General features: G+C 35.5%; 44 protein-coding genes, 2 tRNA genes and 1 pseudogene (1 of these 47 only partly in view). 43 read left to right on the top strand and 4 right to left on the bottom strand.

Going from position 1 to position 57,671, the window contains the following annotated elements:
* The first annotated feature begins 56 nt into the window (after window positions 1–56).
* The 23 genes from ASG31_RS12445 to ASG31_RS12335 all read left to right on the top strand — a co-directional run bounded on the left by ASG31_RS12445 (window position 57) and on the right by ASG31_RS12335 (window position 26,531).
* Entirely contained in the window at window positions 57–2,543 is a 2,487-nt protein-coding gene (locus tag ASG31_RS12445; protein WP_056032975.1) for a beta-mannosidase, read from the top strand.
* Between the two features lie 336 nt (window positions 2,544–2,879).
* Window positions 2,880–5,327 carry a primosomal protein N' gene (gene priA / locus ASG31_RS12440; RefSeq protein ID WP_056032972.1) on the top strand — a complete coding sequence of 816 codons (2,448 nt, stop codon included), beginning with the start codon at window positions 2,880–2,882 and terminating at the stop codon, window positions 5,325–5,327.
* A gap of 162 nt (window positions 5,328–5,489) precedes the next feature.
* Complete coding sequence (dacB, locus tag ASG31_RS12435; protein ID WP_056032968.1) at window positions 5,490–6,956, top strand: D-alanyl-D-alanine carboxypeptidase/D-alanyl-D-alanine-endopeptidase; 1,467 nt, start codon at window positions 5,490–5,492, stop codon at window positions 6,954–6,956.
* 86 nt (window positions 6,957–7,042) lie between these two features.
* The gene (locus ASG31_RS12430; RefSeq protein ID WP_056032965.1) at window positions 7,043–8,965 is read left to right on the top strand and encodes a M1 family metallopeptidase; all 1,923 of its coding nucleotides are present in this window, start codon (window positions 7,043–7,045) and stop codon (window positions 8,963–8,965) included.
* Window positions 8,966–9,178: 213 nt separating this feature from the next.
* Window positions 9,179–10,015 carry a hypothetical protein gene (locus ASG31_RS12425; protein ID WP_056032962.1) on the top strand — a complete coding sequence of 279 codons (837 nt, stop codon included), beginning with the start codon at window positions 9,179–9,181 and terminating at the stop codon, window positions 10,013–10,015.
* Window positions 10,016–10,178: 163 nt separating this feature from the next.
* The gene (locus tag ASG31_RS12420) at window positions 10,179–10,952 is read left to right on the top strand and encodes a ParA family protein (RefSeq protein WP_056032960.1); all 774 of its coding nucleotides are present in this window, start codon (window positions 10,179–10,181) and stop codon (window positions 10,950–10,952) included.
* Between the two features lie 57 nt (window positions 10,953–11,009).
* The gene (locus ASG31_RS12415; protein WP_056032956.1) at window positions 11,010–11,900 is read left to right on the top strand and encodes a ParB/RepB/Spo0J family partition protein; all 891 of its coding nucleotides are present in this window, start codon (window positions 11,010–11,012) and stop codon (window positions 11,898–11,900) included.
* The gene (locus tag ASG31_RS12410; RefSeq protein ID WP_056032953.1) at window positions 11,901–12,545 is read left to right on the top strand and encodes a DUF5683 domain-containing protein; all 645 of its coding nucleotides are present in this window, start codon (window positions 11,901–11,903) and stop codon (window positions 12,543–12,545) included. It begins immediately after the preceding gene.
* A 61-nt stretch (window positions 12,546–12,606) separates the two neighbouring features.
* Window positions 12,607–13,308 (top strand): 4-hydroxy-tetrahydrodipicolinate reductase, encoded by a 702-nt coding sequence (dapB, locus tag ASG31_RS12405; RefSeq protein ID WP_056032950.1) that lies wholly within the window; start codon window positions 12,607–12,609, stop codon window positions 13,306–13,308.
* A 161-nt stretch (window positions 13,309–13,469) separates the two neighbouring features.
* A complete protein-coding gene (gene lepB, locus ASG31_RS12400) occupies window positions 13,470–15,113 on the top strand; it encodes a signal peptidase I (protein ID WP_056032946.1) in 1,644 nt (547 codons plus the stop codon).
* A 65-nt stretch (window positions 15,114–15,178) separates the two neighbouring features.
* Window positions 15,179–15,790 carry a WbqC family protein gene (locus ASG31_RS12395; RefSeq protein WP_056032943.1) on the top strand — a complete coding sequence of 204 codons (612 nt, stop codon included), beginning with the start codon at window positions 15,179–15,181 and terminating at the stop codon, window positions 15,788–15,790.
* Between the two features lie 90 nt (window positions 15,791–15,880).
* Window positions 15,881–17,560 carry a S8 family serine peptidase gene (locus ASG31_RS12390; RefSeq protein WP_056032940.1) on the top strand — a complete coding sequence of 560 codons (1,680 nt, stop codon included), beginning with the start codon at window positions 15,881–15,883 and terminating at the stop codon, window positions 17,558–17,560.
* Window positions 17,561–17,677: 117 nt separating this feature from the next.
* A complete protein-coding gene (locus ASG31_RS12385) occupies window positions 17,678–18,172 on the top strand; it encodes a hypothetical protein (RefSeq protein WP_056032938.1) in 495 nt (164 codons plus the stop codon).
* 23 nt (window positions 18,173–18,195) lie between these two features.
* On the top strand, window positions 18,196–18,885 hold the full coding sequence (locus ASG31_RS12380; protein ID WP_056032935.1) for an OmpA family protein: 690 nt from the start codon (window positions 18,196–18,198) through the stop codon (window positions 18,883–18,885).
* A gap of 88 nt (window positions 18,886–18,973) precedes the next feature.
* The gene (locus ASG31_RS12375) at window positions 18,974–19,861 is read left to right on the top strand and encodes a decaprenyl-phosphate phosphoribosyltransferase (protein ID WP_056032931.1); all 888 of its coding nucleotides are present in this window, start codon (window positions 18,974–18,976) and stop codon (window positions 19,859–19,861) included.
* A complete protein-coding gene (locus ASG31_RS12370; RefSeq protein ID WP_056032928.1) occupies window positions 19,858–21,180 on the top strand; it encodes an FAD-binding oxidoreductase in 1,323 nt (440 codons plus the stop codon). Before ASG31_RS12375 ends, ASG31_RS12370 begins: the two co-directional genes overlap by 4 nt.
* A complete protein-coding gene (locus ASG31_RS12365) occupies window positions 21,177–21,902 on the top strand; it encodes an SDR family NAD(P)-dependent oxidoreductase (RefSeq protein ID WP_056032923.1) in 726 nt (241 codons plus the stop codon). Before ASG31_RS12370 ends, ASG31_RS12365 begins: the two co-directional genes overlap by 4 nt.
* A gap of 123 nt (window positions 21,903–22,025) precedes the next feature.
* Window positions 22,026–22,613, top strand: a complete 588-nt coding sequence (locus tag ASG31_RS12360; protein WP_056032919.1) for an HAD-IB family hydrolase — start codon at window positions 22,026–22,028, stop codon at window positions 22,611–22,613.
* A 24-nt stretch (window positions 22,614–22,637) separates the two neighbouring features.
* Window positions 22,638–23,093 (top strand): hypothetical protein, encoded by a 456-nt coding sequence (locus ASG31_RS12355; RefSeq protein ID WP_056032916.1) that lies wholly within the window; start codon window positions 22,638–22,640, stop codon window positions 23,091–23,093.
* Complete coding sequence (locus ASG31_RS12350; protein WP_056032913.1) at window positions 23,093–24,271, top strand: cysteine desulfurase family protein; 1,179 nt, start codon at window positions 23,093–23,095, stop codon at window positions 24,269–24,271. The genes ASG31_RS12355 and ASG31_RS12350 overlap by 1 nt, the downstream gene beginning before the upstream one ends.
* Before the next feature lie 71 nt (window positions 24,272–24,342).
* Entirely contained in the window at window positions 24,343–24,660 is a 318-nt protein-coding gene (trxA, locus tag ASG31_RS12345; RefSeq protein ID WP_056032910.1) for a thioredoxin, read from the top strand.
* Window positions 24,661–24,863: 203 nt separating this feature from the next.
* Window positions 24,864–24,937 (top strand) — tRNA-Asp (locus ASG31_RS12340).
* 796 nt (window positions 24,938–25,733) lie between these two features.
* Window positions 25,734–26,531: a hypothetical protein gene (locus ASG31_RS12335; RefSeq protein WP_131725551.1), complete on the top strand. Its 798-nt coding sequence runs from the start codon at window positions 25,734–25,736 to the stop codon at window positions 26,529–26,531.
* 53 nt (window positions 26,532–26,584) lie between these two features.
* Here the strand turns inward: ASG31_RS12335 and ASG31_RS12330 are convergent.
* From ASG31_RS12330 to ASG31_RS12325, 3 genes and pseudogenes are all read right to left on the bottom strand, one after another.
* Window positions 26,585–27,010 (bottom strand): annotated as a pseudogene (locus ASG31_RS12330) (Crp/Fnr family transcriptional regulator); the annotation flags it as partial.
* 15 nt (window positions 27,011–27,025) lie between these two features.
* The gene (locus ASG31_RS19090; RefSeq protein WP_262483849.1) at window positions 27,026–27,160 is read right to left on the bottom strand and encodes a hypothetical protein; all 135 of its coding nucleotides are present in this window, start codon (window positions 27,158–27,160) and stop codon (window positions 27,026–27,028) included.
* A 139-nt stretch (window positions 27,161–27,299) separates the two neighbouring features.
* A complete protein-coding gene (locus tag ASG31_RS12325; protein WP_056032899.1) occupies window positions 27,300–27,872 on the bottom strand; it encodes a Crp/Fnr family transcriptional regulator in 573 nt (190 codons plus the stop codon).
* A gap of 277 nt (window positions 27,873–28,149) precedes the next feature.
* Between ASG31_RS12325 and ASG31_RS12320 the strand changes: the two genes are divergently transcribed.
* The 19 genes from ASG31_RS12320 (at window position 28,150) to ASG31_RS12225 (ending at window position 53,918) form a co-directional block, all read left to right on the top strand.
* Entirely contained in the window at window positions 28,150–29,109 is a 960-nt protein-coding gene (locus tag ASG31_RS12320; protein ID WP_056032898.1) for a T9SS-dependent choice-of-anchor J family protein, read from the top strand.
* 56 nt (window positions 29,110–29,165) lie between these two features.
* Window positions 29,166–31,784 carry a hypothetical protein gene (locus ASG31_RS12315; RefSeq protein WP_056032893.1) on the top strand — a complete coding sequence of 873 codons (2,619 nt, stop codon included), beginning with the start codon at window positions 29,166–29,168 and terminating at the stop codon, window positions 31,782–31,784.
* Between the two features lie 127 nt (window positions 31,785–31,911).
* A complete protein-coding gene (locus ASG31_RS12310; protein WP_056032890.1) occupies window positions 31,912–32,529 on the top strand; it encodes a hypothetical protein in 618 nt (205 codons plus the stop codon).
* A 552-nt stretch (window positions 32,530–33,081) separates the two neighbouring features.
* A complete protein-coding gene (locus ASG31_RS12300; RefSeq protein ID WP_056032885.1) occupies window positions 33,082–33,426 on the top strand; it encodes a hypothetical protein in 345 nt (114 codons plus the stop codon).
* Window positions 33,413–33,793: a hypothetical protein gene (locus tag ASG31_RS12295; protein WP_056032883.1), complete on the top strand. Its 381-nt coding sequence runs from the start codon at window positions 33,413–33,415 to the stop codon at window positions 33,791–33,793. Before ASG31_RS12300 ends, ASG31_RS12295 begins: the two co-directional genes overlap by 14 nt.
* A gap of 111 nt (window positions 33,794–33,904) precedes the next feature.
* The gene (locus tag ASG31_RS12290) at window positions 33,905–34,483 is read left to right on the top strand and encodes a helix-turn-helix transcriptional regulator (protein WP_131725550.1); all 579 of its coding nucleotides are present in this window, start codon (window positions 33,905–33,907) and stop codon (window positions 34,481–34,483) included.
* Window positions 34,484–35,125: 642 nt separating this feature from the next.
* On the top strand, window positions 35,126–36,508 hold the full coding sequence (locus tag ASG31_RS12285) for a helix-turn-helix transcriptional regulator (RefSeq protein WP_131725549.1): 1,383 nt from the start codon (window positions 35,126–35,128) through the stop codon (window positions 36,506–36,508).
* 11 nt (window positions 36,509–36,519) lie between these two features.
* Window positions 36,520–37,926 carry a helix-turn-helix transcriptional regulator gene (locus ASG31_RS12280; protein WP_056032873.1) on the top strand — a complete coding sequence of 469 codons (1,407 nt, stop codon included), beginning with the start codon at window positions 36,520–36,522 and terminating at the stop codon, window positions 37,924–37,926.
* Window positions 37,927–38,071: 145 nt separating this feature from the next.
* Entirely contained in the window at window positions 38,072–38,659 is a 588-nt protein-coding gene (locus tag ASG31_RS12275) for a hypothetical protein (protein ID WP_131725548.1), read from the top strand.
* Window positions 38,660–38,891: 232 nt separating this feature from the next.
* Window positions 38,892–39,851, top strand: coding sequence for a T9SS-dependent choice-of-anchor J family protein (locus tag ASG31_RS12270; RefSeq protein ID WP_056032868.1), 960 nt, complete (start codon window positions 38,892–38,894; stop codon window positions 39,849–39,851).
* A gap of 27 nt (window positions 39,852–39,878) precedes the next feature.
* Window positions 39,879–43,313 (top strand): thrombospondin type 3 repeat-containing protein, encoded by a 3,435-nt coding sequence (locus ASG31_RS12265; RefSeq protein ID WP_131725547.1) that lies wholly within the window; start codon window positions 39,879–39,881, stop codon window positions 43,311–43,313.
* 118 nt (window positions 43,314–43,431) lie between these two features.
* Complete coding sequence (locus tag ASG31_RS12260; RefSeq protein WP_056032861.1) at window positions 43,432–43,995, top strand: hypothetical protein; 564 nt, start codon at window positions 43,432–43,434, stop codon at window positions 43,993–43,995.
* 108 nt (window positions 43,996–44,103) lie between these two features.
* Window positions 44,104–47,028, top strand: a complete 2,925-nt coding sequence (locus ASG31_RS12255) for a hypothetical protein (protein ID WP_056032858.1) — start codon at window positions 44,104–44,106, stop codon at window positions 47,026–47,028.
* Between the two features lie 512 nt (window positions 47,029–47,540).
* A complete protein-coding gene (locus ASG31_RS12250; RefSeq protein ID WP_056032855.1) occupies window positions 47,541–48,128 on the top strand; it encodes a hypothetical protein in 588 nt (195 codons plus the stop codon).
* A gap of 169 nt (window positions 48,129–48,297) precedes the next feature.
* Window positions 48,298–48,843, top strand: coding sequence for a hypothetical protein (locus tag ASG31_RS12245; RefSeq protein WP_056033991.1), 546 nt, complete (start codon window positions 48,298–48,300; stop codon window positions 48,841–48,843).
* Window positions 48,844–48,902: 59 nt separating this feature from the next.
* Window positions 48,903–51,959 (top strand): DUF6923 family protein, encoded by a 3,057-nt coding sequence (locus ASG31_RS12240; protein ID WP_056032852.1) that lies wholly within the window; start codon window positions 48,903–48,905, stop codon window positions 51,957–51,959.
* 382 nt (window positions 51,960–52,341) lie between these two features.
* The gene (locus ASG31_RS12235) at window positions 52,342–52,845 is read left to right on the top strand and encodes a hypothetical protein (protein ID WP_056032848.1); all 504 of its coding nucleotides are present in this window, start codon (window positions 52,342–52,344) and stop codon (window positions 52,843–52,845) included.
* 3 nt (window positions 52,846–52,848) lie between these two features.
* The gene (locus ASG31_RS12230) at window positions 52,849–53,367 is read left to right on the top strand and encodes a toll/interleukin-1 receptor domain-containing protein (protein ID WP_082504549.1); all 519 of its coding nucleotides are present in this window, start codon (window positions 52,849–52,851) and stop codon (window positions 53,365–53,367) included.
* 477 nt (window positions 53,368–53,844) lie between these two features.
* A tRNA-Asp gene (locus tag ASG31_RS12225) sits at window positions 53,845–53,918 on the top strand.
* A 1,364-nt stretch (window positions 53,919–55,282) separates the two neighbouring features.
* Here the strand turns inward: ASG31_RS12225 and ASG31_RS18765 are convergent.
* Window positions 55,283–55,465, bottom strand: coding sequence for a hypothetical protein (locus tag ASG31_RS18765; RefSeq protein WP_131725546.1), 183 nt, complete (start codon window positions 55,463–55,465; stop codon window positions 55,283–55,285).
* 840 nt (window positions 55,466–56,305) lie between these two features.
* Between ASG31_RS18765 and ASG31_RS12220 the strand changes: the two genes are divergently transcribed.
* Window positions 56,306–57,671: the start of a DUF11 domain-containing protein gene (locus ASG31_RS12220; RefSeq protein ID WP_206549399.1), read on the top strand. It continues 1,505 nt past the right edge of the window; only the first 1,366 of its 2,871 coding nucleotides appear in the window; the start codon lies at window positions 56,306–56,308; its stop codon lies beyond the right edge, outside the window.

The following is a 57,671-nucleotide window of genomic DNA, read 5'->3' as shown; positions in this document are numbered from 1 at the left end:
AAGTTTTTTCAATACTTTGTGGATTGAGATACTTCCAACCCTATCATAAACTATAAATGAACAAAGCCATACTCTTTGCCTTATTTTTCATTCAAATATTCATCAGCGCCCAATTTTTCGAGCGAAATTTATCGTCAGAAAAATGGTATTTCAAAAATACAAAGGAACAAAAATGGCTATCGGCCGCGGTCCCGGGAACCGTTCATTTAGATTTGATGGATCATAAAATTATTCCCGATCCATACAAAGATGAGAATGAGAAAAAAGTACAGTGGGTAGAAAATGAAGACTGGGATTATCAGACGGTTTTTAAAATTTCAGCTAAAGAATTACAAAATCAAAATGCTGAACTGGTTTTTTATGGATTGGATACCTATTCTGAAATTTATTTAAACGGAAAACTGCTGAAGAAAACAGACAACATGTTCAGAACATGGAAAATTCCGGTAAAAAGTGATTTGAATGTCGGTGATAATATTTTAGAGATAAAATTCAAATCATCTGTCAATGTCGGGAAAGATTTAGCCAAAAAAGTTCCTTTTACAATGCCGGAATCTCCAAGAAGTTTTGTCAGAAAAGCACAGTATCAATTCGGTTGGGATTGGGGACCAAGATTGGTTACTGCAGGAATCTGGAAAGATGTAAAATTGAATTTATCGAATTATGCAAAGCTCGATAACGTAAAAATAGAACAGAAAAGTTTAACAAAACAAAAAGCTGAACTCATTATTCATGCTGAAATTTTTGCTGAACAAACTGGGAAATACAGTTTTTTAATCAATAAAAAAACGCATACGGTAAATTTAAAATCAGGTTTAAATAAATTTTCAATTGCGTATCAGATTACAAATCCAAAACTTTGGCAGCCAAACGGTTGGGGCGAACCGAATTTATATGATCTGAAAATTTCTCTAAAAAAAGATTCAAAATTTATTGATGAGAAAAATGAAAAAATTGGTCTCAGAACCATTGAATTAATTCAGGATAAAGACGTAAAAGGAAAATCTTTCTATTTTAAAGTCAACGGAAATCCGATGTATGCGAAAGGAACCAATTGGATTCCATCCGACAGTTTTACGCCAAGAATTACCAAAGAAAAATATCACAAACTCATCAAAGATTGCAAAGATGCTAATATGAACATGATCCGTGTCTGGGGTGGCGGAATTTACGAAGATGACGAATTCTACAAGGCCTGCGACGAAAACGGAATTCTCGTGTGGCAGGATTTTATGTTTGCCGGAAGTTTTTATCCGTCAGACAAAGAGTTTTTAAACAATGTAAAAGAGGAAGTCAAAGATCAGGTCAATAGGCTACAAAATCATCCGTCAATCGCTTTGTGGTGCGGAAATAATGAAATTGATGAAGCCATCGTCAACTGGGGTTACCAGAAGCAGTTTAAATATTCAAAAGAAGATTCTCTACAGGTCTGGAAAGATTACAAAAAGCTTTTCCATGAAGTTATTCCGAATGCATTGAAAGAAAATTTAACTTCAGAAAAAAACATTTACTGGCCAACGTCACCGTCGATTGGGTGGGGACACAAAGAAAGCTTAACCGAAGGCGATTCTCATTACTGGGGCGTTTGGTGGGGCGAATTTCCGTTTGAAATATACAATGGAAAAGTTCCCAGATTTGCTTCTGAATACGGTTTTCAGGGAATGCCAAGTCAGGAAGCTGTAAAATCAATGTTTTCTGGAAATCCTGATTTAAGTTTAGAAAATCCAACCATCAAAGCTCATGAAAAAAATGCCCGTGGTTTTCATATCATCAACGAATATATGAAGCGGGATTATGTGGTTCCGAAAGATTTCGTAAAATACAATTACGTTTCCCAGCTGCTTCAGGCTCGCGGAATGCAGATTGCAATTGAAGCCCACCACCGCGCAAAACCTTACAATATGGGAACTTTGTATTGGCAGCTCAACGATTGCTGGCCGGTGATTTCATGGTCATCGATTGATTATCTGGGAAACTGGAAAGCGCTGCATTATCAGGTAAAAAGAAGCTTTGAAAATCAGGTGATTTTAACAGAAGAAAAGGATGGAGTTTTAAATTTTTATGGAGTTAATGATGGTTTGAAAAAATTTGAAGATGTTACAATAGAATTTGATATTTCTAAGTTTGACGGAGAAAGTGTAGCCGCTGCAGTGAGCTCTCCGGACGGTAAGGTTTTAGATAATAATGTTTTGAAATTTGATGCTTTAGGTATTGATGACTTAATTGGAGATGTTAGCAAAAATGAAATTTTTATAAATGTAATCATTAGAGATAAATATGACAAAATCATTGCCGAGAACACACATTTCTTCGCAAAGCCAAAAGATTTGAAACTTACAAAACCTAACATTAAAATCAGGAAAATTTCTCCAACAGAAATCGAAATTTCCACCGATGTTCTGGCGAAAGATGTCTATTTAATAGGCGATACGCATTTTTCTGACAACTTTTTTGATTTGCTCCCCAAAACTTTAAAAAGAATCAAGCTTTCGAAACCTTTGGAAAAAGTTGAGGTAATGACTTTGTGGGATACGATGCATTAATCTTAAACCATTATTTTCAAGGGTCTTGTGATACAGATTATTTAATTTGTTTATTGTTGGTTTTTTTTATTTGGGCAGCTTTATCCGCCCTCCGTTCCCGCTGTCATTGCGAGGAACGAAGCAATCCTCAAGTTGAACTTTTTTGCTCCTCGCAATGACGAGCTCCACTCAGGTCGGGCTGCGAGCGATTCGACCTTTTTACCACAGTACATTTTAACCATGACGCATCCTACTACTAAATCTCATCCTCATCCTTAGCCTCAACCTAATCCTCAACCTAAAAAAAATTGCACTTCTCTTCAGAAACAATTAATTTTACACTTTTAAATTTTTCTCTTGTATTACGCCCAGATAATTTTACCGCTCAGTCTCAAAGGATCTTTTACGTATAAAATTCCTGAGGAACTTGTAGAACAGATTCAGTGTGGAATGCGTGTACTCGTACCTTTTGGCGGAAAAAAAATCTATACAGGAATCGTTTTTGAACTTCATGATGTTGCTCCGGAAAATTTTGTCGCTAAGGAAGTCATCAGTATTTTAGACAGTAAACCAATCGTTCCCGAAGAGCAGATTAAGTTTTGGAACTGGCTTTCAGACTATTATTTATGCAGTCTGGGCGAGATTTACCGTTTTGCTTTTCCGTCTTCTTTGAAACTGGAAAGTGAAACTTATTTAAAATTAAAGCCCAACGCCGTCGTCAATTTTGAGATTCTGGATGTCAACGAAATGTATCTTATTCAGGCTCTGGAAGTTCGACAGTTAATTAATCTAACTGATATTGAAGCTTTTATTCCAAAGAAAGATATCATCAAAACCATCAATTCATTGATTGATCTTCAATATATCGAAATTGATGAAAAGGTTGCTGAAAAATATAAAGCCAAAGAAGTGGCTTACGTAAAAATCAACGATGAGGTTTTAAAAAATGAAAGTCTTACCGGGATTCTTTTAGGCCTGACAAAAGCAAGAAAACAGAAAGAATTATTTCTTCACATCCTCGAAAAACAGACTGAAAATCCAAATCAGCCTTTAAAAAAATCAGAGCTTTTTGAAGATGGCTATTTTTCATCTTCTCATTTTAAAGCTTTGGCAGATAAAGGTTTTATCGAAGAATATTTTAGGCAGAAAGACAGGATTGAAAGCTATGACGGCGAAATCGAAGAGCTTGAAGAACTTTCGGATATTCAAAAGGTTGCAAAAGAAGAAATCGACGCTGCTTTTGAAGAAGGCAAAAACGTTTTGCTTCACGGAGTAACTTCTTCAGGGAAAACGCACATTTATTTAGAGAAAATTGAAGAATGTATTGCAGAGGGCAAAAATGTACTTTTTTTATTGCCGGAAATTTCTTTAACCAAACAGATTACGCAGCGTTTAGAAAAAAAATACGGCAGCCAGATCGGATTTTACCATCAAAAATTAACCGATTTTGAAAGGGTGGAAGTCTGGAAAAGAATCAGCCGGAATGATATTAAAATTCTGATTGGAACAAGAAATGCGTTATTTCTTCCCTACGAAAATTTAGGTCTGATCATCGTCGACGAAGAGCACGATTCTGCTTACAGACAAAAAGAAGTTTCACCTTATTTTAATGCGAGAGATGTTTCTTTGGTTTTGGGAAATTTCTATGATGCTGATGTGATTTTAGGATCGGCAACTCCTTCGGTTGAGAGTTTTTATCTGGCGCAGAAAGACCGTTTGAGATATGTTTTTTTAGACAGAAGATTCGGTGATGTTGAACTTCCGGTTTTTGAACTCATTAATTTCAAAGAAGCACAGGATTCTAAGCATGTGAACGGAAATTTTTCTTTCAGAATGCTTGAAGAACTTAAAAAAACTGTGGATGAAGATAAACAGAGCATTATCCTTCACAACCGCCGTGGTTACGCCAGTGTGATTGAATGTGAATCTTGTGGCTATGTCAATTACTGTTCAAATTGTGATGTGGTGATGACGTATCACAAATCTGCCAATGAGATGAAATGCCATTACTGCGGTCAGCGGGCTTCAAAACCAAAAGTCTGCCCGAAATGTTTTTCTGAAAATCTGAACGAAAGAGGCATTGGTGTAGAGCAGATCCATGAGGAAGTTTCAAAATTATTTCCTGATCATGAAGTTGACAGGATGGATGTAGACTCAATGCGGAAAAAATTTGCCTACGAGAAACTCTATGAAAAGATCGAAGAAGGAGAAACCGATATTGTAGTCGGAACGCAGATGATTTCCAAAGGTTTGGACTTTGATCACATCGAGTTGGTAGCGATTCCAAAAGCAGATTCTATGTTGTATGTGCAGGATTTCAGAGCTGAAGAACGTGCCTATCAGTTGATTACACAGGTTTCGGGGCGCGCGGGAAGAGTTTCAGGAAACGGTAAAGTTTTAATCCAGACCTATAATCCGGATCATCCTGTATTTCAGTTGATTAAAATGAATGATGCGGCAAAAACTTATGATTATTTTTTAAAAGAAAGAAAAAAGTTTCATTATCCGCCTTACACCAAGATGATTATGTTGCAGTTAAGTCATCGTAAAGAAGATAAAATTACCCGGGCGTCGCAGTTTATGGGTTCTGTTTTAAGGAAATATTTACCTGAAGAATGTGTTTTAGGTCCTGAAAAATCTCCGGTTTTTAAGATCAATAATATGTTTCAGTTTCAGATAATAATTAAACTTCCGAGAGGAAATAAATATACACCGTTTAAAAAATTAGTTTTAAAAAGCCTTGATGAGTTCGATGAGATTACACCTTACCAAAGCATCAAAAAACACTTATTAATAGACTTTTAACAAACTTTAACAAACTTTAATTGCTTTTATTAGTGGTTAATGTATTGATTTCTAACAATAATATCTACTTTTGATCGTTGGTTATATGTTTGACCCTGTTTTTATGATTTAACAAATCAGGAACGATTCAATCAAAAAAGCAGACAAAAAAAGAAAAATTAGATGGTAAATTTCAGGAAATATATTTCAGGTATTACGGTTTTGGCTTCTGGTTTATTCCTTGCTCAAACTACCGTATCTACAGTTCTCTATAATCCGAATTCAGAAACCCAGAAATCTTTTAATCTTCCTTCGCCAGTCGCGATGATTGAGAAAACGGTTCTATCTCCCAAAGAGCTTGTAGACATCAACGTCAATACTTTAATGACGGATCCGGTGCTAAAAAATGCAACGTGGGGTTTTGTAGTGTACGATCCTAAAACCAAAAAGGTGATTTCATCTTATAATGAAAATACAGCTTTGGTTCCTGCATCTACTACTAAACTGCTCACCACAGAAACGGCACTGAGTCTTTTGGGTGAAAACTACCGTTGGATGACGCAGTTGGAATATTCAGGAACAGTGGATGAAAACGGAGTTCTGAACGGAAATCTGTATATTGTAGGAAGTGGCGACCCGTCTCTGGGAACAAACAAAGCGGGTGCCTGGTCATACAAAGAGATTATTGCAGATTTCACAGAAGGTCTTTCAAGAGAAGGTATTAAAAAGATAAATGGTGATATTGTCATTCAGACAGCGCTTTTCAAAGGTAACATTACGAGACTTCCGGAAAATGTTGTGTGGTTGGAAAACAATAATTACTACTTACCGGCAGGTACCACTCAGGAAATCAATCCGGCTAATGAAAAACTGATTGTAAAGAAGAATACGGCATTCAGCAGTGATAAAAAATATTTCTATGTTTCGCCATACACCAGTCAGATGGTTTATGCCGAAAAATACGATGGAGCGGGTGTTTTAACTACCAAGATGCCAGATGCACCAGCATTTTTGGCCAATTCATTCAGGGCGGGATTAGTGAAAAGCGGTGTAGCAGTAACCGGAAAAGTTCAGACAAAGATTTCAGATCCTCAGCCGGAAATGAGAAAAACGGTAAGCGTCTATAAATCTCCCACCTTGGCAGATATAATTTATTACACCAATCAGAGAAGTGATAATTCTTTAGCAGAAGCTCTGCTTAAAACGGTAGGATATTTTAAGAAAGGAAATCAGACTCCCGAAGCAGGAAGAGAAGTAGTGACAGAGCATTTGAAAGAGGTAGCTTTTGATCTGGAAGGTCTTAATTATATGGATGGCAGCGGTCTTTCAAGAAGTAACAAAGTAACGCCAATTTCTCAGGTGAAATATCTTACTTCATTAATGGGAACCAAATACTATCAGACTTACTTTAATTCTCTCCCGATTGGCGGACAATCCGGAACGCTGAAAAAAATGTTTCTGGAAACAGGAAACGGACAGGTTTTTGCAAAGACAGGTACATTAAACAAAGTAAAAGCTTTGGCAGGTTACATTAGAACAAATTCAGGCAAGACACTTGTGTTTTCAGTTTTGGTTAATAACTACGCAGGTTCTGTAGATATGGTTAAAAAAAGAATGGAAAAGTTAATAGAACCCACTTTAGATTTGTAAAAATTTATTTTTAATAATGTTTAAAACCTTTTAATTTTTGATTAGAAGGTTTTTTTTATCTTTGATGTGATTTTAATAAAGATTTAATGAAAAAAATATATATTCTTTTTCTGATTGGTTTCGGCTTTCAGATCATTTCAGCTCAGGATCAAAACATAGATATGAAAGGTCTGAGAAATAAAGAAATGAAATCTTTTGCGGCCAAAATGAATGCCGGAAATATCAATCCCAATACTCTGAACTACGATCTGCAATATCAGAGAATGGATTTGTCTCTAAATCCTGCAGTCTACAACGTTGCCGGTTCTGTAACTTCTCATTTCAAACCCAATCAGGCGATGAGCAGTATTTATTTTGATCTTTCCAATACTTTAACGGTCTCTTCGGTACAGTATCACGGTACGAGCCTGTCTTTTCAACAGCTGGCAACGAAGGAGATTAAGATAGATTTTCAAACGCCCATTTCTGCAAATGTCTTAGATTCACTTACTATTAATTACAGTGGTGCACCCTCCACGGCAAATAATTCTTTCAGCACCTCGTCACAGAACGGAACTGCGGTAATGGCAACCTTAAGTGAACCTTATGGAGCTCAGGACTGGTTTCCTACAAAACAGAGTCTGAACGATAAAATAGACAGGTTTGATATCAAAATTACAACTCCCTCACAATACAACGTGGCATCAAACGGAATGCTGATGTCTGAAACTTCTCTTCCGGGAAATCAAAAGCTTACATTCTGGCGTACCCAATATCCCACTGCAGCTTATCTCGTCGCACTGTCAATTACAAATTTTACCAAACTCACAGATACCATTGGGTCACCGCCTTTTCCGTTTATTAATTATGTATATCCTTCCACAGCAGGCAGTGTAAGCAGTTTAGCAGATATCCAGTGGACGAAAGATATTATGATTACATTTGAAAACTACTTTGGTCTCTATCCTTTCAGAAATGAAAAATACGGCCACATGCAGTTTATGTATGGCGGCGGTATGGAACACCAGACTATGTCTTCAATGGGAAGCTGGGACAGAGGTCTAATTGCCCACGAGCTTGCCCACCAGTGGTTTGGGGATAAAATTACCTGCGGCGCATGGAATGACATCTGGCTGAATGAAGGATTTGCCACTTTCGGGCAGCATCTGGCGTACGAGCAGCTGTTGATGACCAATTCTCAGTTTATGAACTATCTCATTTCTGAAAAAGATTATATTACAAGTGTTCCCGGAGGAAGTGTTTATGTTGCTGATGCCAATTTGGGAAGTGTAGGGTCTATATTTAACGGAAGATTATCATATTCTAAAGGCGCTTATGTGCTGAGAATGATGAAATGGATATTAGGCGATACCCCTTTCTATAATGCAATAAAAGACTATCACGCAAGACCTGAACTTGCCTACAAATACGCAGTGACTGCTGATTTTAAGAACTCTGTTTTAACCTCAACAGGAAAAGATTTTACAGAATTTTTTAATGACTGGATTTATGGTCAGGGTTATCCCACATACGATATCCGCTGGAAACAGACAGGAAGCACTCTCACCCTTAAAGCTGCACAAACCCAAAGTCATCCTTCGGTAAGTTTTTTTGAAATGCCTTTGCCCGTTAAAGTAAACGGAACTGGAGGTCAGGTTGCATATTTTTCTCTGAACAATACCACAAACAGTCAGTATTTTACTGAGGTGATAGGTTTTCCCGTTGCCAGCGTTCAATTCAACTATGAATATCAGATTCTGGAAAATAATTCTTCCGTTGTACAGGATGCTACATTAGGATTAGAGGAAATCGATCTTGAAAATTTTGGATTATACCCCAACCCCGCAAAGAGCGAAATTTTTCTTAAAGGCATAAAAAAACCTTTCAGCTATAAAATTTTCTCTGCCGATGCACGTCTTGTGAAAAGTGGAGTTTATCAACAGTCAAAACCCATCATTATTTCAAATTTATCACCGGGAATTTACATGTTCCAGATTGGTGACAGAAATTTGAAATTTGTAAAAGAATAAGTTTAAATCTGCTTTCCTAAGCAGATTTTTTTTGGTTAAAACGGTACTTTTGTAAATAAGTTGTGAAACCGTAATGTTGTAATTTGTAATTATCAATGTTTTGCATATAAGTTTGATATATTATCAAATATTTGGCAAAAAATTTGATGCGTTTTCTAAATATCAGATGATACTCTGAAAATTAATTATTTTTAAATTTAATACATTACTATTATGAGACAATTTTTCTCCGATCCGGAATTAAGCTTCAATAAGATCGTTTTTCAAAACCGTAATAAAGCATATGGAGCATACGACCTCAGAACAGAATACAACAGAATCTTAGCTAAGGCATTTTTTTTGAGTTTGACAGCCATTGCGGGAATTTCTTTAACAGCATTTGTAATCAACTCAGGCAGAGAGGCTGCAGCTGTTCCCACGGGTACTGTGATAGAACTTACACATGTTGATTATGAAGAGCCGGTGAAGCCTGATGTAGTTAAACCAATAACTGTAACACCTCCGGCTCAAAATGTTAAAACTTACAATGCGCAGGAGCTCACACCTACCAGAAATGCGGATGATTCAAGAGTTAAGACTAAAAAACCGGATAACGCGGTAGCAGGAACTGTGGATAATCCAACTGGAGTGGTACCAACTACTCCTAATCCCCAAACCGATGTAACTCCTAATAACAACAGTACGGCGCAGTTGCCAAAAGCAGATCCTGTGGTTCCGAAAGCAAAGCCTGATGTGGTAGGCCAAGGAGGTTTGCGTGTAGCTGCAGACTTTGACGGTGGTATAGATGCGTTCAGAAACAAGGTGATGAATAAGTTTGATACGGAATCTTTCACAGATGAAGAAGTTCTTTCCACAACAGTTACTTTCATTGTTGAGAAAAACGGAACAATTTCTAATTTGAAAGCAAACGGTAAAAATGCAGCTTTCAATAAAGAAGCGATCCGTACTATTATGGAAGTCAAAGGAAAATGGTCTCCGGGAATTGATATGGACGGTGATATTGTGAGAAGCTATTTTTCATTTCCTATCAAAATGAAATTTGACCAGTAATCTTTTAAATTTTATTTAATAACTTATCCACAAAGATTTTTTTTTGTGGATAATTTTTTTTTAGTCTAAAGCGTTTGTTAACAATACTTTAACTCAATTTTGATTTTATCCCTTCGCACAAAGCAGAGAAAATTGTGTATTTTTGAGCCTTAAAGTTCTAATAATGGGTAAAATCATAGGAATCGCTAATCAAAAGGGAGGCGTCGGAAAAACAACTACTGCTGTAAATCTCGCAGCTGCACTGGGTGTTTTAGAAAAGAAAATTTTAATTATCGATGCTGATCCTCAGGCAAATGCAACTTCCGGATTAGGTGTAGATGATGTGCAGTATTCTACCTACAACTTATTGGAACACAGTGTGGAAACAAGAAACTGCATCAAGCAGACATCCACTCCCAATCTGGATATTGTACCTTCTCACATTGACCTGGTTGCCGCTGAAATCGAGCTTGTAGACAAGGTGAACAGAGAGTACATGATGAAAAAAGCGCTTCAGACGGTGAAAGATGATTATGATTATATCATCATAGACTGTGCACCGAGTTTGGGTTTGATTACTGTGAATGCACTTACTGCTGCAGATTCAGTAATTATTCCAATTCAGTGTGAATATTTTGCGCTGGAAGGTTTGGGAAAACTTCTGAATACAATCAAAAACGTTCAGAAAATCCACAATAAAGATCTGGATATTGAGGGTCTACTTCTTACAATGTATGACAGCCGTTTGAGACTATCAAACCAGGTGGTGGAAGAGGTTAATGCTCATTTCCCAGAAATGGTTTTTGAAACAATTATCAGCAGAAATGTGAGACTGAGTGAAGCTCCAAGTTTTGGTGAAAGTATCCTGAACTATGATGCCGAAAGTAAAGGCGCAATTCAATACATTCAGCTTGCCGAGGAGGTATTGCTGAAAAACGAAAAATTAGTAAAAAACTAAATGACTGTAGAGCTGAGAAGCTGTAAACGGTTACATATCAATTATCATTTATAAAGAATGAAGGACAAAAAAAGAGCAATGGGTAGAGGATTAGGCGCCATTTTGAGTGCAGAATCCAAAGCAACAATCAATTCGGCAACTGATGAAGGTGCAGATAAATTTGTGGGGAATATTGTTGAGGTCGCTCTGGAAGATATTTACCCTAATCCTACTCAGCCACGTACTTACTTTGACGAAAAAGCATTAAACGAACTCGCACAGTCTATCACAAATTTAGGTGTTATTCAGCCTGTAACTTTAAGAAAAGACGGTGAAAAGTTTGAAATTATTTCAGGAGAAAGACGTTTCCGCGCCAGTAAAATTGCAGGTCTTACCTCAATTCCGGCCTACATCCGCCTGGTCAATGATCAGGAGCTTTTAGAAATGGCTTTGGTTGAAAATATTCAGCGTGAAGATCTTGATGCAATAGAAATTGCATTGACTTATGAAAGACTGATGGATGAAATCGGTCTTACACAGGAAAATTTAAGCCAAAGAGTTGGGAAAGACAGAAGTACGATTACCAATTCTATCAGACTTTTAAGATTAAGCCCAGATATTCAGAATGCGATCAGAAGCGGAGAGATTTCCGCGGGTCACGGCCGTGCAATTATCAGCCTTGATAATGAGGAACATCAGCAGACTCTTTTTGATTTAATTATCAAAGAAAAACTGAATGTAAGGCAGACAGAGCAGGCAGCTTCAGCAATTAAAAATCCTAAAACCCCTGCCGCAAAAAGAGCGAAAGCAGAACTGTCAAATAATTTCAGGAAAGCTCAGAAAACAATTTCGGATATTTTAGACGTAAAAGTTGAAATTAAAACAACAGGAACCGGAAAAAAAGGCAAAATTGTTCTCGATTTTAAAAATGAAGATGAGCTGGAGTATATTTTGTCCCATATCAAGTAAATGAAAAAAACACTCATCACATTTTTACTGCTGATTTTCGGTTTGGGTTCTGCACAGATAGGTACTCCCACGGATTCTCTACGTCTTGATCACTACGCAAAAGACAGTATTCCTGCGGCAAAACCTAAAAATGAAGCTGCTGTGGTATCAGAGATCGAAAAAATCAATACTCCGGAAAAAAAAAATGCAGTAAAAAAACTTAATCCTACAAAGGCGGGTTTGTATTCAGCCGTTTTGCCAGGTCTGGGCCAGGTTTACAATAAGAAATACTGGAAAGTGCCCATTGTTTTGGGAGCCGTAGGAACGGGTGCCGGTATTGCAATCTGGAATCAGAATAATTACATTAAAGCACGGGGATATTACATTGCAAAACTCAACGGTACACCTAATGAGTATGTAGATTCAAGACCGTTTCTGGATAAAATTGCACTGGGAAACCAACAGGACAGGATTAAGAGGCAGCGTGATTATGCCATCGCTATTACGGGATTAATTTATATCCTAAACATTGTAGATGCCGTGGTAGATGCCCATCTTTACGAAGGCAGAAAAGATCCGGATCTTACCTTTGCACCGGCAGTTATCTATGATAATTTCAGAACTGAACCTCCAAAAACAGGTTTAGCATTGAATTTTAGATTTTAAAATTAGTAAAAGATTAAACCGTATTAATTGTCAATACGGTTTTGTACATTAAATTATACACATGAAAATAGCATTAGTGGGATACGGTAAAATGGGAAAAATAATTGAAGAGGTCGCTCAGAAGAGAGGCCACGAAATCGTTGCCCGCCTGAAGGAAACTCCGACTGCCGAAAATCTCAACTACCCTGATGTGGTGATAGAATTTTCTGTTCCTGAAGCAGCTTTCAGTAATATTAAAGCCTGTCTTGAAAATAAAATTCCTGTGATCTGCGGAACAACGGGATGGCTCGATAAAAGAGAAGAAATCGACAGAATTGCTCTTGAGAACGGAACTGCATTTTTATATGGATCCAATTTCAGTTTAGGGGTAAATCTTTTCTTTGCTTTAAATGAAAAATTGGCGGATCTGATGAAAAATGTGGATGAATACATTTGTCAGCTGGAAGAAATTCATCACATTCACAAAAAAGATGCACCGAGCGGAACTGCTATTTCAATTGCTGAAGGAATTTTCAAACATCATCCAAAATTTGATGCATGGAAACTTGAGGAAACTAAAGATAACCAATTGGGGATTTTTGCAATTCGTGAAGATGAGGTTCCGGGAACGCACAGTGTCTATTACAGAAGTGAAGTGGACGAGATTGAAATTAAACATACCGCATTCAACAGAAACGGTTTTGCACTGGGTGCGGTAGTAGCCTCAGAATTTATCAAAGACAAAAAAGGAATTTTTACAATGAATGACGTTTTAGGTCTTTAATGTTGTAACAAATTTCTAAATTTTGTACTAATACCTGTGTTACATAAGTTTATAAAACTTTGTCAAAGTACAAACCAACCGCTTTAAAACTTTGACAAAGTACAGAAAATAATCATTCAGAAAATAAGTTTTTAAACAAAAAATCATATTTAGAAAAATATATGAATTACTTTTTAACCTACGCAGTTTACGTTCTCATTTTATCTGTATTGATGGGACTTTCCACGTGGAAACTGTTCAAAAAAATGGGATACAATCCTGCTTTTGCGTTTATACCTTTTTACAATTACTTTATTATTTTAAAGGAAACGAAGCATCCTAAATGGTGGGCAATTCTGTCTTACCTTCCGATTGTAGGACCAATTATGATGACTGTTTTTCATATTTATTTAATGAAAAAATTTAGTAAGAGTTTGGTTCAGCATCAGATTCTTACGGTTATTTTACCTTTCATCTACATGGCATCTGTCAATTATTCTAAAGATGCAGAAATTGAAGATGAGGAGGCGAAAAATATGTTTTTGACTGATGAAGAAAAAGCGATCAAAAAGAAAGATTCATTTGTGGGATCAATTACGTTTGCGGTAGTTTTTGCAACCATTATTCACGTTTTTGTAACTCAGCCGTTTGGAATTCCGACAGGATCGATGGAAAGAACTTTGCTTGTTGGAGATTTCCTGTTTGTCAACAAATGGAGTTATGGTTACAGAATGCCGATGCGTCCTTTGGCAATACCGTTTTTACAGGGAACAGTTTATGATTTTCAAAAAGACGGAAATCCTAAAAATGACGGTAAATCTTATGTTGATGGTGTAAAATTGCCTTATGAAAGAATATTTCAGTTTAATAAACCTCAGAGAAACGATATTGTAGTTTTCAATTACCCTCAGGATTCAGTTCATACAGCAATCGACAGAAAAGATCCTTACGTGAAAAGATGTGTGGCTGTTGCGGGTGAAACTTTTGAAATGCGTGGAGGAAGACTGTTTGTTAATGGCAAACCAGAGACTGTTCTTGGTGATCAGGAAAGACAGCACAGATTTATAGTGAAAACGGGAAGTCAGTTGGATATTCCTGGATTATATGATATCTACGGATTTTTGCCTGTACAGGAAATTCCAGACGGTAACGGATTTATCTATGCTTTTCAGGGTCTCACAGATAAAACTGCAGCTGAAATTAAAAAACTTCCTCAGGTAACTGAAATGAAGGAAGATATTATGCCAAAAGGGGAAGCAGCTATTGCTTACAAAGATGCAAATAAAACAAAAATCGATACAACGCAGTCAATTTTCCCTGTCAACAAAGCATGGAATCAGGATTGGTACGGGCCGGTAAGAATTCCTAAAAAAGGAGACGTGGTTGCTATCAATAAGGAAACTTTACCAATGTACCGCTGGATTATTTCTGAATACGAGCACAACAGCGTTTCAGAAAATAACGGTCAGATTTTGATTAACAATCAGCCTGCAACAAACTACACCATCAAACAGGATTATTACATGATGGTTGGGGACAACAGAGATGCTTCTTTGGATGCGAGATTCTTTGGTTTTGTGCCTGAAGAAAATATTGTTGGAAAACCGATGTTTACGTGGATGAGTATTGAGGGAGCTTTTAAAGATTCCAATTCTTCTTATCAGGCAGATGGATGGAGATTCCGTTGGGACAGAATGTTCAAAGCGACCAACACAGGGGATGCCAACAAAACTTCGTACTGGTGGATTGCAGCGATGATTCTTATCCTATTCTTTGGCTGGGAATACTTCGTGAAGCTTTTTAACAAAAACAAAACAGAAGATTAGTAAACAAAATTAAAATTAAAAAAATGAAGTATTTGAAAAAGTACTTCATTTTTGCGATATAAAAGATGCAGAATATATTATTACCGGTATTTTATTTACCACCAGTTTCATGGTTTTCAGAATTTTTAAACGATGAAAATGAAATCAGTCTTGAGCAGTCTGAGAACTTTCCAAAGCAGACTTACAGAAACCGTTGCAATATTTATGGAGCCAACGGAAAGCTTTCGCTCATTATTCCCATTAACCACAATGGGAATAGGGATTACAAAAGTATAGAAATGTCTTACCGTGAAAACTGGCCAAATCTTCACTGGAAATCCATTAAAACCGCTTATCAGAGTTCGCCTTATTTTGAATATTACGAAGATAAACTGGTGAAAATATTTGAAATGAGGGAAAAATTTCTTTTTGATTTTAATTTAAAAAGCCTTGAAACCATACAGCAGATCCTAAAAACAGAAAAGGCATATTCTTTGAATACAGAATACCGCAAAATTCCGGAAGGCGTGGATTTCAGAGATAGTTTTTCAGCTAAAAAAGAATCAGAATATGAAGCTGAAGAATACTATCAGACGTTTTCAGATAAGCTTGGTTTTATCAAAGATTTATCCATAATTGATCTTCTTTGTAACAAAGGTCCGGAATCGGTTACTTATATTAGAAATGTAAACAAATAATTATCAGATAAATTAGTGTTCCGCAGAATTTTAATTAATTCTCAGAGATAAAATAAATTTATTCTGATTTAAAAATGTAATTATCAGCTTATGAAAAAATTATTCTTAGCAGCGGTTTTTCTTACAGGTTTCACTATGTCTCATGCACAGGAAACTTCAGCAAAAGCTACAGATCCGAAGTCGGATAAAGATTTGATGACTTGGTATCACAAAGATTTTTCAACTACAAAAGTTTATGGTGTAAATACAGAAAATGCTTATAAATTTTTAGAGTCAAAAGGTTTAAAACCAAAAATTGTAGTTGTGGGTGTTTTAGACAGTGGTGTACAGGTAGATCACCCGGGATTGGCAAAAAATATCTGGTCAAATCCTAACGAAGTTCCAAATAACGGTAAAGATGATGATAACAACGGTTACATTGACGATATCCACGGATGGAGTTTCATTGGAGGAAAAAATGGCGACATCGATGTTGATAATATGGAAGTTACCCGTGTTGTTGCCAAATATAAACCTCTTTTTGAAGGAGATGATTCAGCTAAAAATAAAGCTAATCAGGCAAAAATGCCGGAAGAATTTGCAATGTACATGAAATCTAAAGACATGTACAGCAAAAAAAGTATGGAGGGTAAACAGAGTGTGCAGATTTATACTGGTATTCAGGAGTCTATTCCTACCATGGTAAAAATGTTGAATGGAAAAGCCTTCACTGCTGAAACTGTTAAGGCAATGAAACCTGCAGACCAAAATGAAGCAAGAGCTTTACAGGTAATGAACCAGATTGTAAACAATCCTGAATTTGCAGGAAAATCTTCTGTTGAGTTTGAAAAAACGATGAGAGAGCAGATGAAAGAAGCTCTGGATCATTTTACTCCAATGGCACAGCAATATGACATCAATTTCGATCCAAGAAAAGAAATAGTTGGAGATAACTACGACGATTATTCTGAAAAAAAATATGGTAACAACCATTACGAAGGCCCTGATGCCACTCACGGAACTCACGTTGCGGGAATTATCGCAGGTCTTCCTCAGGGAAAAGAAGTTCAATATGGTGTAGCTTCCAAAGTTGCAAAAATTATGTCTGTACGTACCGTTCCAAACGGGGATGAGAGAGATAAAGATGTTGCCAATGCCATCAGATACGCTGTGGACAACGGCGCAAAAGTTTTGAATATGTCTTTTGGTAAACCGGTTTCTCCAGGTAAAAATGTAGTGTGGGATGCCTTCAAATATGCGCAGGACAAAGGAGTTCTTTTGGTAAAAGCTGCAGGAAACGAAAATCAGGATGTTGCTGAGCACACAGCTTATCCTACAAACTTTAAAAATGCTTATGATGCTGCACCTTTTGTAAACAATGTTCTGGTGGTGGGAGCAAGTACAAATGACAGTGCTTCACTGAGAGCTGGTTTCTCTAACTACAACAAAAAAATGGTCAACGTTTTTGCACCAGGTCAGGAAATTTATTCAACCACTCCAAAAAACGAATACCAGTATTTGCAGGGTACTTCAATGGCTTCACCTGTAGTGGCAGGTGCTGCAGCAGTATTATTGGCTTATATGCCGAATCTTACACCGGCACAGATCATTGAGTCTCTTACAAAATCAAGTAACTTGAGTACAGTGGGTTCTTTTGCAGACTATTCTCAGGCTGGCGGCGTTATTGATCTTAAAAAAGCTGCTGAATATGCTTACACCAATTATTACAAAGCAAATTCAGGTAAGGCAGCAAAGCCTTCAAAAGCTTCAAAAAAATCTGTCAGAAAGTAGATTTTAAAAATTTTCCAGATAATGAAGTCCGCAATTTTTTGCGGACTTTTTTGTTTTTGTGGCATCTTGGCATAGTTTTTTATGCCTAAGTCTTTATTAAATAATTAAACAGAAATTATGAAAAAGTTAATTTTTACAGGTTTGATGGGTCTTTCGCTAATGAGCCTTTCATGCTCAGGAGTAAAAAAAGCCGGAGATGCACAGCAAAACAGATCTGAATTTCTCAAAATGAAAGGAGATTACGATATTGTAAGTATAGAATACGATAAACAGTTTAAAATTAAACCTTTCGATGACGGTATAGATGCACAGTGTTTTGTGGGAAGTCACTGGCGTCTGATTCCTAACAATTTTTCCGGAGCTTATACCATCAGAGGGGGCGGAAATTGTGGAGGTGGCTTTACACAGCCCATTAAAATTGATGTTGTAAATGGTACAACATTTAATTTCAAGAAAATTGCAGACGGTACAAAAGCTAAACAAAATACAGCTGGTTATACTTTAACGCTTGTAAAACAGGCTACAGACCAATTCTCTTTAGAACAGAATATTCCTTTCAACGGCGAAAATGTAAGAGTTGTTTACAACTTCGAGAGAACAGGAATGAAATAAATAACTGATTAAACATATTTAAAATGAAAATTACAAAAACATATATCGCAGGCTTATTTTTATCTTCAGCCTTATTGCTCACAAGCTGTGAAGCAGTACAGAATTCTAACCACCAGCAGAGAGGTACCGCAGTAGGTGTTGCATCCGGTGCAGTAATCGGAGGTATTCTTGGTAACAATGTGGGAAAAGGTAAAAATGCCGCTCTTGGTGCCGTTTTAGGAGGTGTAATTGGTGGTGTGGCCGGTAACGTTATCGGCAGCAAGATGGATAAACAGGCAAAAGAAATTAAAGATACTTTACCTGGAGCAGAAGTTGAAAGAGTAGGCGACGGTATCAAAATTACTTTAAACGAAAGTATTGTAACTTTTGCTTTTGATTCCTCAGATCTTACTTCTTTGGCAAAAACAAATCTTGATAAACTGGCACAGGTTCTTAAAAATAATCCTGATACCAATATCAACATCTATGGTCATACAGACAGCAAAGGTGCAGATGATTACAATCAGAAATTATCAGAAAGACGTGCCAATTCTGTGAAAGCATATCTTAATGCAAAAGGAATTGCCACTTCCAGACTTTTTGCTCTGGGTGAAGGAGAATCAAACCCTGTAGCCACCAACGATACAGAAGCAGGAAGAGCACAGAACCGTAGAGTGGAATTTGCCATTACTGCAAACGAAAAAATGATTAACGACGCAGCTCAGGGTCAGTAATTTATTATTGATTTATTAAAATATCTAAACCGCTTTTATAGCGGTTTTTTTGTGCAAATTCATTATTTTTGCATTTGATTACACATAAATGAAACAATATTTAAAACTGCTTCGGGTAGAGCAATGGGTAAAAAACCTTTTTGTATTTGTTCCACTTTTTTTTGCCGGTAAATTCACTCAGACAGATCTTCTTCTCAAAAGTATTGTTGCATTCATCGTTTTTTCTCTGGCAGCAAGCGTTGTCTACATCCTGAATGATTATAATGATATTGAAGCAGACAGAAAGCATCCTGAAAAACGGCGGAGACCGTTAGCCAGCGGAGCAATTTCCAAAAAAAGAGCTTTGGTCATTTTGGGCATTTTAGTCCTGGTGAATATCGCTTTTACCTTAGGTTCTCAGATGTACTTTCACGACAGTATCTGGAAATTTGCTGGGATTATTCTCACCTATTTCGTGATGAATCTTGCCTACACATTCAAACTGAAACACGTTCCCATCATTGATATTTTCATTATTGCTACAGGATTTGTACTGAGAGTTCAGGCAGGCGGCTCCATCACAGGAATTGATATTTCCCAGTGGGCAGTGCTGCTTACATTTGTTCTTGCGCTGGTTTTAGCAATCGGAAAGAGGCGGGGAGAGCTCATCAATGCTCAGGTTTCGGGTAAAACAAGAAAAGCTTTAGATGGTTACAATGTGCAGTTCGCAGATATTGCGCTTTCCATTTCTGTGACTTTGGCAATTCTCTGTTATCTGATGTTTACACTGTCTCCGGAGGTACAGCAGAGATTTCACGAGGGCGTTTTTTATACCGTAATTTTTGTGGTTTTTGCCTTTTTAAGATATTTACAGCAGACTTTAGTATATAACAGAACCGAATCTCCGACAAAAATTGTGTACAGAGACCGTTACATTCAGGTCACATTATTTTTATGGGTGATTGCATTTTTAATTCAAATCTATTTTAAAAAATGAAACCAAATTTTGTAAAAAAGGTGACCAACTGGGGAAATTTTCCCGTGGTGGAAAAAGAAATGCGTTCAGAAGATCAGTATTCTAAAATTAAAGATTTTATACTCAGTCATAATGAAGTAATTGCACGTGGAAACGGCCGCTGCTACGGAGATTCTTCTCTCGCTGAAAGTATTTTCTCAACAAAAAAACTCAATAAATTCATCAGTTTTGACCGCTTAAACGGAATCATCGAATGCGAATCTGGTGTCCTCCTTTCTGACGTTCTGGAAATCTCTGTTCCGCAGGGATATTTTCTTTACGTAACTCCCGGAACCAAATTTATCTCGGTTGGAGGTGCCCTTGCAAGCGATGTACACGGTAAAAATCATCATGCTGAAGGCTGTTTTTCGGATTATGTGGTTGATTTTAAACTGATGAACGAAAAAGGTGAAATTCTTACCTGCTCGCGGGAAGAAAATTCAGATAAATTCTGGGCAACCATCGGCGGAATGGGTCTCACCGGAATTATCCTTTCCGTTAAATTTAAACTGAAAAATATTGAGTCTGCCTACATCCGTCAGGAAAGCATCAAAGCAGAAAACCTTGACGAAATCTTCCGTCTCTTTGAAGAAAGCGAAAGCTGGACCTACACCGTAGCGTGGATTGACTGTCTTCAAAAAGGAAATAATCTAGGACGAAGTATCATGATGCGCGGTGAGCACGCTTTTCCTCATGAACTTCCCGAAAAATTCAAACAAAATCCTTTAAGGTTGAAAAAGAAATTTTCTCCCACTGTACCTTTCTATTTTCCGGGATTTGCACTCAATTCTTTGACAGTAAAAATTTTTAATTATCTCTACTATAAAAAGCAGGCAAAAAAGGAAGTCAAAAATTTTACCGATTACGATACTTTTTTCTATCCACTTGATTTTGTAAATGACTGGAATAAGATTTACGGCAAAAAAGGTTTTATCCAGTACCAGATGATGATTCCCAAAGATAAAGGCAGAGAGGGAATGCAGAGGATTTTGGAAACAATTGCAAAGTCGGGCAGCGGTTCTTTCTTAGCCGTACTTAAGCTGTACGGAAAAGAAAATCCCGAAGCTTACAACTCCTTTCCTTTTGAAGGATATTCTCTCGCTTTAGATTTTAAAGTGGATAAAAATTTAAAAAAACTGATCGATCAGCTGGATTCAATTGTTGAGGAATATAACGGTAAAATATATCTTACCAAAGACAGTATGAGCCGCTCGTCTTTAACTAATTACCTTAAAAATGTTGAAAATCCGAAGTTTATCTCACTTCAGCATAAAAGAATTTTAAACAATAATACAATATGATCGTTCTCGGAAGTACTTCAGAAGTAGCACAGGCATTTGTGGAAAAAGCACTTCAGGAAGGTGAAAAATTTGAAAAAATATACCTTTTAACTTCAAGCAGGGAAGCCTCAGAAAGATTTGCGAAACATATCGATGTTAAATTTTTTCAGCAGTCTGAAATTATAGAAATTGATCTTACGAAAGAAATAAATTATACAAATCTGGAGCACATTAGTTCAAATCTCTTGTTTTGTGCGACAGGCTTTTTAGGTGAAGGCTCGGAGGAAGGACTTTACGACGATAAAAATACAGCAAGAATTATTGAAATCAATTATTCTAAACTGGTTCCGCTGATCAACTTTTTTGCACAGAAATTTGAAAGCAAAAGATCCGGAACAATCATTGGTATGTCGTCCGTGGCAGGCGATCGCGGCAGACAGAGTAATTTCATCTACGGAAGTGCTAAAGCAGCATTTACAGCCTATCTGAGCGGTCTCAGAAACTATCTTTTCGAAAAGAAAGTTCATGTAATGACGGTAAAACCCGGTTTTATGGATACAAAAATGACTGAAGGACTGCCCTTAAATCCGAAACTTACTGCCACACCAAAGCAGGCCGCAGATTGTATTTATAAAGGTTTCAAAAAACAGAAGAATTCAATATATGTTTTGCCAATTTGGGGTGTTATTATGTTGATTATCAGAAATATTCCTGAGTTTATATTTAAAAAACTGAAATTGTAATAATATTCTTACTTTGTCAAAGCTTTACAACACAATAATTTTGCTTTGACAAAGTTTTAATAGAATAAATTTTTACACCCAACACCCATCATCCAACATCCAATCCCAACACCTTTCATCCCCATGAAAAAACTGTACTGCTTCGATTTTGACGGAACGCTTACTTATAAAGATACGATGTTTATGTATCTTAAATTTTATAATTCTTCAAAATTCAGAATACAGTTTCTAAAACATATTCCGCTTTTCATCTTGCTTAAACTGAAGCTCGCAGACACCGAAAAAGTGAAAAAAAGTTTCATAGGATCAATCTTAAAAGATCAGCCTGAAACTAAAATCAGAAAAAAAGCCCAGCAGTTTTTTGAAACTCATTATCCGAAGATCATACGCGATAATGCATTGGATTTTATTGAAAATATAGATCATAAAAGCACAGAAAGTTTTCTGGTTACAGCGTCGCTTGATATCTGGACAGAACCCTTTGCTGATGCCTTCAAAATGAAATTAGTTTCTACTAAAGCAGAGTTTAAAAACGGAATTTTTACGGGTAATTTTATAGGTAAAAACTGCAACGGGAAAGAAAAACTGGAGCGCATTAAAAAAGAAATATCAGACAGGAAATTTGATAAAATCATAGCTTTTGGTGATACTTCCGGAGACCGCCCGATGTTGAACTGGGCAAATGAAGGTCATTACCAATTTTTTCATTAATTTTGAGTCATCAAAACCGAATCAATGAACAAGTTGCTTTTTTTGTGTCTGGCTTTCATTTTAAGCTGTAAAACAAATGTTTCAGATAAACCTTCTCAGGATTTAAAACCTAATATTTTAATAACCTCTTCGCAGGGCGGTGCAGAATCTGAAGGTTTTGTTATCCTTAAAGACCAACAGCAATTGTTGGCCGAAGTAGCAAAAAGAAATACTGTCGAAGACGGCGACAAGCCGGGCTATCCTGCAATTTCAGATGAAAACAAAATCATTATTTACGATTTGGGAAGTTTCAGTTCCGGTGATCACAGAATTACTGAAATTAAAAAAGCCTCTGTTGAAAATAATGTTTTGATCCTTGAAGTTCCAGAATACAAATCCGGAGGAATGGAAATCATGATGATCTCAAATCCATGGATGCTTGTTTCTGTGCCTACAGATAAACCTTTTACCTCAGTTAAACTTACATATTCCAAATTATAATGAATAAAATATATTTAGATAACGCTGCTACCACACCCCTTACAGAAGAAGTGATTGATGCAATGGTGAGCACGATGAAAATCAATTTCGGAAATCCTTCCTCTACACACAGTTTCGGGCAGGAAGCTAAAATTTTGATTGAAAATGTGAGAAGACAGGTTGCAGATTATCTTCATGTAAGCCCTGCTGAGATTATTTTTACATCTTGCGGTACAGAATCCAACAATATGATTGTGAAGTCGGCTGTTTCACATTTGGGAGTGGAAAGAATCATCAGTTCGCCAATGGAACACAAATGTGTTTCTGAAAGTATTCTGGATATGAAATCCAGAAAAGGAGTGGAAGTGAATTACATCCGCCCAAACGAAAAAGGTGATATTGATTTGGAAAAACTGGAAGAACTTTTAAAATCTTCAGATAAAAAAACTTTGGTAAGTTTAATGCATGCCAATAATGAGATCGGAAACCTGATTGACATCAAAAAGGTGTCTGAACTTTGCAAAGAAAATAATGCGCTTTTCCATTCAGATACGGTTCAGACGATGGCTCACATGCCTCTGGATTTTGAAGATATTAAAGTTGATTTTGCTTCATGCAGTGCACACAAATTTCATGGTCCTAAAGGTGTTGGTTTTGCTTTCATCAGAAAATCAAGCGGTTTAAAAGGAATTATCACAGGAGGTCCTCAGGAAAGAAGTTTGAGAGCCGGTACAGAAAATGTAGCAGGCATCGTTGGTTTGGGTAAAGCTCTGGAAATTTCATTAAATAAAATGGAGGAGTTTTCCAATCACATGCAGATGATTAAAGATTACACCAAAGAAAAGCTTACCCTGGCAATACCGGGGATTAAATTTAACGGAAGAAGTGCTGAGAAAGAAGGGAGTCTGTACACCGTTTTAAGCGCTTTACTTCCTTATAAAAATCCATTAATAGGTCTGCAGCTGGACATGAAAGGAATTGCTGTATCACAGGGAAGTGCGTGTTCTTCGGGTGCGTCTAAACCCTCTATGGTAATGATGATGGTACTTTCAGAAGATGAAATGGACAATTGTACGCCACTGCGTATTTCATTCAGCCACATGACGACCATAAAAGATATTGATGCACTTGCAGAAGCGCTTGCAGAGATTTCTGCAGACTTTTTGGTTATAGAAAAAACAAATGTTGAGCATAGATAGGCTTTTCAGATAAAAGCGGTAATTTTGATCTGCGAAATAAAAGAAATATATTAATTTAAATAAAGAAAAAAATGGCTTTAGAAATTACAGACAGTTCGTTCCAGGAGACAGTACTTAAATCAGATAAACCGGTATTGGTAGACTTTTGGGCAGTTTGGTGCGGACCGTGCAGAACATTGGGACCAATTGTAGAAGAAGTTGCTGCCGATTTTGAAGGTAAAGCAATTGTTGGAAAAGTGGATGTAGATAACAATCAGGATATTTCCATGCAGTATGGTATTAGAAATATTCCTACCATTCTTATTTTCAAGAATGGTGAGGTAGTGGATAAATTGGTTGGTGTAGCGCCAAAAGAAGTGATTGCAGAGAAATTGAGTGCACACTTATAAAAATAATAGACTTGAAAATGAATGCTTTCCATCACGGGAAGCATTTTTTCTGCTAAATGTTTGCAGGTTTGCTGAAATTTTGTATTTTTGCAACCACAATAACGAAAGGCATTCGCCATAGTTATGGCAAAAGATCCGGTAGTTCAGCTGGTTAGAATGCCGCCCTGTCACGGCGGAGGTCATTTTACCTTTAAAAGAAAATTGATCCGGTAGTTCAGCTGGTTAGAATGCCGCCCTGTCACGGCGGAGGTCGCGGGTTCGAGTCCCGTCCGGATCGCAACTACAATATCAAAGTAGTACAAAAAGCTTTAAAACGTATGTTTTAAAGCTTTTTTTGTTTTATGTCTGTTCAAAGAGAAGTAAAAAAGCACAATCTGAAAGTGACCTATACAGTGACCTGTTGAAATAGGTTTAAAAAGGTCACTGAAAATTCAGACAAACCCTGTTCAGAAGCTAGTTCAGCAACTGAACATCTTGTGTTAAGTTTTTACTAATGTTAATTTTAAATCTCAAAATTCACTAATGTAATTTCTTTTAAAGTTCGTAAAGTATAGCAAAGTTCGCCATCCCAATGGGCAATAATTGCAAAATTGGATTATTGTAAGAAATCTTTTTCTGCAACTGCATATCCTTGCTGTATGAAAATTTTACTGAAAATAATTTTAATAATGGCTATGGTTAATGTTATGCTCCACCATTATTTCCTCCAAAAATTGAGCTGCTTGTTCATTAAATAAAACATTTCTTTTTTTATCAGAAAAAACTACATCAAATTCATAATCGCCCATAAAAAGTAGATGCATTCTTTCAGATTATTGAATAATCCAAGTAATAATGCATAAACGTGACTTACGCATATTAAAAGCTTGGTCACTATATCGCTTAAAATTATGAAAGTAAAAATTAATTTTTAAAAACTTAATACATTGATTTGCAATAATTTAAAAAAATAGTAACAAATCGTATGTTCGAAAGTATCTAATCGTTAGCTGATTAATAATACTCTTAACTGTGCAGCATTGTAATTTTGTCCGTAAAATAGGTCGAACTTCTTAGTAGTTCAAAAAAAAATTATGAATACTTTACAATTGAAAATTATGAAAACAACTTTAACTATTTTATCTCTGTCTTTAAGTACTATTGCTGTAGGTCAGGTAGGAATTAATACACAAAATCCGCAAGGTATTTTTAATATTGACGGTGCTAAAAATAATGCTGCAACTGGTATTCCAACTGGTGCACAGACTTTGGATGATTTCAGTGTGCTTTCTGACGGCAAAGTTGGTATAGGTACAATTTCGCCATCTGCAAAATTAGAAATCAACAGTGGTGTTTTTGGCACATCAGGATTAAAATTTTCCCAAATTAATAGTACAACTTCTCCAACAGCAGGAGTTGCAAACTTGGGAATAGATGCTTCAGGAAATGTTACTGTTGCATCCGCATCTCCAGGCGCAGGTGCAACAACTGTTGGTGGATCCTCTACTGCCACCTCAAGCTTTGGTGTGAATGGTGCAACTTATACCTCTGTTCCTTCCAGTTCTTATACATTTACCATTCCTTCAGGTGGAAAAGCTCTTTTTTTAAGTTATATGCTGGGTGTTGATATAATTGGTGCACCTTTAGGAGGATACCAATTTTACCGATGCGAATTGTTTTTGGATGGCGCAGCAACCGGTCTGTTTTTAGGAGTACAGGAACCAGGATCAGGAGATAATCAGTTACAATTTACAGTGAGTGGTGTGTTGAATGTAACAGCAGGAAGTCATACAATCTCAGCAAGAATCATTAGAATAAAAAGTAATTTGAATGGAACGAATCAAAATTTTGAAACCATAACCAGTAATTTCAGCGCTGCCTATATTAATTAATTTTGAAAAATTACAGATCGTAAAAAATTCGCTCTCGATAAGAGGGCGAATTTTTACATTTTTGCTCTTATTCTGCTCAGACTATTGGGATGAACTCCCAGAAAAGATGCCAAATGCTTCACCGAAATATCCAAAATGAGATGTTTATAGGCTTTGAACATTTTTGTGTATCGGGATTCTGCAGTTAAGCAAAGCAAATCCATATTATGGCTAAGTATTTCTAAAAATCTATTTTCAATGATGATTCTTCCAAGATATTCAATACTTCTGTTTTTTTTGTACAAATCATTTAAATCATTTTTATGAATTCTAACACTTTCGGTATCTGTTATCGAGTGTAATCCTAATGTAGAAGGTTGGTTCTTCAGAAATGAAAAATAGCTGGAAAGAAAACTGTTTTCAAAGAAGAACAAAGTCGTAAATTCTTTTTCCTGATGCCTCGTATAAATTCTTACCACACCCGAGTTCAGGAAATAAAGATAATCTTCCGTTTCTCATATCTGTAGGTAATGTTCGTCTTTTTTGAACCTGACAACCTCAAATTTAGAAATAAATTCTTCCCATTCGTCATCAGAGATTTCTGCAATATTCTTACAGTAAGTTTCTAATTTTTTAAATGCATCCATCATTTTCACATACTTTAAAACTGATGATGAAGATAAACAATCTATTTTGTTTTTTCTTATTTACTCCGTTTTAATCTATTTTAGTAGAAAATGTTACTTTTTCTTTGGAGCTTTAATTAAAAAAAAAAATCCATCAGTTTTTTTATTTTCTTGCCCTTATTCTGCTCAAACTGTTTTGGTGTACTCCCAGAAACGAAGCCAGATATTTTACAGGAATTTGCAGAATTAAATGACTATATGCTTTAAACATATTGATGTATCGCTCTTCAGCGGTCATACATAATAAATCAGTGTATTGGTTCAGATAAGTCATAAATATTTCTTGAACAACCAATCTTCCCAAGCGCTCAATACTTTGGTATTGATCAAAAAGATCATTCAAATCTTTTTTGTGAATTCTTAAACTTTCGGTATCGGTAATCGCCTGATAACCTAACCTTGAAGGTTGATGTTTTACATAAGACTGAAAACTGCAAAAAAAACCTCCTTCAAAAAAAAAGTGGGTACAAACATTCTTTCCTTTATGAATATTATAAGATTTTACAATGCCCGAATTAAGAAAATACAGATAATTCTCTATTTCGTCAATTTTTGTAAAGTGTTGATTTTTTTTGAAATGAACGACCTCAAATTTTGAAAGAAGAAGCTTCAATTCATCATCAGAAATTGCTACTAGTTTTTTGCAATACAATTCTATTTTTTCAAATACACTCATTTGGAATTAACACTTTATAATAACGATAAATACGAAAGTAGCATTTCTATATTAATTATAGTTAATCATCCAATTCTATCGAGCTAAAAAAGCATATTTTCTAACAAATGTTAGATTACGCACCTAAAAACGTTTTTCTAACCGAAGTTAGTTTACACGTTAACAAGTGGTTATGATGATGAATGTAAAGAATAAACCTATAAATTAGCACCCTCTAAAACACAGATATTGATTTTTTTTCAGACAAACCTATTTTAAAAATTAAACTATAATTTCTATGAAAAAACTTCTATTCTTTTGTGGTCTCTCTTTATTTAATCAAAATCCTGCACAAACGGTTTTATTAAATGAAGATTTTGAGAGTTACCCCAATTTTAGCATAACCAATTTCGGACAATGGGGACTTTTGGATTTGGACCAGCTGAATACCACTACTACCATTGGTGGGGATCCAGCTCCACCTGTAAATTGGGTAGCAACTTGGCCTAATGCAGGACAAAAAATGGCGTACCAAATTTTCAATTTTTCTCAATCTAATGCGACCAACGATTTTACGGGAGCATCAGGAGATATTCGGAATTTTAACCCCAGAAGCGGACAAAAATACGCGGCTTGTTGGGCGGGACAAATGGTGCAGTCTTTCCAGGGAAATAATGATTGGCTTATTACTCCTGCGGTAACATTAGGATCTTCGGGAAACCTGATTTCGATGTATTTGAAAACACTTTCCAGTTCTTACGGCGATGAAAGATTTCAGATTGGAGTGTATGTTGGTTCCGGAAACCCTACGACAAACGCTGATTTTACCATCATCAATACGCTTCCTTATCAGTTGGTTTCGCAAAACTTAAATATTGATAATAACTGGAGAAACTTCATTTATAATTTGAATGCATACTCTGGACAAACCATTCGTATTGGCATACACTGCATTACGCAGGAAGCTTCTGCTTTATTAGTAGATGATGTGAAAATTACCACTACCGGAACTTTGGGCGTTTCTGAAAATTTTTCTGAAAATGAAATAACGCTTTACCCCAATCCTGTAAATGATGTTTTTGCCATAAAGACCGACAAAAAAATAAAGGAAATTCAGATCTACACTGTTGAATGTAAGTTTTTGAAATCAGCGAAAACGGAAACAATAGACATTAGTAATTTTCCTTCAGGGAATTATATCGTAAAAATTCTATTTCAAAACGGACCGCCAATGATAAAAAAGATGATGAAAAAATAAACACAAAATAAATAATGAAAAAAAATAAACACAACAAAAAAAAAAAAGATTAAAAAATGATGAAGAAATTTTTTTTATTCCTGCTTGTACTATCACTTATTGTTTTTGGTATAAGAGTTAACGCACAGTGTGCAACAGCAGGAAGCGTAACGACAACTATCACCACCACTGCAAATACGTGTGCAGGAAATGGGACGATAACGGCAACATTCAGCAGTGCTATCAACACAACGATTCAATTGCTGAAAGGAGGTACCATAGTGCAGTCTGTAATTGCTCCTACAAGTCCGCACACTTTTACAAATTTACAGCCGGGAACGGATTATCAGGTAAAAATTGTTTGTTCTATAGATAACAGTATTGTATATTCTAATAATAACCCTATTACTGTTGCCGACAGTTATATTCCGATTAGCAATGCAGATATTTCAATTTCTAATGTTTGTACAAACTTTACACAAGGTGGTACGTTTACGGTAAATAATGTAACAGGAGGAACTCCGAATTATATGTATTTAATTGTTAAATCACTTGATCCGGCATTTCCCGACCAACCCTTAAATTATGTAACCAGCAATGTGTTGAATGTGACTGAGTTTGGAACCTATCAGATACGCGTTAGAGATGCCTGTGGAAATTATAAAACCTTTACGAAAGAGCTCAATGCATCTTTAGCACCTGTTAAGTTTTATTTCAATGTTAACAAATCTTGCGGTACCAACATTGCCACTATCGGGCACGCTTGGAGTGTAGATGCAAATACTGATCAAGGTATTGATTTACAAAATCACATCAATGCAGGTGGCTTAATGTTAGAAATTTACGAACAGGCCTCAAATGGAAGTTGTGCTCCACAAGGTGCGGCTTTATATACAGGAACTTATACAGGAAGTAGTTTTACGATGCCTCTTGCACCATCAAAAAAATATTATGTAAAAACAACAAGTCCTTGTGGTCTTATCGCAACCTATTGTTGGGATACCGCTTTTTTGGAAGTAGTAGATTTTAGCACCTCTACTTCAATTTCAGGATGCGGTACAAGTGAAACAATGGTAATCAATGGAGATGCTATATCAGCTTGGACATATCCTGTAAATGTAGTTGTAAAAAATTCTTCAGGAACACAAGTATATACAACAACACTTACCGCTGCCGGAACTGGGTGGTCTTCTTCTGTTTTACCACTTGATACTTATACCGTTACTTATTCAGATACTTGTTCTCCTGTAACTACCCTTACGAAAACGGTTGAAGATCCTGCCAATGCAGGAACACCAACTTTAAGTTTACAATATGTTGGTTATATATGTGACAATGGAAATCAAATCGCAACACACACAGTTACAGGAACTGCTCAAGTAATTGTTCGGATATTGGGTTATTTTTCAGATTATGCTAATGCAACGCTAACAATTCTGAGTGGACCAAGCAATGTAGGTGTTGCAGGTTATTCACCCAATGGAGAATATTGGGCTTGGTCTAATATGTTGCCTGGAGATTACACAGTTGCTGTAACAAGTTGTGGTGTTACTAATATTTATCCTTTTACGGTTGACAGCAGCAGTCTTTTACAACAAAGCGTAACTTCTACAGGAACATCATATTGTTCAGGAGGTGGCACTATTTCTTCTACTAAAATTTATAACGGAGGTTATCCAAGTACGGTAGAGCTTTATAATGCATCAAATTTATCAACACCTATTGCTACTGATGTAAATGGTTATTTTGCAAATATCCCTGCAGGAACTTATGTAACTAAGCTTAAAGTTACTTCTTGGTGTAATCAAAGTTATTATATAGATGGTAATACGGTGTTATTAACAGACAGTAATACAGGTCCATCAATTACTGCAAGTACAGGTGTTATTTGTGAAGATTCGGCAGGAGTTCCTTTAGCAACAGGTTCTGCTTATCTCGATATTGCCGGTGTTTCCCCTTACGAAATACAATACAGAGTGGCAGGATCTACCGGTGCTTATGCCATAATCAATACTTCCAGTTCAAGTTTGCAGATTGATAATTTAACAGCAAATACTACCTATGAAATAATTTTAAAAGATGCGTGCGGTGGGAGTTTCCCAAGTACAATTCAGATAAAAACAATGGGTAATTTAGCAGCCAGTAATACTGCGCAATCTTGTCCGGGATCACCGTACACCTTAATAATGCCTTATTATGCAGGTGCAGTTTACCAATGGCTGGATTCTTCAGGAAATGTGCTTTCAAATACCCGTACTTATACATTTCCTAATTATGCAGCAGCGAATGATGGAACGTATACCTGCAAGATAACCTGGAGTACCTGTGTAACAAGATTTGTAAACCTTACATTAAACAGTACCGTTTGTGGTGCTCCAATTGGGGGCGCTTGTTACAAACCAGCCACAACCGGAACAGGAGCAATCCCAACCAAACACGGAATTACTTCACTTGGAAGAGCAGGAGCCGATAACGGAAACTGGCCAATGGTAAGAACCGGTGCCTGGACTGCTTTAGAATCCAAAACCAAAGGATTTGTAATGAACAGAGTAGTCAATCCTTCTACGGATATTGCAAACCCTGCAAAAGGAATGATGGTATATGATACCACCGTAAATTGTCTGAAAATAAATACAGACGGAACCGCTTCCGGCTGGAAATGTTTCAGCACACAAACTTGTCCTACTGTAAATTAAATGATAACTCAACTTTGTCAAAGTTTAGAACTTTGACAAAGTTTTTTTAAAAAATTCAAAAAAATTAAATCTGAGGATTGGTTTCTCTAATCTTACATTTCTATAATTCAATAAAATAAATATTACGATGAAAAAAAATATATTCACCATCACTTTACTCACTTTTGCTGTTTTTTCTTCGGCACAAGTTGCAATAGGAAAACCAAGCGTAACCAACACTTCCGTTTCTCTGGAATTTGGAAATACCGGAAGCGCAGCAGATAGATCAGACGCTACCAAACAAAAAGGCATCATTTTGCCATGGGTTTCTACCTTAGCAGCACAACCAACTTCAGAGTACACCGCTATGACGGCAACAGAAAACGGGACGATGATTTTTGATCTTTCCGATTATAAAATAAAATATAAAGTTCCTGCTTCTGTAGTTGCTTCCGGTTGGTTTGATCTTACCGTAAAAAATAAAACAGAAACCATCACAGGAATTGCCAATAATCAAGTAGATTCATCACTCCAAGACACCAAAACAGAACTCACCAACGCCAAAGCGGCAATAGGAACAACAGCAGCAACCGATAATACAGAAGGAATTTTGGTTCTCACCGACACCAACAAAGCAATGGTTTTGCCTTTAGTAGACAAATACAGCAGCGTAATTGCACCAAGTGCAGGAATGATGGTTTACGATTTGTCCAACGATATGCTTTGTCTGTACAATGGGACGGTTTGGAGTTTCTGGAAACCGTAGAAATTATAATTGCTCCTGTTTATTTAAACTTTTCAATCGAGAATTAGAATTTATGAAAAGCAATATGGCGTTAATTGGAAAAAATAAAAAAGAAATTATTACCATTTTAGGCGACGAATTTAATGCTGATTTTTGTAAAACATGGAGTTACAAAATTAAAACTTCTTGGTTTAAATCAGTTTACCTGTACTTGGAATTTGATGAAAATGATTTTGTAGCAAAAGCGTATAGAAAGACGAAATATTTTTTTTAGCATTAATAATTTTATTTCGGTAGCAATAAGGTGTAAAATTTTATTTTAATTGGTAGATCATTGTAATATTAGTCCTAATTTCCGAAATTTTGGGGTGAAGTACATTATCTGCAATAACAACAATCCGTTTTCGAAAGAGACCGGATTTATCTTTTTTGGTCATATACAAATCTTAATCCTTCTGAAAACAAATAAAATGGTATTTTTGCCAATATTTTAATTTAAAATACTGCTTATATGAAATATTCCTTTACCATATTGCTTTTTTTTGCTGTATTTTCATTAAATCACAACGTCAGATGACGATAAAGCAAATTGACAGCGCAAATTTGAGTGTCAAAAAAGTACTTAACGATAATGACGGCAAGAATTATACGGCTCTCTGTACTGAAATTTTCTATCAATCAAAGGCAATCAACTACAAAAAAGGGCAAATTGAGGCTTTGTTAAAATTAGAAGTTTTTCGCATCAATGCACGCAAGGAATACAACAAAATAATTTCCAGTACAGATGAAGTGGAGGAGCTGGCTTTATCAATAGATGATTATTACAGTGTATGTATGGCAAGATTACACCGAGGATATGCATTCTTGCATTTTAGGACTACTGGAAGAATCAAAAAAAACAGTTTTGGATGTTTTTAACTTTGTATATAAAGTGAAAGATAAAGATCAGCAACGTAACATCAAAGTAAATTCTTATAATATTCTTGGAAGTATTTCTGATGAATTAGATGACATTGCAAGCTGTATTTATTATAATAGAAAAATGTTTTCTGAAGCGAAACTGATGGATAATAAAGATTCCCATAAAATCTACGGAATGCAGAATGCAAGACGAAATCTTACAAGAGCCTATATTCTGAACCAGCAGTTTAAAGAAGCAGAATATTACCTAAAAATTCAGGAAAAGTACATCACAAAAGACACCACCAATTCGATTTGGCGACCTATCATAACAGCAAGGCACAGTTTGAATTTGCAAATAAACAAAACAACAAATTCTATTTAGACAGTGCTATCGTACACTTCAAGAAAGCAGAAGTGTACGCAAAGGAGACAGGTAATGATTTACTGCTAAAGTTTATCTACAATGATTTGGCAGAGGCTTATGCAAAAAAAAATGATGTTAAAAATCAATTGGAATTTCTCAAAAAAAAATAATCTCACTGATAGTCTGGATGTTGAAAAAAAACTGAATGTGAAAAAAGCAAATGATCAGAATCTGATTAAAAAAAGCAATATCGACAGTAAAACAAATAACAGTTTTTATTATTGGATTGGTGGATTATTTGTAGTTTTTAGCATATCACTTGTGTTGTTTTTGTTAAAGCGTAAATCCGCTACAAAAAAATATCCTTTAACAGAGAATAAAGTTGTGGAGGTTTCGAATCCCAGTGACGATGACGCATTATCTATCAACGAACTTTTTCAATTGGCAATGAAAGACGATCATTCTTTTTACTATCAGTTTATAAAGACATTCAAAGATTTCGACAAAACGCTCCTGAAGATCAATCCTACAATAAAAATCTCTGATGTAGAATTTTGTGCTTTCGTAAAACTTAACATGCATACTAAACAGATTGCTACGATAAAGAAAATGACCGTTGGTGCTGTAGAAGCAAAAAAGCACAGAATTAGAAAAAAACTCAATATTAATTCAGACGAAAATATGTACATCTGGATGTCTAGGCTTTAGACTATCAAATAACTATTCACCAATAAACAGGTACACCTTCTATAAACAGTTTCTAACCTCTTTTTTAACTTCTTTAAGAAAACAAATAGAATACGAGTGTAAGCAATCGTGTTTAAAGCTCGTGTCTTATATTGATTACAGTTGGACTATACAAGAATAAAATCAAGTTTTAGCACTTAATTAAGTTCATTAATGCTCTATTTTCACAAGTAATAAATACTACAAATGAGATATACTGGCTTATTATATTTGCTCTAATAAATATTTTTTTAAAAATATTTATATATTTGTTGTTAATATCAAGAATAAATTTTGAAGCTGTTTCCATATAAAGGAGTCGGCTTTTTTAAATATTTTTGTTGGTACAAAATTTTACCTCGTTCAAATAAAAACACATTTAATGATTCTCAAACTGAATTTTTTCAACGTTAAAGTTGATTTTTATGTAAAAGTGATTCTTCGTTTTCAATCTACGGTCAAATCACTATGCAATTTGTTTCATTTCGGTATAATACTAGTTGTATCATGAAATTAACATTGACTGTTTTATTTTCGTTGTTTTGGAATTTCTGCATTTCTCAGAATATCAATACTATTCACCAGATTGACAGTCTTTTTATTGTCACAAACCAGAAAGTTATTTTGGATCCTCTTAACATTGATTTACAGTCGGTTTATACAGAATTGTATTATCGTTCTAAAGAAATTGATTACCCTAAGGGACAGATGGAAGCGTTGCTGAGAATTTCCACGTTTAAATTGCGCAGGCAAAAAGACTACGATAAAGTTATTCTTGATATGAGCGAGGCGGAAAAAATTGCGCTTAAAATTGAGAATTACAGCGGGATTACTAAATCTAAAATACTGCGTGGACGAGCCTATTTTTTTTCGGGACTACCACAATATGCTATAAAGGAACTTAGGGAAGCATTAGAAACAAGTAAAAAGATTGAAGATGCAGATAATCGAATAATTGCAAAAATTGAAATTTATTCTGGATATTCAAATTACTATGAAGACCGGTATAACCTTAGTAAAGATAAAATTTATATGGATTCATGCATTTATTTTCTTAAACAAAAATATTCGCAGGCAATCCTGATGAAAAAAAATGTTCCAAGTAGAAATAAGTTAATTTTAACTGCGCTGAAATCATTATCTGGTATCAATCTCACATTGGAAAATTACAATGAAGTTGAATACTACCTAGATTTAATGGAAAAAAATATTAAGGATACAAACGATAAATTTATTTTAGCAACCTATCATAAACTCAAGGGTGAGTTTGAATTTAAAAATGCCAGAAATAATGTGAATTATCTTGACAGTGCTTTATATCATTTTGATAAAGCAGAATTTTACGCAAAAGAAATTCAAAATACACAACTACTTGAGCTTATTTATCCTGAAATGGCTAATGTTTTTGATCAGATGAAAGACAAAAGAATGCAGATCAAATATTTGGAAAAAACCAAAAACATCAAAGATAGTTTGCAGATAAAAAAAAAGGAATATCTTCAAAAAATATATCCGCTAGCAGAAAAGAAACTAACAAAAACCGAAATGATTTTACCTGATAATAATGCTGATTTATATAAAATTGCAGGTATTTTGGCTCTATTTATTGTCACAGGTTGGTATTGGTACTATAAGAAAAACGGTACTAAAGAATCTTCAGAAAAAAGTACGGCTTTTGATTACAATAAAATTAAAGAATCATCTAAAATAATCATTCCCATTGAAAAATTGGTAGAATTAGCTTCTAAAGACGATGGTTCTTTTATAAAGATGTTTCACGAATATCTTCCTGCATTTATGGAAAAGTTACTTAAGATAAACAGTACGCTAAAAACAGATGAGTTGGAAATATGTGCGTTTATAAAATTAAATTTTGATACAAAAAAAATTGCATCTATTAAAGATTTTACTGTAAGAGCTGTAGAAAGTAAAAAATTCAGAATTCGGAAAAAGCTCAATTTATCTAAGGATGATGATCTTCATACTTGGATGTCTAATATAAACTAATTTTATAAGTAATGGCAAAATTGATAATCGGCATTTTTTTTTTAATGATAAGTACTTCTTTTTGTTCACAAGAAAGCATTAATATTAAACATATTACAAGTCGACAAAATGCTCTACAAAAAATTCCTAATGGAAATCTTACAGACTATAAATTGCAGGAGCTTAAAAAACTTTTAACAGAGTCTGAAAAATATAAATTTTCTCAAGGGAAAGTTGATGCGCTTTTGAATTTGGTATTGACGAATTATTATGCTAAGAAAAACTTTGATCAAATTATCTTTCAAACTGACCTAATAGAAAAAATAAGTTCCGAAAACGAAGACTTTTACTCGCAATCTATAGCCAAATCTATGAGAGGTGGTGTATTTCTATATGTAGGATTAGTCAATGATGGCAAAAAAGAACTTGATGAGGCACAGAATCTTACAGAAAAAATAAGTGAAAATGATTTAAAACATTTGGCAAAAAATTATTATTTTAAGATTTATTCAGAATATTTTAATGACATGAATGAGTATGGCAGGGTTGTCTCACTATCAAAAAAAAGAGAGAATGAGTTGCTTTTTCTTGATGACTTATCAACGGTAAAAAAATACTTATTGGTCGAAACATATAATATGCTTTGTTCAGCTTATCTAAAATTGGGAGAAAATAAAAATGCTGAGAAGTATCTGAAAATACAAGAGTTTTATTTCAAAAACAATCAGGATTTATACAATCTGGCATATTTTAAAAATAATAAAGCAGATTTTTTAACTAATAGTATGTCCGGCAAAAATGAGACAGATCTAATGTATAAAATTTACAAAGATGTGGAAAGTACTGCTATAGAATCTCAGAATGAATCGGTTTTAGCTCTCATATATCCAAAAATCGCTGCTTTATGTAAAAGGCAAAATGATTTAGAAAATCAGATACAATATCTAAATAAATCGATTAAATTAAATGACGATTTAGATACTGCAAGATATATAATGCTGGATAGAATTGCAAAGATTAACAAACCAAAAAAAAGTGATAGTCTAACAAATTTTATGTTATTAAGCTTATTGTTAGGCTTACTAATTGGTGTTCTTATATATTGTTTTAGAAGTAAGAAAAAAAAGACAGAAACTCAGGATTGCGAAGAATCAATTAGTTATGCTGAACTGCTAAATCTTGCTTTACATAGCAATCATTCATTTTACATTAATTTTTTAAAAAAATTTCCAGATTTTAATACAAAACTTTTACTGAAAAATCCGACAATGAAAAATTCTGATCTCGAATTTGCTGCACTAATAAAAATAGGATTGAATGACCAACAAATTGCCGAGGTGAAAAAATTATCGATGAAGGCTGTAACATCAAAAAAATATCGAATCCGAAAAAAACTGGATCTTTCAGAAGAAACTTTTCTATTTCTACAAAATTTTTAAGTAGAAAAGCTAAGTGTATCATTTAATTTCACGGAGTAATAATATGCTGATAATCAACTGTTTAAATTTCTTGCGTAGTGTTGAGTGGCTGGTGCGTAGTATAACGTAGCAAATATTTTGGGATTGCTAAATCGGTAAATTACATTTGTCATCAAGAGAACAAATGATGAATGGTTCGATAAAACAATTTTTACATTTTTATTCAAAAAGTCTTAAAATTAAATTTTTTACTCTTTTTATATTTCTTTGTTTTATACCAAAAACAGCGGCTCAGTCTTTTGACCATAGCAGTGAAGGAATTATTTACGTTACTGAAAATTCTGTTGTAGTTTCCTACAGTTCAAATTTTAGTGGTAGAATAGTGACAATTGCTGCTGTCAAAAATGGGTACAAAAAAGAAAAAAAGCCTGTTAAAATTATTTCTGAAAAATCACTAAGCTTAAAGGCTGCTTCTTTAAAAAAGAAATCAAAAGTCATTACTCAAAGAAAGTCCAAACTGTTTTTAAAAAAAACAGAGTCTTCTCATGAGATACTAAATGGCAACAGCCTTGCTAAAAACAATTCCGTACAGAGATCGAGCCACACTGTAGAAAACGAAGTTGTTTTTCATTACACAAAATTCAATACTCCAGTATACGTACATTTAGAAAAGATTTACAAAGATAAAAATCTGGTACTTTCTGAATTTTCCGACTCTTTTTACTCTCGGCCACCACCTACCGTTCAAATCTAGAACAGTTCTTACTGAGTGCCAGTTTGTGTCATAAAGAGCACTTTTTCACTATTTTATTTCGATTCTGATTATTTTCATTTGGATTTTAATGCTAAGTGAGAATAACTAGTTGAAAACTGTGATAATATTCTTACATCATTTAAGTAAGAATGATTCGTTCTCTACAGCGCAGTACGAAAATAAAATTGTACATGGCTATCATTCTTTTCAAACAATTTTTAAAAAGTAAAATATGAGGAAACATCTATTAATGGCGGGGTTAACTGTCACAAATCTCTATTATTCTCAAACGGTATTACTAGACGAGAATTTCGAAAGTTATCCAGATTTTACCATAGCAAATATGGGGCAATGGGGACTTTTAGATTTGGATCAGCTGAATACAACTACAACGATCGGCGGTGACCCAGCTCCACCTGTAAATTGGGTAGCTACGTGGCCTAACGCAGGTCAAAAAATGGCGTACCAGATTTTTAATTTTTCACAATCTAACGCAACAAACGATTTTACTGGTGCAACGGGTGATATCAGAAATTTTAATCCAAGAAGTGGGCAAAAGTATGCGGCTTGTTGGGCAGGACAAATGGTACAGTCTTTCCAGGGAAATAATGATTGGCTTATTACACCAGTGGTAATGTTAGGAGCTTCTGGAAACCAAATCTCTATGTATCTTAAAACGCTTTCCAGTTCGTATGGAGATGAAAGATTTCAAATTGGAGTGTATGTTGGCTCTGGAAACCCAACCTCTGCTGCGAATTTTACCATCATCAACGCGCTCCCTTATCAACAAGTTCCACAAAATGCCAATATTGATAATAATTGGAGAAATTTCACCTACAATCTAGATGCCTATTCGGGACAAGCCATTAGGGTAGGAATTCGCTGTATTACGCAGGAAGCGTCCGCACTATTAGTAGATGACGTAAAAATTACCACAACAGGAACTTTAAATACCTCTGATGATGCGTCCCGAAGAGAGGTGGAAATATATCCTAATCCTGCCAGCAATGTTTTGAAAATTAAGACAGACAAAAATGTTATTAAGGTTGATATTTATGGAATGGATGCCAAATTAATAACATCTGCTGATGGCAAGATCCTTAATATCAGTATGCTTCCATCGGGAAAATATTTCCTGAAAATTCTATTGAGCGACAGTACGAAAATAACAAAACAATTTATAAAAAAATAAAACAACAAATAATTGAATTTTAACACAATGAAAAAACTATTTTTTTTATTGCTGATACCTTTAGCTAGTGTATTCAGCATACAAATGAAGGCACAGTGTGCTTCGGCAGGAAGTGTCACAACCACAATTGCCGCCACGGCAAATACCTGCGCCGGAGATGGGACAATAACTGCAACTTTTAGCAGTGCCATTAATACCACTATTCAGTTGATAAAAGGTGGTACAATACAACAATCTGTCGTTGCTCCTGCAAGTCCGTACACCTTCACAAGTTTACAGCCGGGTACAGATTATCAAGTAAGAGTAGTATGTTCAATTGATAACAGTATTGTGTATTCTAACAGTCCTGATATTACGGTCGCTAATAACTATGTACCAATTTCGAATGCAGATATTTCAATTTCAAATGTTTGTACCAATTTTACACAGGGTGGTACTTTTACCATCAATAATGTTATTGGTGGAAATGCACCATATCAATTTTCTGTTGTTTTGAATAATAATTCAGGATATGATGATGCTTTGAGTAGCTATTCTACCAGTAATATTGCCAATGTTACAGCATTTGGGACTTATCAAATTCGTGTGAAAGATGCTTGTGGTGCTTATACCAATTTTACCAGAACCATTTCGGCTGATCTACCTGCTTTTGAGTTTTATTGGAAAGGGAAAAAAGTATGTGCCTCTAATCAGGCTCAAGGAACTTTTTGGTTTGCTGATGCAAGTGGAACCGGAATTTCCGCGGCAGATTTTCTTCCGGAAGGGGTGAAATTAGTCATTCGAGATACCAATGCCTCCGGAGCTATTTTGTTTGACGGTACTTATACCGGAACTCCTTTCACCTACACAGAAAGTACGTCACACATCTATCATGTTACTGCAACCAATTCTTGTGGACTTACAACCACTTATATTAGCAATTTAACAGATGGGAGTAATAACGGAGAAGCAAATGTAATTGGTGCTGTTGCTTCATCATCGGGTTGTCCAACTCCAGGGCCAGAAACCATGACGATATCTGGAAATTCTACAGGAAAATACTACTGGAGATATCCTGTTACCGTAACGGTGAAAGACAGTACTACTCCTACTCCTTTAACGGTATATACAGATACTACTTTTGAGGAATATGGACCGCAAAGTACTTGGGTTACAGGAAGTCTTCCTATGGGCACTTATACCGTAACGTATGTAGATGCTTGCGACGAAACTATTACTGAAACTGTAACCAATCCACAATCTGGAGGTATACCAGTGCTTTCTGTTCAGAGTTTTGATAAATGGAGATGCGAACCAGGGACACTAACTCAAAATGGCACTACTCAAGTTTTGGTGCAGATTAATGGTTATTTACCAGACCGTGCAAATGCGGTGGTTACCATCACGTCGGGTCCGTCTAATGTTGGAGTAAATGCTTTAGTTGTAGAAGGCAAATACTGGGGTTGGACCAATATGCTACCAGGAACATACAACATTGCTTTTACCTCTTGTGGAGTTACTCGGAACCAAAGTATTACCGTCACTTCAGGAGGTCATTTACTTAGTCAAAGTTTATCTTCTAATGCCACTTCTAATTGTGGTGGTACTGGAACAATAACTTCTACTAAAGTATATAATGGAGCATACACCCACACCGTAGAACTTTTGAACAGTTCAGGAACGGTTATTGCAAGTAGCTTTACAGGAACTTTTAACAATCTTGCACCAGGTACTTATACTACAAGATTGCGTGTAAATGGTTGTTCAGGTTCTTATACTGTCCCTGGAAGCATGGTTAGTATTACCAATTCTACAACGGGTCCTGTAATTTCTTCTTCTGTGGGGGTTATTTGCGAAGATGCTTTAGGAATTCCTTTAACCACAGGTTCTACCTATTTAGATTTAAACGGTGTAGCACCATTTACACTTAATTATAAGCAAACAGGTTCGCCTACATGGACTACTATTACTAATGCATCTGCAAATACTGTAATTACTGGTCTTACCGCAAATGTAACCTACGATTTGCAGCTTATTGATGCTTGTGGATCCGCCATCGGTTCTGTACAAATTAAAACAATGGGAGCTTTGAACGGTTCTAATACCTCACAACCATGTAACGGCTCTCCTTATGCTCTTACAATGCCTTATTATGCGGGTGCAAGTTATGAATGGACTAATCCTGCAGGAGCAGTAGTTTCTAATACAAGAATATATGCCATTGCGAATTATGCCAATAGTTATAATGGAACTTACACGTGTAAAATCACTTGGACAAATTGTGTAACAAGATTTGTAAACGTCACTTTAAACAGCGCGCTTTGTAATGGACCTCTTGGTTGTGGTACAATAGATTCTGACGGAGATAGTGTTTTTAATGGTTGCGACTTAGATGATGATAATGACGGGATCTTAGATTCTGATGAATGTGGCAGTGTAGAAAAAATCGTAAATGGAACTTTTGGAACTAATGGAACATCGGGTACTTTAGCCGATTGGACGGTTTCTGGTAATTGGGGACTTAGTAGTAGTAATGCTGCTGTAGATCCTCGCGCAGAATTATTTAATGATGCAGCCGGAACTTCTACATTATCCCAAACTATTTCCGGATTAGAGCCGGGTAAAATTTATGCTTTAAATTTTTCTGTTGCTGCTAATACAAACTTAACCACGAGAACAGCAACATTATCTGTATTAATTAACGGCAGTTCGTTATATTCTCAATCGGCAGCACAAATTGTTGCAGACGCAGGAGGTTCTTGGACATTAGTAAATAAATCAATCAACTTTGTTGCACCAGCGAATGGAATTGTAGAGCTTGTTATTGAAGATGTTGTTTCTTCTGGAACAGGTGCTGCAGCAAATGATGTACAGATTGATAATGTAAGCCTTATAGCTTGCCAAAGAGATACCGACGGCGATACAATCCCAGATTATTTAGATTTAGATTCCGATAACGACGGCTGTTTAGATGCATTAGAAGGCGGTAACAATTTGCCTCTTTCAAGCTTAGTTGCAGCCGGAGGAACGGTAACAGGAGGAACTAGTACAGCGCCTAACCAAAATTTAGGAAATACGGTAGATGCAAACGGAGTTCCTACTATTGTAAGCGGCGGACAAACCGTAGGAAGTTCAGCAAACAGCGCAATAAAAGCGACAGTATGTTTAGTTTGCTACAACGATCCATCATTAGCATCAGGAGTAGAATCCAAACACGGAATTACACTGTTAAAAAGAGCAGGAACCGAAAATGGTAACTGGCCAATGATTCGTACATCTGCCCATACCGTTTTAGAATCCAATACCAAAGGATTTGTAATCACCAGAATGACTTCTGATCCTGCACAAACTGCAGTAGCAAATCATTTTAATAAAATTGCCAGTCCACAGGAAGGAATGATGGTTTATGATCTGTTCAGCAAATGTTTAAAAATTTATGCAGACGGAGTTTGGTCTTGTTTTTCTACGCCAGCTTGTCCGTAAATAATATTGAAGCGTTGTTAAGGCTTTAAGTTTTAACAACGCTTTTTAAAACTAACTTTTTTAAAGTAAAAGAATTTAAAACTAAAATTTTCTCAAAATAACTTAAAATTTAATTAGCATGACCAAAAAAATAATTTTATCAGGATTTATTCTATTTTCAATTCAATCATTTTCTCAGGTGATTATAGGAGATGCTGTAGGAACGGCAGCCACTAAAACATCGGTACTTTTAGAATTTGCCAATACCAACAATAAAGGTATTGTCTTACCTTATGTAAGAACAATTCCTTCTTCACCTACTGAAGGAACGATTTTACTGGATGCAAGTACGCCGACCGCTGTGCGCGTGAAATACTATAACGCCAACACAGCTCCGGGATCTAATGGATGGGCAGATTTAAGCGGACAAACCGCAGATATTTCTACTGTACTTACCGAACAGCCCACTATTGCACAAGCACCAGAATTATCAGGCTCTAAGGCTATTATTGGGTCAGACACAAGCTCTGCGGACGGAGTTTTAGTTTTAGAAAGCACAACCAGAGCCATGGTTTTACCGATGGTTTCCAGCACTGATAATATTCCAAGCCCCAGTCCAGGAATGATGGTGTACATTAATAAAGTGGGAGCTAAAAGACTCGCTGTTTTTAATGGCAGTAAATGGAGCTATTGGAAGCCATAAATTAATTTGCTTTTCAACCGGAAAGTTTAGATTTCAATAATTTTTGTATAGAGCTATTTGAAAAGAAATTTTTGAACGATTTATAATTTTAAAAATAAAACAAAAGCCATGATAAACAGACAACTTTCAAAAAAAATAAAATTCTTTTTATTTTTTTTACTTATTTCCTTTCAGGTTATAAGTGCGCAAGTTTTAGGAGATTTTCGCTCCCTTGCTTCGGGTGCCTGGAACAATAATGCTTCTTGGCAAAGATTCGATGGGACTACCTGGGTAAATGCCACCGCTGGCGTTTTTCCTGGTGCCACCGCAGGAAGTTACAGCGTAAAGATACAAACAGGGCATATTATAAATGGAGTAAATGCAGCAAATTACACCATTGGTAATCTTACCATTAATGGAATGCTTCGCATGAACACTAATGGTATGACGATGACCATTACTACGCCCTATTTGCACTTAGATGGTGGAACAATTAATTATAACGTTTCGGCATCTAATCTTGTTTTACCGGCAAATGTAAAATTAGATTTTTCTAATTCTGGTGCTTTTACCGATTCTGGTGCTTGTAATGCTAATAAAATTATAACCATTGGAACAACAGTAGTAGCATCTTGTAGCGGAGGAGGAGCGGCGTACGATTTTGCTACCTTTAATGCTTTAGCAACAGACATTTCTTCTACCATTACCAAAACCGATTTAGCATGTCTTAACAAATCGGTACAGTTGCAAGCTACCGGTTCTTCGGCAAATGTGGGGGCAACTTTCGGTTATTCTTGGTCGGGAACAGGGCCTTCCGGTTACACGTATGGACCAAGTGCAACCAATCCTATCACCATTAACCAAACCACGCCAGGAATTTACACCTTTACTTCTACAACACAACGTACTGATGTTACCACATTTACTTTGGTAGATGTAAAAACCATTTCCTACGAAATCCTTTTGGACAGCGATGGAGATTGTACAGCAGATACAGTGGATTTGGATGATGATAATGACGGAATTTTAGACAGTGTAGAAGGTTATACTTGTGGTTCAGATTTAGTGATAAATGATCCAAACCCTACTTCAAGTAATATTTTTACTGCACCACCAACAACAGTAACACTTGCAGAAAATACTGCATCTGCCGCAGTTGCTTATACTTATTCTACCGCAGAGTTTCCTTATGGCGGTGGAAAAGTAATTGATCCAGGTTCAATCGGAAGTAAAGTAACCTATACATTTACGCCTAATGTCACCAACTTAGAATTTTGGCTGATGGATTTTGACAATCAAGAAATTGTAAATATTAACTATTATGATGCAAGCGGAAATAGGATTGCTAATCTGCTTCCCTATATTACACAAATTGTTTCTGCAACCGTAGGATCTTTAGGATTAACAAGTAATGCTACTTACGGACTTGCTACAAATCCCACCAATAATATCGGAGCCCATACTCCAATGCAGGATATGGTCTCTATAAAAACTCCTTTTAATGTAAGTAAAATTGAAATATACTTTTCGGGAGCTGCTATTGCGGGTGCTACTCCAGATTACTTTATAAAAACTGCTTGTGCAGGGATTGATACCGATGGCGATACCATTCCTAATTATTTAGATTTGGATAGTGATAACGATGGTTGTTTCGATGCGATTGAAGGAGATGAAAATGTTGTCACAACACAGATTATTACTAATGGTAGTATTGCGGGAGGTGTAGATGCACAAGGAATACCTGTTTTGGTAAATTCTGGCGGTGCAGCAGATTCCGGAGGGGATCAAGGCCAAGGCATAGGACAATCGAGAGATATTACAAAAAATGACTGTCTGAATTCTGACGGAGACTCTCTGCCGGACTGGCAAGATCTGGACGATGATAATGATGGAATCTTAGATACTACAGAAAATACCTGTAATTTAACGGGTGCATCAGGCGGGCATTTGTTTTGGGATCTGGACACCCAGGTTTTTCCGGGAGGCTTGAGAGGAAATTCATTAGCGCCGGATGTTACAGGAACTGTCGTATCCTTCGGCCCAGGATTATCTGGTACCACAGGCGCTAATGCATGGGATTTTAAGATCCTTAATTCAACCTCTATTTCTGAGGCAAAAGCAAATGATGACTATGTGCAGTTTACCATTCCGCTTTCATCCACAGCTACAAAAATTTATGAAATTACACAATGGAGTACTTATGGATATTCCGCCAGTCTGGGGCCAAAAGTAGAAAATCTTTCAATAGAAATTGCAGATAACGCTGCTTTCAATAATCCTTCAATATTGTACAATGGAAGTAATCCTACTGTTCCTGGTACAGGAACTTTTTATGTTACAAATTTGGCAGGTTATCAATTAAAAAGAGGCATTACCTATTATGTTCGACTATACATTTATGGTTCAAACTCTTCAGCTTTATTGGACAGTTTCGGATTGAATGTTAAATGTTTTACAGATACCGATGGCGACGGTATTCCAGATTATTTAGACTTAGATTCTGATAACGATAATTGTTTAGATGCAGTAGAAGGAGGTAATAATCTGCCACTTTCAAACTTAGTTTCGGCTGGAGGAACATTATCCGTAGGAACAGGTTCCACCGCTCTAAATCAAAATCTTTGCGGAGGAACTACTTGTGTAGGAAGCACCGGAATTCCAACTATTGTAAACCAGACGACGGGACAAAGCGTAGGAAGTTCTGCGAATGCAGGAGTAAAAGCAGCAGTTTGTGTGGTTTGTTACAATGATGCAAATACTGCAATGGCTGGAATAGATTCAAAGCATGGTATTACTCTTTTAAAACGCGCAGGAACCGATAATGGCAACTGGCCAATGATCCGTAAATCGGCTCACACGGTTTTAGAATCCAACACCAAAGGATTTGTTGTAACCAGAATGACTTCTGACCCGGCACAAACCGCTGCCGCAAATCATCTGAATAAAATTACGAATCCGCAGGAAGGAATGATGGTGTATGACCTTTTCAGCAAATGTTTGAAAATATATGCAGATGGTGTTTGGAGTTGTTTCTCGACCCCGACTTGTCAGTAATAATTTTATAGCGTTGTTAGAATTCAACTTTTGACAACGCTTTTTAATTAACTATTTTAAAATTAAAAAAAGCGAATAAGTTAATTAGATCAAGTTTATTTCTGTTTTCCGTACAGGCTTTTTTTTCAGGTAATCATCGTGTATGCTTTAGGAACAGCAGCGAATAAAATATCCGTTTTACCGGAATTTGCCAATACGAATAATAAAGGCATTGTTTTACCCTATGTATGAACACTTAAGACAGTAAGGTGCGATAGTTTTAGATGTAACAGATGCTTCAAAAGCAGTGTAACAACAGCAAAAAATGGTCTTTCTGGAAGCCGTAGAAATCAAACTTTTAAATTTATTATATCCCTTTTCGATAGAAGAGGGATTTTTTTTGATTAAGCCTGTACAAAAAAATTAATTGAAAATATTAATAACTTATGCATTACGTATTGATTATTTTACAAAGGATATTTTTTTTACATATCTTTGCAAAGTAGTTCAAAAAGTTCTACAAAAACACATCATTGGAAAAAAAAATTTGGAATAAAGTAAATTTAAAGTTAAATGCTTATTTAACGGCATTTTTTTGCTTTATTCTGATGTTTTCTACTATTTCCTCAAAGGCTCAAAATATTTTGCCAGATTCTTCTGCGACAACCATCCCGACAAATGCAGTAATTTATGTTTCAGAAGGTTCAACTATCTATGATACAGAAAAAGCTTTTCAGGGAGAAATTGTTTTATTGGAGAATAAGTCTAAAAAAAACAAGGAAGAAAATCTTATTGCAAAGTCTTCTAAGCCCAAAAAAGAAAAATTGCTGAAAGCTGTCAGCAAAGAACCGAAGAAATATCCAAAAATAAAATCTGATGAAGCTATATATGACCCGCTTTCGCCAGAATCTTCGAGCTATATCAATCATTCTAAAAATTCAAATTCTGTTGCACCAAGCAATAATCTACAGCATTTTTCTAAATTTCAAAATCCCGCTGTATTTTCTCTCTTATTGAAGAAAAAGTTTGTTTCCCAAAAAACGATTTTTTCATACAGCCAAAAGAGAAATCTGCATCATTTTTCTGAAATATTTTCGGTGAGACCACCGCCAATTTCTTAATTCTATTTCATTTAATTAAATGAGAGATTTCTAAATTTAATTCAATCCAAATTTATCTAAAATTCGTGTTAAAAACTATCAAATCATTTCGGATTTTCAAAATCCGAATGGCTTCATTTATAGGGATTTGCGCTTTTAGATGTTTCTAAAAACTTTTATAAAACAAAAAATGAAAAAAGTAATTATATCCACACTAATTTTATTTTCAGCTCAGGCATTTTCCCAAGTTATTATTGGAGATGCTTTAGGAACAGTGGCAAATAAAACATCTGTCTTATTAGAATTCGCGAATACCAATGATAAAGGCATTGTTTTGCCCTATGTAAGAACACTTTCGCCTGTGGAAGGCTCTATAGTTTTAGATGCAACAGATGCTGCTAAAGCCCGTGTAAAATATTACAACGGCAATACCAACCCGGGAACTAACGGTTGGGTAGATCTAAGCGGACAGGATGCCAATATAACCACACAACTAAGTGTGCAACCAATAATAACGGAAGATGTAGTTGCTAAAGCCATTATCGGAGCTACTACTTCACCAGTAGATGGTGTTTTGGTGTTGGAATCTAATACCAAAGCGATGGTTTTACCAACGGTAAGTGATGTACAAAATATTCCAAGTCCAAGTCCGGGAATGATGGTTTACATCAATAAAACCGGTGCAAAGAGATTAGCGGTGTACAACGGCAGCAAATGGTCTTTCTGGAAACCGTAAATTTAATAGTAACGTTTTTTAATAAAGAATTTTATTAAAAGCAAGTAAGAATAAAAAAAATGAAAAAATTATATACAGTATTATTAATATCTCTTTTTGTCAACATTTCAATACATGCACAAACTAATCTTGCGATTGGCAAAAATGTTACTTATTCTACAGGAACAGGCAGTGCAGCCGCATTAGTAGACGGAGATTTTTCCACCAATTTCCAAACAGGAAGTACACAATCTCATCCCGATGCAGAATGGATTCAAATAGATTTGGGAGCAGATTATCCTATAGAAAACATTGCGCTGGGTGGTCTCGGTGTTGGTACTAATGACCGAAGATTTATGATTGTGACCTGGCCAAGTACAGTAGCTTTTACACCCACTGCACAACCTGATTCGGGAACCTATTTATCAAATTCTTTTTTAAACAGGTTAATTTATACCGAAGCGAATGCACAACTTTTTGGTAACAATCTGTTTGGAGAAACAGCAGGTAACCCAAATACACCAGGAAATGCAGGTCAAAATTTAGGTCCCGTATTTCCAACAGAAACCATCAATGCTGTTAGCAGACCTGTACTACGATTAAATGTCGGCATTCACGAAGCGAGATACATCAGAATTATTAGTTTACAAGATACTTCACTGGGCTTTTCGGAAGTACAGGTATTTCAAACCAATGTTCCACCAGTAAGAGTTTTCAAAAATGGTGGGTTCGAGCAAGGAAGTGTAGGGTTGTTTCAAGATTATATCAGCGAGGCATTGGTTCCCGGATGGAGCACTACCGATCCTCTTGGGATGAATAATGACAATCCCGCAATACCAGTAAATGGCTCATTTATGGAATTCTGGAGATCTGGATTCGGTTCAGTAATCCCTGCCGAAGGAAACTACTTTGTAGAACTCAACGCCGGTGCAAACGGAATGCTTGTTCAGGAGCCTATGTGTGTACTCCCAAATGAAACATTTTCGTGGTCATTTGCTCATAGAGGAAGAAGCGGAGTAGATAGAATGGCATTGGTAATCAATGATCAGGATGTTGCACAATTTGATGACAATAATTCTTCATCAGGAACACATCAAGTAGTATCAGGTTCTGTTGCTGCTTCTACAACAGCTGTAAAAGTGAGTACCAACGCAAATGGATGGACGTATTATGAAGGAACGTGGACTAATTCCAGTTCTTCCTCGCAAACTATTAATTTTGGATTTAGAGCAGTAAGTTCTTCTGGAGGTCAAATATCGGCGGGTAATTTTTTAGATGATGTAAAAATAGTTACGACCAACACAGTTGCAGGATTTAATAACCCAACCTATCAAGGTTTAGAAGTTGTACCTACTGCAAATTTGCCAAAAATAATTCTTTCGGGGAGTGTACCTGTTGCCTCTACAGTTCAGCTTAATATTACAGGAGGAACAGCAGTAAGAGGAGTAGATTACACCACGGTACCCGCAACTGGGCTTATTAACATCACTATTCCTGCGGGAAATTATGACGGAACTTTAGCAACCGCAATTAGTTTAGATTCTTACATAAGCATTGTTAATGACGGTTCAGCAGAAAGTGATGAAACCATTATTATGGCATTACAAAACCCTACAGGAAACGTATTGTTACCAGGAGCTAACTATTGCCTACCTTTTTTCACCCCAATTACTTATACGATAGAAGATTTTTCGGCATTTACTTGTTCTCCTTCTTTATACTTAAGTCAGTATCCAAATGGAGGACCTACTTCCTTATATTCTTTAAATAGTGCAGCCAATCCTTTTACAACAACATTAATTGGTACTTCTACAGCAGGAATGCAAGTAAATGCTATTGGATATAACATTGTAGATAATTTTATTTATGGCGTAAGAACAGACGCTGGAAATCAAAACCATTTGGTAAAAATAGATAGCAATGGTAACGAAATAGATTTGGGTGCAGTTACAGGTTTACCAACTGGAGGATATAATAGTGGCGATTTTGATGATTTAGGAAATTTTTATGTCATTAATTTTGCGAGTACTAGTATGTACAGAATAAATGTGAGTACTCTTACCGCTACAAGCATAACATTGTCTAGATCATTATCAGTAAATGATATTGCTTTTGACAAAACTTCAGGATTATTTTATGGTTTTGATGGCGCAAATCGTTTTTTAGTTTCTATAAACACAACATCAGGTGTTGTTATCAACATTGGAGTTGCTAACACAACTATAACAGGATTGGTAGGAGCAATGTTTTCTAATTCTACCGGAGAAATTTTTGGAAATGCAGACAATGGATCAGGATTTTACCAATTTAATAAAGTTACTGGAGTTACCACATTGATATCAACTTCCGTAGGTGCTTTTGGTAATGATGGTGCTCACTGTATTAATTCGCCAATAATTTTCCCGGCCGATTTAGCTGTTACAAAAACAGATAACAAAACACAGTACATCCCGGGAACTACCAATACCTACACCATTGTAGTAAGCAATAGCGGACCTTTTGGTGTTGTTGGAGCTTCAGTTTCAGATCCTCTTCCGGCAGGAATTCCTGCTGCAAATGTATCTTACACTGCGGTTGCATCATCAGGAAGTTCTACCAATGTACTAGGAACACAAACAGGAGCGATTAACGATTTGGTTTCTCTTCCTGTTGGAGGTACCGTAACATATACAGTAAATATATTAGTTCCTATAACTTTCACTGGGAATTTAGTTAATACTGTTACAGTAACGCCTCCTTCTTCATCATCTGACAGTACTCCTGCGAATAATACAGCTACAGATACAGACACTACTACAGCTTGTTACAATAATGCAAACACTGCTTCTGCAGGAGTAGATTCTAAACACGGAATCACGTTATTAAAAAGAGCTGGAGCTGATAACGGCAACTGGCCAATGATTCGTAAATCTGCCCATACTGTTTTAGAATCCAATACCAAAGGATTCGTAGTAACCAGAATGACTTCGGATCCAGGACAAACTGCAGCAGTAAATCATTTGAATAAAATTACGAATCCGCAAGATGGAATGATGGTGTATGATATGTTTAGCAAATGTTTGAAAGTATATGTGGTTGATGAAGTAACCCCTGGAAATTCTGCATGGAGCTGTTTTAGCGCTCCAGCCTGCCAGTAAGTACATTATCAGTCAATTATTTATATATTTTTTTACTTCAAAAATAAAATTAGAAAGTAATTAATAATATTTTTAAAGCAATGTTGAGCATCGTCATCAACATTGCTTTTGTTTTTAATAAAAGAAAATTCTCGTATTTCCTTGCTTATAGATAAGGCAACATCTTTAAAACCATTTTTGGACTTTAAAGAAGATGAGAACTATCAAGTTCCTGTGTCAATGATAGAAAAACTAACAAACTTACAGTTTACACCTGCTTTGGATAGACATGAAAATGTTAAACCGACCATTCTAAAGTTGGAATAGGTGCAGATTCGTGATTTTGATAAGTCTTTAGAAGGAAATGTTTCTGAATATGAGGTAACTGGTTTAATGGTATAATATGCAAAAAGATATTAATGTATTCATTTCTCACCCTACTCCTTACAATAAGTATCAAGAAAAATTCATACAGCTTATTGAACTCGAATTAAGAAAATACAATCTTAATCCAATATATCTTGGGAAAAATAATTGGAGTTATAAATTTCCATTGAAGCCAATAAAAGAGCTCATGAGTACATGCTCTGCGGCTATCGTAATAGGTTTGGAAAGACATCATAGTTTGATAGGATATGAAAAAGAATTATCTAAAACTTCTAATGAGTTAATTAATAAGTATACTTCGTCGCCTTGGATTCAGATAGAAGCCGGTATGGCTTATCAGGCAGGTTTGCCGCTGCTGGTTCTAAAAGAAGATAAACTTCATAGCGAAGGAATTTTAGATCCTCAAATTAGTGATTCTTTTGTTTTTGAATTTAATTTAATAAAACTACAAACCCAACTTTCAAATGATATTAAAGATTTGATAATCAGTTGGGTGAACGATATTAAAGCAATAAAATAAATTATGCCTTTATACACAAGTGACTACTTAAAAAATTTATCTAGAAGAAAAACTGTACTTTTTAGTCAAGAAATGATCAATGAGAGTAAAAAGGTTCATACTAGCTTTGATATATTCCTTTCACATAGCTACCTTGACAAAGAAGAGGTAGAAGGTTTGTATATTGAATTGAGAAGTCAAGGATATTCCGTATATGTTGATTGGATTGTTGATCCACAATTAAACAGAACGAATGTAACAAAAGAATCTGCTAAGCTAATTCAAACTAGATTGAAGATGTCCAAAACATTGCTTTTGGCGGTTTCAACAAATGCTTCACTTTCAAAATGGATGCCTTGGGAATTAGGATATGTCGATGGAAATACCGGTAAATGCGCACTCATTCCTGTTTCAATGAGTTCATACAATGTACCAGAAGTTTTTAATAGATTTGAATATTTACAGTTGTATCCATTTATTAAAAAAGTACCCACTACAGGTCTCGGTGAAAAACTATTCGTTATTGAAGAATCTCGAAAGTAAATTATTATGGATGATTGGTTAAGAAGCAATGCTATTCCAAAATTACAAACCATCAACATATTTTAAATGGTGACGATATACTTGAATGTACCAAAAAAATTACTACTTATCGACCAATAAATTGAATGACCAAGCAAATATTATTTTATTTTTTTTGATGCTGTCCATTCAAATAGATAATTGGCTTTTTTAATAAAGTGATCATTATTTAAGAAATAAAAAAAATTAGAGAGTAATTTTTACCTTTGATAGTCTGTGTTTTAGTGAAATTTAGCAGTCAAAAATTATCTTTTTTTTGGAAAAACTAAAAAAAGGCATATATTTGCACCAGTAAAAACGAAGATCTCTAAATTGTTTAAAAAAGTGACCTATTCGGTGACCTCCTAAACAAGAGAACATTATAAAGCTTATGGATAGGCGTTTTTTTAAAAAAATACAAGTCCCGTCCGGATCGCATTTTACCTTTAAAAGAAAATTGATCCGGTAGTTCAGCTGGTTAGAATGCCGCCCTGTCACGGCGGAGGTCGCGGGTTCGAGTCCCGTCCGGATCGCAGAAGTTTTTCAAATTTCAGAAAAACCCCATAAAACATTCGTTTTAAGGGGTTTTTATTTTTAGTTATATCATTAAAAAGGTAAGAATAAGCAAAGTAAAATGGTCTAATTCGGGACCTTTTTTTAAAAAGCTAATTTTGGTCCCTCGACATTTATAAAATTTACTTCCCTTTGAGGTGAGCATATTTTAAAAAAATGACAAAATTTAATTGGTCCCGATTTGAAAAAAATGGGCCTCGAATAGAGGCGAAAATTTGTTTTATTTTTGATGCTAATTTTTAAATGTTGAGCTTTATTTCTCATTGCAAGGCGATCATTTTTGTCTTACTTCAGGAAATTCGCGGGACCAATGGTCAAATTGGTCCCTAATTAACAAAAAATGGGTTCCGAATGGCGAAAAATAACGTCACTGATATACGGTGTAATGCCTATGAATAGAAGATTTGTCCGTTATATAATATTTTGTAGATAAAAAATTTGTAAAAATTAGTTTAATCTATAATTATTAAGTTATGAGTACGCATTTATCTATTCTTTTCGTCGTGAAAAGATTTTGTATTATTCACTTAGGGCAAGAGGCTGGAAATTACAACAGGCAGATTTATAGAACCGGAAAAATGTTGTGTCGATTCAGGTAAAGTCATAGGGAGATCCGCAGAAGTCAGAGAGATTGATACTTATCTCGACATTTTGAGGTCCCGGATTTATACCACACAGAAGGATCTTATTTTGTTTGATAAAACCAATAAGATCACCATTTACAAAGAGTTGCAGACCTCAAATTTTTGCCCTATATTAGGTTTAAGGTTCACTCATAGATATTTGTTATTTTATACACATTGATCAATATTCAGTTCATCTAAACTTCTCATTTACAAACTTGATCTTTTCCAAAACTACCTTTTTAGAAAATAAAGAACACCACTGAAAATTTTATGATGTAATACATCATAAATATTTTCCAGACGGGAAATCTAAATTAAAAAAGCCATCCGTATAATCGAATTTGTTTATTGATTTGTGGACAAATTTTAACATTGTTTTACAGCTCATCTCAGATTTCGAAAGTAAGTTTGTTGAGAAATCCTGTGTTCAACATTGTAAAATAAATGCTATAATTTCTACTACAACATAATATATTTTTCAGCATTTGAACTTAGCATAATTCACTCAGTATGGTGTGTTATTTGTTCAGAATTTTAAAAATTCAAATCTGTGAAGTTTATTAAATGTAAATATTTGTCGACCTTAAAATATCTCAAAAAGAAAATATTTATTGAGGATGTGGTGTAATTTCACGTATTAAACATTTATGTGAATTATATATATATGGTGAATACATAATCTAATTCACTGACTGTTTTTAATACGCCAGTAGATTATCTTTCAGGTATTTTAAGCTTAAAGACTTATGATGAACAGTAACTTTCCGTTTGATATGATCTATTGACAGTGAACCCTTCCGGTCAGCTTTAAAATCTGCCAGGATCTGGAATTTTATAGCCTGACCACCTGAGCAGTGCTGACCAAATGCAGATACAATCAAATCTTTATCTTTGGACCTATACGAAAGGTATATTTCCTACAAATTGTATATGCCATCCATTGATCAATCATAAATGATGTGATTATTTTGATTTGTAGTTTGTGAACGTGTTTTGTGAGCACTTATAAGAAATAAGATGGATACCAATAAAATTTATTCAAGATTTATTTTTATGATTGTTAAATATTTAAATTATGGATGGAAAATAATGGTTTTTTTTAAAAAATCGACAATCTCCTTAATTAATCTATTATCTTCAAAGCTGACGTTAAGTCGGCCTTTTTCGTGGCCAAAAGTCCCATTGAAAGCTACTTTGATATTGATACTTATATTGCTGATGATATCAATGGGTTCTAAAATATTGTCCCCTTATATCCCTTAAAATAGGTGATCTGAATTGGCGTTTGCTCCGGGTGATTTGATTTTTATTAGTTAATATATTGTGTTTTTAATCATTTTATTAATCAACTATTATGTTTTAATTGTTGATAATCTTCTTATGTTACAATTTGTATAATTTTATTAATATCACATTGTAATCAGATTATATTTTAGTATTGTTTATAAATATTAAATTATGATTAAAAACATTCTGCATATATATCAAATTATTTTCTTTTTTATTATTTTCGCACCTCGAAATTAATAATGACGTGATGATCTTTCTAAATGTAGTATTTCTTTTATGTCTATTTTTCTCTAAACAATGTTGGTATTATTCTCATTAAATAGAATTGCCTTCCTCTAGATATTTCCGTTGAGAATAAAATCCCTGCCGGAAAAGATCTGTCATTTTGAGATATTATCAATCAATCTTCATTCATGAAAAATTTATATTTATTGAAACAAAAATTAAGTTTCAGAGTCATGCTGACAGCAATACTTATGCTGATGAGCAGTAATCTACTTTTCGCAGACGGTTCAAAAGACCTTTATCCTAATGGAAAATCAGGATACCGTGCATATCTCAGATGCAGTCTTACTCCGGATACTGAGCGTTGGCCTTTTCCAACTAACGGGACACATTATGTTTATGCGAAAGCAGGAGAACGTATTACTCTGGCATCAAGTGCCCAGCTGGCAACCACCAGCTCCGCGATTAGACTTTTCAGTCCTTCAGGAAATATGGTAGTGAATGATGATACTGCAGCAGGGCAGATACTTAACAGGGATCAGGAAAAAAGCGGGCCCAAACTATTCGGTGAAGTTAGCACAGCGAAGTACACTCCAATATATTATACCGTACCATCTGGTGGTGACGGTATCTACCGCGTCGAATTTCTTGCCAGAGGAACTTCTGATCCAAATGTAACTATTCTGGCAGATTCAAACTGGACGCAGGGTACCACCGCCGGAATATTTGCCTGGGATATCTCAGTAATCAATAATTCCAATACAGCTTTTATTCCTGGTCGTGTATATGCAACCCTGCTTAATCTCACCAATGGTACAAGTAGCCCGAATACCAACGGATTCCGGGGAATTGTTTATGGTTTGACTGATGATGGGTTTACGTACAGAATTAACAATAACGGAAATAACGGGCTGTATTTTTCATTTTTTATAAATAATAATGGCTTCAGGGATTCACAGTTAAAATCTATATACAAAAGTCTCACAGTTACAAACCTTTCATCGACTGATGTACATAATCCAACGTCAGCTGATATTATATCGCCGACAACACAGCAGATAACACATAAAATTTTCTATACATTGCCTGATCCCAATCTTCCTCAATCAAGCATTGGTGCTGTTCCCGGTGGAAGTACATGGCTGAAAATCGTACCCATAGTGCCCGTTGTTACACAGGTTAGCTCACAAGGAGTGGAGGGCACACAAGGACAGATCAGTTCAAAAGGGGGATATATCAAGTTTAATTCAAACAGGCCTGCAAAATATACTATTATTATCAAAAGCAGTGCTAATCCCGCAACATTTGCCCAAACGGTTTTGACAGGGTTTGCCAATCAGAATGCTAACAGTATATTATGGGACGGTAAAGATGGGGCCGGACAACCTTTGCCTGCAGGTACACATCAGGCAGAGATATCTGTTCAGTTACAGGGGGCGGAAGTTCATTTTCCATACATTGACATGGAATATAATCAGAATGGAACTATCATTGATCTGTTGAATAAAAATGATCTTTCTCAGGTTGAATCCAGTATGGTATACTGGAATGACGTGGATATTCCGAACGTTT

It is taken from the genome of Chryseobacterium sp. Leaf404 (assembly GCF_001424145.1).
Lineage (GTDB): Bacteria > Bacteroidota > Bacteroidia > Flavobacteriales > Weeksellaceae > Chryseobacterium.
The sequence above is the reverse complement of the archived record's forward strand: the minus strand, read 5'-3'. Positions and strand labels throughout refer to the sequence as shown.

Bases quoted from the DNA above. Each gene is read 5' to 3' on its own strand.
- ASG31_RS12445 (WP_056032975.1), top strand. From the start codon at position 57: ATGAACAAAGCCATACTCTTTGCCTTATTTTTCATTCAAATATTCATC.
- dacB (WP_056032968.1), top strand. From the start codon at position 5,490: ATGGTAAATTTCAGGAAATATATTTCAGGTATTACGGTTTTGGCTTCT.
- ASG31_RS12430 (WP_056032965.1), top strand. From the start codon at position 7,043: ATGAAAAAAATATATATTCTTTTTCTGATTGGTTTCGGCTTTCAGATC.
- ASG31_RS12425 (WP_056032962.1), top strand. From the start codon at position 9,179: ATGAGACAATTTTTCTCCGATCCGGAATTAAGCTTCAATAAGATCGTT.
- ASG31_RS12420 (WP_056032960.1), top strand. From the start codon at position 10,179: ATGGGTAAAATCATAGGAATCGCTAATCAAAAGGGAGGCGTCGGAAAA.
- ASG31_RS12415 (WP_056032956.1), top strand. From the start codon at position 11,010: ATGAAGGACAAAAAAAGAGCAATGGGTAGAGGATTAGGCGCCATTTTG.
- ASG31_RS12410 (WP_056032953.1), top strand. From the start codon at position 11,901: ATGAAAAAAACACTCATCACATTTTTACTGCTGATTTTCGGTTTGGGT.
- dapB (WP_056032950.1), top strand. From the start codon at position 12,607: ATGAAAATAGCATTAGTGGGATACGGTAAAATGGGAAAAATAATTGAA.
- lepB (WP_056032946.1), top strand. From the start codon at position 13,470: ATGAATTACTTTTTAACCTACGCAGTTTACGTTCTCATTTTATCTGTA.
- ASG31_RS12395 (WP_056032943.1), top strand. From the start codon at position 15,179: ATGCAGAATATATTATTACCGGTATTTTATTTACCACCAGTTTCATGG.
- ASG31_RS12390 (WP_056032940.1), top strand. From the start codon at position 15,881: ATGAAAAAATTATTCTTAGCAGCGGTTTTTCTTACAGGTTTCACTATG.
- ASG31_RS12385 (WP_056032938.1), top strand. From the start codon at position 17,678: ATGAAAAAGTTAATTTTTACAGGTTTGATGGGTCTTTCGCTAATGAGC.
- ASG31_RS12380 (WP_056032935.1), top strand. From the start codon at position 18,196: ATGAAAATTACAAAAACATATATCGCAGGCTTATTTTTATCTTCAGCC.
- ASG31_RS12375 (WP_056032931.1), top strand. From the start codon at position 18,974: ATGAAACAATATTTAAAACTGCTTCGGGTAGAGCAATGGGTAAAAAAC.
- ASG31_RS12370 (WP_056032928.1), top strand. From the start codon at position 19,858: ATGAAACCAAATTTTGTAAAAAAGGTGACCAACTGGGGAAATTTTCCC.
- ASG31_RS12365 (WP_056032923.1), top strand. From the start codon at position 21,177: ATGATCGTTCTCGGAAGTACTTCAGAAGTAGCACAGGCATTTGTGGAA.
- ASG31_RS12360 (WP_056032919.1), top strand. From the start codon at position 22,026: ATGAAAAAACTGTACTGCTTCGATTTTGACGGAACGCTTACTTATAAA.
- ASG31_RS12355 (WP_056032916.1), top strand. From the start codon at position 22,638: ATGAACAAGTTGCTTTTTTTGTGTCTGGCTTTCATTTTAAGCTGTAAA.
- ASG31_RS12350 (WP_056032913.1), top strand. From the start codon at position 23,093: ATGAATAAAATATATTTAGATAACGCTGCTACCACACCCCTTACAGAA.
- trxA (WP_056032910.1), top strand. From the start codon at position 24,343: ATGGCTTTAGAAATTACAGACAGTTCGTTCCAGGAGACAGTACTTAAA.
- ASG31_RS12335 (WP_131725551.1), top strand. From the start codon at position 25,734: ATGAATACTTTACAATTGAAAATTATGAAAACAACTTTAACTATTTTA.
- ASG31_RS19090 (WP_262483849.1), bottom strand. From the start codon at position 27,160: ATGATGGATGCATTTAAAAAATTAGAAACTTACTGTAAGAATATTGCA.
- ASG31_RS12325 (WP_056032899.1), bottom strand. From the start codon at position 27,872: ATGAGTGTATTTGAAAAAATAGAATTGTATTGCAAAAAACTAGTAGCA.
- ASG31_RS12320 (WP_056032898.1), top strand. From the start codon at position 28,150: ATGAAAAAACTTCTATTCTTTTGTGGTCTCTCTTTATTTAATCAAAAT.
- ASG31_RS12315 (WP_056032893.1), top strand. From the start codon at position 29,166: ATGATGAAGAAATTTTTTTTATTCCTGCTTGTACTATCACTTATTGTT.
- ASG31_RS12310 (WP_056032890.1), top strand. From the start codon at position 31,912: ATGAAAAAAAATATATTCACCATCACTTTACTCACTTTTGCTGTTTTT.
- ASG31_RS12300 (WP_056032885.1), top strand. From the start codon at position 33,082: ATGACGATAAAGCAAATTGACAGCGCAAATTTGAGTGTCAAAAAAGTA.
- ASG31_RS12290 (WP_131725550.1), top strand. From the start codon at position 33,905: ATGATGTTAAAAATCAATTGGAATTTCTCAAAAAAAAATAATCTCACT.
- ASG31_RS12280 (WP_056032873.1), top strand. From the start codon at position 36,520: ATGGCAAAATTGATAATCGGCATTTTTTTTTTAATGATAAGTACTTCT.
- ASG31_RS12270 (WP_056032868.1), top strand. From the start codon at position 38,892: ATGAGGAAACATCTATTAATGGCGGGGTTAACTGTCACAAATCTCTAT.
- ASG31_RS12265 (WP_131725547.1), top strand. From the start codon at position 39,879: ATGAAAAAACTATTTTTTTTATTGCTGATACCTTTAGCTAGTGTATTC.
- ASG31_RS12260 (WP_056032861.1), top strand. From the start codon at position 43,432: ATGACCAAAAAAATAATTTTATCAGGATTTATTCTATTTTCAATTCAA.
- ASG31_RS12255 (WP_056032858.1), top strand. From the start codon at position 44,104: ATGATAAACAGACAACTTTCAAAAAAAATAAAATTCTTTTTATTTTTT.
- ASG31_RS12245 (WP_056033991.1), top strand. From the start codon at position 48,298: ATGAAAAAAGTAATTATATCCACACTAATTTTATTTTCAGCTCAGGCA.
- ASG31_RS12240 (WP_056032852.1), top strand. From the start codon at position 48,903: ATGAAAAAATTATATACAGTATTATTAATATCTCTTTTTGTCAACATT.
- ASG31_RS12235 (WP_056032848.1), top strand. From the start codon at position 52,342: ATGCAAAAAGATATTAATGTATTCATTTCTCACCCTACTCCTTACAAT.
- ASG31_RS12230 (WP_082504549.1), top strand. From the start codon at position 52,849: ATGCCTTTATACACAAGTGACTACTTAAAAAATTTATCTAGAAGAAAA.